Here is a 49,145-nt window from a genome sequence, read left to right as displayed (position 1 = left end):
CCTTTTTCACACCCTCCTATAGACATCCACGGCCGAAAATAGACTTACACTCCGGAATGTGTTTCCTAGCTTCGGCACTATAAAAACTTTTTGTCAATCTAAAGCTCAGTATTTTGAAAATCTAAGAACCTTTGATAAACTCGTACCTCAAACATATCAAAGGCTCTAAGATTTTCTAAAATACTTCGCTAAGATTGACTAAAAAGTTTTTATATGTGCTTTCAGCTTTGGAAACACATTCCTGCGTATAAGTCTATTTTCTGGTGTGGTTATCTATATAGTGCAACTGTCCCTTTTTAAATTATAATAACTATTTCATTTTTAATGCTGATGCTATTTCAATATTTACTTTAAGAACATTAACTTTAGGTTCACCAAAAATCCCCAGAGCCTTTCCTTCTGTATATTTATTAACTATATCTTGAAGCTGTGCTTCACTTATGCCTGTAGCTTTTGAAACAGCGGCTATTTGTATTTTGGCTGCCTCAGGACTTATATCAGGATCAAGTCCTGAACCTGAACTTGTAAGCAAGTCTGTAGGTATATCTTCTTTCTTTACTCCAGGATGAGTTTTTAAAAAATTCTCCATATCTTTTTGTACCCTATCCGTTAACGCTTTGTTTGATGGTGCAAGATTTTGTGATCCAGAAGCCACTCCACTATATGCAATTTTACCACTCTTATCAGGTTTAGTGTCTGCTTCAGTATAGGTATTATAGTTAACTGCTGAAACTCTTCCATGGAAAAACCTTGGATCCGTAAAGCTTTGACCAATTAACTCAGAACCAACTTCTTTCCCATTGACTACTATCATACTTCCGTTAGCCTTCCTATTGAAAACAAGTTGACTTATTCCTGTCATAGCTAAAGGATATATTACTCCACATAAGATCAACAATACGACACTTATAAGAATTGATCTCTTTAATGTTTTCATGATTTTAATCTCCTTCAATAAAATCTATTTATATAAATAATTTTATTAAGGAGGCAGGCATAGAATTGGTGTGGATAATTCCTTACCAGCCATCCTTATACAAAATTAAGATACTAGCTTAGATTTAACATTTTTAATAATGGTGTTATAAGTAAGTCTATTACTTTAATACCAATGAACGGTACTACCATACCTCCAACACCAAATACCAACATATTTCTAAGTAAAAGCATTTCCGATTTCATAGGTTTATACTTTACGCCTCTCATAGCAATAGGTATTAAGGCTGGAATTATTATGGCATTAAATATTAAAGCTGAAAGTATTGCGCTGGAAGGTGTTGATAATCCCATAACATTTAGAATCTGCATTTGAGGTATTGCTACAGTAAATATAGCAGGTATTATAGCAAAGTACTTGGCAACATCATTTGCAATACTAAAAGTAGTTAAGGCTCCTCTGGTTATAAGAAGCTGCTTTCCAATTTCAACAACCTCCAATATCTTTGTAGGGTCTGAATCCAAATCAACCATATTGGCTGCTTCTTTAGCTGCCGTAGTACCGCTATTCATAGCTAGTCCTACATCTGCTTGTGCAAGCGCTGGAGCATCATTGGTTCCATCTCCTGTCATAGCAACTATTTTCCCTTCATTCTGCTCCGTTTTTATAGCTTCTATTTTATCTTCTGGTTTGGCTTCTGCTATAAATTCATCAACGCCGGCTTCTCTAGCAATTGTTTCTGCAGTCAATGGATTATCCCCTGTACACATTATAGTTTTTATGCCCATTTCTCTTAACCTTGCAAATCTTTCTACAAGGCCTGGTTTTACAGTATCCTTTAAATATATAACCCCATATATCTTGTTATCTACGCATACAACTAACGGTGTACCGCCTAATTTTGAAACCTTTGTCAAATTTTCATCTAAATCTTCTGGAATCTTACCACCTGCCTCAGTAACAAATTTCTTTATTGAATCCTGAGCTCCTTTTCTCACTTTTCTTCCATCGGTCAGATCCACTCCACTCATCCTCGTTTGAGCTGTAAATTCTATAAAGTCCAAATTCTCATACTTAGATGCTTCTATAGTGCTTCCTAATTTTTTGCCTAGTTCTACTATAGACTTCCCTTCTGGGGTATCATCCTTAAGTGATGATATTACAGAATAGTCAATAAGTTCTTCTACCTTTACCCCTTGGGCTTTGATAAACTCCGCAGCCAATCTATTACCATAAGTTATGGTACCGGTCTTATCAAGTATCATTGTGTTAACATCGCCACAAGCTTCTACTGCCTTACCAGACATTGCTATAACATTAAATCTTGTAACTCTATCCATTCCAGCAATACCTATAGCTGATAGAAGACCTCCTATAGTCGTAGGTATAAGACAAACAAGTAATGCAATTAGCGTTGATATAGGAATTTTTACACCGGAATATGTTGCCATTGGGTAAAGTGATACAAGTACTATTAGGAATATAAGTGTTAAACTTACAAGCACTGTATTAAGCGCTATTTCATTTGGAGTTTTCTGTCTTGATGCACCTTCAACTAGTTCAATCATTTTGTCAAGAAAAGATTCACCAGGCGTAGCTGTTATTTCAACCTTTAGCCAATCACTTACAACCTTGGTTCCACCTGTTACAGAAGCAAAATCTCCTCCAGCTTCCTTCATAACTGGCGCTGATTCTCCAGTTATAGCAGATTCATCTACTGATGCAAGACCTGATATAACTTCACCGTCATTAGGAATTAAATCTCCAGTATCAACGAGAACAATATCTCCTTTTTTTAGTTCACTTGAACTTATTACTTTTACATTACCTTTGTCATCTAAAAGTTTAGCCATAGTGTCTTTACGTGTTTTCTTTAAGCTTTCCGCTTGAGCTTTACCACGGCCTTCTGCAACAGCCTCAGCAAAATTAGCAAATAAAACAGTAACAAAAAGAATTATTGCAACTATTAGATTATAGGTTCTTAAGCTATTACCTACGTCACCAAAAATAGTTGGGAAAAATGTTAGTACTAATGATATAAAGAATCCTATCTCAACTACGAACATAACTGGGTTTTTAGCCATATATTTAGGATTTAGCTTTTTAAAGGATTCAGTTACAGCTTCATTAACTATTTCTTTGGTAATAAATTTATTTTTATTATTCTTACTCATACCAAATGCTCCTTCTTAAATATTTACAAAACTTATCTTACAATTAAGTCTAATGTATAAGTGTTAGGTGTTCTGCTATTGGTCCTAATGCAATAGCTGGTAAGAATGTCAACGCACCTATTATTAAAACAATAACAACTAAAGTTATTGAAAACATAGCATTATCAGTTTTAAAGGTACCCGCAGTTTCTGGTATGGATCTCTTAGAAGCTAAAGATCCTGCTACAGCAATAAGGATTATCATTGATAAATATCTTCCAAGAAACATTACAATTCCTGTAGTAGTATTCCAGAATATTGTATTATCCGCCATCCCCTCAAATCCTGAGCCATTATTTGCAGCAGAGGATGTAAACTGATAAATTACTTGAGTTAATCCATGAAAACCAGGATTTGATATACCAGCTAATCCTTGAGGAACAATTAAAGCTAATGCTGAAAACATAAGTATTAAAAACGGGTGTATTATAATAGCTAGTGCTATTAACTTAATTTCTCTTCCCTCAAGCTTCTTAGATAAAAATTCTGGAGTTCTACCAACCATTAATCCACATAAAAATACTGTTAATATCGCATACATAATCATATTCATGAAGCCTACGCCTTTTCCACCAAAGACTACATTTAACATCATATTAAATAATGGTACTAGTCCACCTAACGGTGTTAAAGAATCATGCATGTTATTTACAGTCCCTGTTGTAAAAGCTGTAGTCACAGTAGTAAATAGTGAAGATTGGGGTATACCAAATCTAACTTCCTTACCTTCCATATTACCCATAAGCTGATTAAGCCCTATATGTGCTAGTGCTGGATTACCTGCTTTTTCTGATAAATAACAAATTGGAAGTACAAGTAAAAATAATATTCCCATAGCAGCAAATATTGCCCAACCTTGTTTTTTATTTTTTAACATCAGTCCAAAAGTGTAAACTATAGCTCCAGGTAGAAGCATCATTGATAACAATTCAATTAAATTTGATATAGCTGTTGGGTTTTCAAATGGATGGGCTGAGTTAGCACCAAAGAAACCTCCTCCATTTGTACCTAGATGTTTAATTGATTCAAGTGCTGCAACAGGTCCTAAAGCTATATCCTGAAGTCTACCTTCTATTGTAGCTACAGTGTGAGTTCCTGAAAGAGTTTGTGGTACCCCCTGAGCCACCAATAGCAAAGTAATGATAACAGATAGAGGAAGAAGAACTCTAGTTATAACCCTAGTTAAATCCACAAAGAAATTTCCTAGTGTCTTTTCCTTTCCAATAATTCCTCTCATAAATGCGAGTGCTGCAGCAAAGCCAGTGCCTGCGGAAGTAAACATCATAAATATAATAACTAACATTTGACTTAGATGGGACAAACCTGATTCTCCACTATAATCCTGTAAATTTGTATTTGTCATAAAACTTATAACTGTATTAAAAGTAAGTGATTGTTCCATTCCAGTAGCTTTATTGGGATTTAAAAAATGAATTGACTGAGTTCTCAAAATTATATAAGCTAAAAATGTCATTACTCCGTTAACCACAATAATTGAAATCACATATTCCTTCCAACTCATTTCCTCAGCCTTGTCTATTCTGCAAACTTTATAAATAAAGTTATCAATTGCATCAAAAAAAGCATCTCCAAAGGCTTTTTCTCTAGTACTCACCTTATAAAGATATCTTCCCATAGGAACTACTAAAAGCATAAATATCACTAATGGTATTATTATTTGTAATATTTCCATTGAAGTTTCCTCCTAAAAACTAGTATTTTAAAATTTTTCAGGGTTAAAGAGTGCATAGCATAAATACACAAATAGTAAAATAATTATTATAATTAATCCCCACATTTTACTTCCTCCTACTAATCCTTCTTATTTTCAGTTTGCTTATCACACCATTCAATAAAAAATTTCAATCCTATAAAGCTCATAAAGAGTACTGCAACATATATAATATCCAGCATTATGGATAACCTCCTTTATTTATCAAAATATTAACTTTAATGTATTCGATAAAAATGCATACTCAGATTATACTTCCATTAATGAAAAAACTAAAATTTAGTATTAATCTTAATTAAAAAAACTCCAATTCACTATAAACAATTTAAACAGAATATCACTTTAATTCTTAGTAGTTTCTACTATTCTCTTAATTTAAGCTTAGTATTCTGGATTGACAACAAACAAAAATAAGATTCTCTCCTTTGTACAAGTCGTAATATTTTTAATATTCGAATTATTCGATTTCTTATTTATATATCTTTCCTATCATAAAAATCACAAAAACTTAGATAATATCAGATTTAACTATTTATTTAACAGTAACCACATTTAATATTAAGGATAACATTTTAATTATTTCCTTACGAACTTTTAAATAATTTGCAACAAATATTATAATTATTAATTGTAAACTACTTAATAAGATAGGAGGAGGTGTATTGATAAATGAAACGTTTAACATTATCTATAATTATAATAGCTACTTTAGTATTTTTATTACTTAGCGATTCCCACCCAAATCCTTATTCTAGTAAGTATTATTGTCAAACAAACACATCTATAACTTTAAACCTTAAGAAAAACAATAAATTTACTTTAGTAAATGCATTGGGTAAGAGCGTAGAATATTTTTATGGTAATTATTCAGTTGAAAATAACAAAATAGCACTTATATTTGATAATAAATACTCAAATTTACTCAATACTAAAAACATAAATGGACAGGTAGAAGGGACAAGAATTTCATTTTCAAATTTTTCACACTTTCCAAATCAAAGCAACCTTATATTTAATAGACAATAGAGGGTATTTAAAATTATATTTGCCTGATAATCTGTAAATGATTCTATTTTTATTCACTTACACATAAAAACTCCAGTGCTGATTTTAGCACTGGAGTTTTATTTATTCTAAATCATTCGGTATAACATGAACTTCTATATCTCTTGTAAGCTTTAAAAGTCTTGTAACTGTTGAGCCTCTTAATAAAGTTTGTATTTTAGTTCTTGTACTATGCCCAATAATAATTTGTGTTATATATCTCTGTGTTGCAAATTGAGCTAACTCCCTTGATATACTCTTTCCTGTCATATTTACAACTTCTGCTCCTAATTGCCTAGCTAACTTAAAGTGTCCTTCTAGCGTAACGGAATCTTTTTCAGTCATTTTAGGTGCAAAGATTCTTGTGCTATTTACATTAACAACAATCCATTCACATTTAAATCTCTTTGCTATTCTAGCACCTCTTCGAATGAGCTTTTTAGATGTCGGGCTAGGGCTTATACATACCATTACTCTTTCTATGACATGCCAATGTTCTTTAATTCCGTGCTTTTTTCTATATTCTTCAAGCTCTTCATCAACTTCTTCCGCAGTTTGGCGAAGAGCAATTTCTCTCAATGCATTTAAATTACCTAATCTAAAAAAGTTTTTTAAAGCTCTGGCAATATTTTCATTTTCATATACATATCCTCCTTTTAGTCTATTTTGAAGTGCTGCTGGTGAAATATCTATCACTACTATTTCATCCGCATCTTCTACCATTTTATCTGGTATAGTCTCCCTAACTGTAACACCTGTAATTTGTCTTATTACATCATTAAGACTTTCTAAATGTTGAATATTTAATGTAGAGACTACATTTATTCCTTGCCTTAAAATCTCTTCAACATCTTCATATCTCTTTTTATTTTTACATCCTGGTACATTTGTATGTGCTAATTCATCTATAAGTACAGTATTAGGTTTTCTTTCCATTATGGCATCTGTGTCCATTTCTTCCATAACTACATTATTATATTCAACACTCTTTCTAGGTACAATTTCAAGTTTACCTATTTGATTTTCCGTTTCTTTTCTCTGGTGGGATTCCAAATAACCAATTACTATTTCTTCACCGTTCTTAAGCCTACTATTAGCATCATTCAACATAGCATAGGTCTTTCCTACACCGGGAGCATAACCTATATATATTTTTAAGCTTCCTCTTTGTTCCTCCTCAAATTTCCTTAATGCTTCCTCTGGAGTGATTCTTATAAAATTCTTATCCATTTATATCAACCTCTTAAAACACTTGATAAACTAATATCATCTTACTTAACTAATAATTTATATTTTAGCATTACATATGTAAAATATAAACAACTAATATAATTTTAACAATTAAAAAGTTAACACATGTCATTTTTATTGCATAATATAAATTAATATTAAAATTCTCATGGAGGTACTGTATGAGAAAATGTAAATTTAAATTTTACTCTGCTTTACTGATACTTATATTCACTTCTGTACTTTTCTATGGATGTGGTGGAAATAAAACCACTGATAAAAATGTTACTACTGTTAGACTAAATGAAGTTACCCGTTCTGTTTTCTATGCTCCAATGTATGTAGCACTAAGTCAAGGATTCTTTACTGAAGAAGGATTAAAAATAGACTTAACCACCGGAGAAGGTGCTGATAAAACTATGCAGCAAGTACTAAGTAAAAGTGCTGATATAGGATTTTGCGGACCAGAGCAGGTAATATACATTAATAATCAAAATAGAGAAGACTACCCTGTATTATTTGCACAATTAACACAAACAGATGGATCATTTCTTGTTGGAAGACATGAAGAAAAGAATTTTACTTGGGAATCTTTAAAAGGGAAAACTGTAATTGGCGGAAGACCTGGTGGAGTTCCTGAGATGGCTTTCGAGTACGTACTTAGAAAACATAATCTTGAGCCTGGTAAAGACATAAATGTTATAACTAATATTGCCTTTGCTGCTGTAACAGGAGCATTTAAAGGTGGAACTGGGGATTACGCAACTATATTTGAACCTAGTGCAAGTATGCTGCAAAAAGTTGACTCAGGTTATGTAGTAGCCTCAGTTGGAAAAGAGTCCGGAACTATACCTTATACATGTTTCTTCTCAACTAAATCATATATGGATAAAAATCCACAGACCATTCAAAAATTTACTCGTGCTATTTATAAAGGTCAGCTTTGGGTTCAAAAACACAGTGATGAAGAAGTTACAAAAGCCATCAAGTCCTTCTTCCCTGGAACTGATGAAGATATAATTGCTTCAGTCATCAAAAATTATAGAAACATTAATGCTTACGCTTCTGATCCTACTCTTAAAGAAGAAAACTTAAATAAACTAATGGATATAATTCAAGCTTACAAATCTGATTTAATCCCTCAAAGACCATCCTTTAGCAAAATAGTTAATAATACATTTGGTGAAAAGGCTATTAAAGAAGTAAAATAAGGGTGCTTATGCACCCTTATTTTACTTCTTTCCGCCATCCTCTGCAGCAATTTGCTCTTTAGTTTTCATCAGAATTCTTAAAGCTTCATCCTCCATAGACTTAAATGCCACCGAGAGCATAAGCTTTAATCTATTCAATTGGTTGACCTCACTTGCACCTGGATCATAATCTATAGCTGCTATATTAGTTCCTGGATACCTTCTTTTTAATTCCTTTATCATACCTTTTCCGGTTACATGGTTTGGTAAACATGCAAAAGGCTGCATACAAACAATGTTTTTTGTTCCACTTTCTATAAGTTCTACCATCTCCGCTGTTAAAAACCATCCTTCTCCAGTTTGATTCCCCAAGGATACTATCGGCGATGCACCTTCTGCTAGAACTTCAATTTCTACAGGCGGGCTAAATCTCTTGCTGTTAGATAATGCTTCTTTCATATGCCTTCTATAATACTCAATAGATTTTATAAAAGTATTACGTATGATTTTATTCTTCCTATTTCCTGAGAGATACTCATACTTAAACTTTGCATCATAAGCACAATATAGAAAAAAATCTATAAGATCAGGAACTACTGCTTCTGCTCCTTCTTTTTCAATAATATCTACAATATTATTGTTTGCTGTAGGATGAAACTTTACAAGTATTTCACCAACTACACCAATTTTAGGCTTTTCAACATTATTTATCTCTAACTTATCAAAATCATCTACTATAGCATATATGTTTTCTTTAAACTTTTTATGATTTCCATCTATAACATTTTGCTTACATTTTTCAATCCATTTCTCATATAAAATATTAGCTGAACCTGGAATTTTCTCATAAGGTCTAACCTTATAAAGTACTCTCATCAGCAGATCTCCATATACTAGTCCAATAATGGCTTTATTTAAAATACCAGGAGTAATTTTAAAACCTGGATTCTTTTCCATCCCTACAGCATTCAAAGATATGACTGGAATATTAGCCATACCAGCCTCTTTAAGGGCCTTTCTTAAAAATCCTATATAATTTGTTGCTCTACATCCTCCACCTGTTTGGGTTATCAATACAGATGTATTATTCAAATCATATTTTTGTGATTTAAGTGCCTCTATCAATTGTCCAACAACTATTATGGATGGATAGCAGGCATCATTATTAACATATCTTAACCCCTCATCTACTGCTCTTTTATCTACAGATGGAAGGACTTCTAAATTGTATCCCGAAGCCTTGAAAGCCTCCTGCACAAATTGAAAATGTATAGGCGACATCTGTGGACACAAAATAGTGTGAGTATTTTTCATTTCTTTTGTAAAAATAACTCTCTCTGAATTTCTTAATATCTTTTTTGGTTTAAATCCAGTATTATATCTTTCCTCTAAAGCTGCCTTTAGCGATCTAATTCTTATTTTTATAGCTCCTAAATTACTTCCCTCATCTATCTTCAAACTAGTATATATTTTTTCATAAGAATTTAATATTTCCTGTACTTGATCTGTTGTTACAGCATCTAATCCACATCCAAAGGAATTGAGCTGTATGAGTTCTAGATTTTCCTGAGTAGCCACAAAGCTTGCGGCGGCATATAATCTCGAATGATATACCCATTGGTCTACAACCCTTAACGGTCTTTCAACTTCTCCTAAATGCGCTATGGAGTCTTCTGTTAAAACTGCCATATTGTAAGATGTAATTATATTTGGTATTCCGTGGTTAATTTCCGGGTCTATATGATAAGGTCTTCCAGCTAAAACTATGCCTTTTCTACCTGTTTCCTCCAGATATCGAAGTACTTCTTCACCTTTACTTCTTATATCTTCTTTCACCTTTTTATCTTCATTATAGGCAGCTTTAACTGCTTGTTTAATCTCATCTCTAGAAATATCAAATGCCTTAAATTCATCAAACAATCTCTTTATTAGCCTATCCTCATTATCTATAGGTAAAAATGAATTCATAAATTTAATATTTTTTTCTCTTAAAACATCAATATTATTTTTGATAACTTCAGGATATGATGTAACCATAGGGCAATTATAATTGTTATCTGCCTCTTCTTGCTCCTTTTGTTCATAAGGAATACATGGATAAAAAATAAAGTTTACTCCTCTATTAATAAGGCTTATTATGTGCCCATGGACTATTTTTGCGGGATAGCAAGCTGATTCAGAAGGTATCGTCTCTATTCCAAGCTCATATATTTCCTTAGAAGACCTTGGTGATAATTCAACTCTAAAACCTAACTTAGTGAAGAATGTAAACCAAAATGGATAATTTTCGTATATATTAAGTACTCTAGGTATCCCTACGGAACCTCTTTTAGCTTCTTCTTTTTTTAACGGTTCATATCCAAATATTCTTCTATACTTATATTCAAATATATTTGGTATTTCTTTTGTTTTATATTCTAATCCAGCGCCTCGTTCACATCTATTTCCTGATATGAACTCTCTGCCATCAAAAAAACTGTTTATAGTCAAAAGGCAGTTATTCCCGCACTTTCCACACCTTTTCATTGTTACATCTGTTGAAAAGTCCTTTAATTTATCAGCCTCTAATAGACTGGTCTCATCTCCTTCTCTATATCTTTCCCGTGCAATTAATGCGGCCCCAAAGGCTCCCATAATTCCTGCTATATCTGGTCTTACAACTTCTCTTTCTGATATAAGTTCGAAAGCTCTAAGAACTGAGTCATTATAGAAGGTTCCCCCTTGCACAATTATCCTTTTACCTAATTCCTTAGGATCCCTTATCTTTATAACTTTAAAAAGAGCGTTTTTTATTACTGAATAAGAAAGCCCTGCGGATATATCCCCTACTGTAGCCCCTTCTTTTTGAGACTGCTTAACCTTAGAGTTCATAAAAACTGTACATCTAGAACCTAAATCTACAGGCTTTTGAGAATATACTGCTGCTTCTGCAAAATCTTTTACTTTCATATTTAATGAATTTGCAAAAGTTTCTATAAAGGAGCCGCATCCAGAAGAACATGCTTCATTGAGCATTATGCTGTCAATTACTCCATCCTTTATCTTTAAACATTTCATATCCTGTCCACCAATGTCTAGGATAAAATCTACGCCTGGATTAAAGAACTCGGATGCCTTATAATGAGCTACAGTTTCAACTTCTCCAATATCCATTGAAAGTGCTGCTTTTATAAGCCCTTCTCCATAACCAGTAACTGCAGAATTCACTATCTTGGCTTTTTCAGGCAGCTTACTATACAACTCTTCTAGTATTCTCACTGCAGATTTAAGCGGACTACCTTCATTACTTCCATAAAAGGAGTAAAGTAGATTTCCCTCTCCATCAACGAGTGCCGCCTTGGTAGTAGTGGACCCTGCATCTATACCCAGATAACAATTTCCTTCAAAATCTTCTAATTTACCTTTCTTAACTGAGTATTTTTTATGTCTTTCTTTAAATTCTTTTAATTCACTTTCATCTTTAAAAAGCGGTCTAAGTGTTTGAACTGCCTCTGTTGTTAGTTTTTCAATTCCAGGTAGTTTTTCAACTAATGATTGAAAAGATGCAACGTTCTCTTTTTTAGAAGATAACGCAGCTCCAATAGCTACAAATAGTTGAGAGTTTTTTGGAAATATAATTTGCTTTTCCGTCAACTTTAAAGATTCAACAAATCTAGTCCTAAGTTCAGACAAAAAGTATAAAGGTCCCCCTAAGAATGCTATGTTACCTTTTATAGATTTTCCACAAGCAAGTCCACTTATCGTTTGATTTACTACAGCCTGGAATATAGATGCTGCAATATCCTCTTTTGCTGCTCCTTCATTTAAAAGCGGCTGGATATCAGTTTTAGCGAATACTCCACATCGTGCTGCTATAGGATAAATAACTTTGTGCCTTTTTGCCATTTCATTAAGTCCTTCAGCATCTGTTTGGAGAAGTGATGCCATTTGATCAATAAAGGCTCCTGTACCTCCAGCACATGTACCATTCATTCTTTGGTCTATTCCATCATCAAAAAAAGTAATTTTGGCATCTTCTCCACCTAATTCTATTGCCACATCTGTATTTGGTGTAAATCTTTTTATAGTATTTGTACAAGCTACAACTTCTTGTATAAATGAAATATTTAACCATTTCGATACAGATAGACCACCTGAGCCTGTTACCATTATTGTAATATTAGCTTCTCTAAAACAATTGTAAGCCTCTTTTATAACATTAATTATTGTACTTTTTATATCAGAAAAATGCCTCTGATATCTACTATATAATATACTATCTTTACTATCACAAACTACAATCTTTACTGTTGTCGATCCAACATCAAGACCAATATGAAATAAGTTTCTCATAAATCATATCACCTTTTTTTTAAATTAATAAGTTTATGGGAATTATATATTTTTCTAAGCCTAATTAAATTTTCTAATCTATATATTCCTTATAATATTAAATATATAGCTTATAAGAAAAAAAATAACCATATCCCTAATATACGGTTATTATATAGTTTTGTTTTGGTAGCCTAAAATAAAATATAAATTTCTATATATTAATATTATAACATAAATTTGCCTTATTCTTTTAGTAATTATTAAATTTTATTAAAGATTAGTAATTAACATTATATAATGTTAATTCATATAATGAAGCATGGTATAAACTTTATAGGAGATGATATAGTGGATAAAGTATCCGTTAATCATATTTATATGAACTATCATTCATTAAAAGGATCTACTAAGGCTATTGATGATGTAACTTTTACAGTATCAGAAGGTGAATTCTTAAGTATAGTAGGCCCTTCTGGCTGTGGTAAATCTACCCTTCTCAATATAATTGCTGGACTCTTAAAAGCATCTCATGGCGAAATATTTATTGATGGTGAACTTGTAACCTCAACAAGTACAAAAATGGGGTATATGTTTCAGAGAGATCAATTATTTGAATGGCTTACAGTATATGATAACATACTTCTTGGACTTAAAATAAAACATGAGCCTGTAAATCAGTATAAAGATAAGATCAATTCACTTCTTAGTGAATATGGTTTATGGGACTTTAAACAACATCATCCATCAGAACTTTCGGGTGGTATGAGGCAAAAAGTCGCTTTAATTAGAACTCTTGCCCTTAATCCAGAAGTACTTCTATTAGATGAACCATTTTCAGCTTTAGATTATCAAACTAGGTTAAATATAAGCGATGAAATTTATAAAATAATAAAGAAAGAAGGCAAAACTGCAATTATGGTCACCCACGATATTTCTGAAGCCATATCGATGTCTAATAGGGTAATTGCTCTAACAAAGCGTCCTGCGAAAATAAGTAATATCTTTGATATTGATTTTTCAATTCCTCATCATTCACCATTAGAGTGTAGAGAAGACCCTAAATTTAGACTTCACTTTAATAACATATGGAAGGAGTTGAATTCACAATGATTGATGAAATTAAAGAACATGAATTATATATCAAAAATGTCAAAAGTCGAAAAAGAACTATTATCATTACTAGAATAGTGATTCTAATATCAATATTCCTCTTGTGGGAAATCGCTGGAGACTTAAAATGGATTGATCCATTTCTGACGAGTACTCCTTCAAGAATGTGGAAAAGCCTTGTTAAGTTATATATAGAAGGAAACCTATTCAAACATATATGGGTTACTTGCTATGAAACCATATTAGGATTTGTCCTCGGAACTGTCTTTGGAACACTTATCGCAGTGATTCTATGGTGGTCAGACTTTGTTTCAAAGGTGCTCGATCCATATATTGTTGTACTTAACGCTCTTCCTAAAGTAGCTCTTGCTCCTATAATAATATTCTGGGTTGGTAATGGTACTCCTGCAATAATTTTAGTAGCTCTTCTCATATCAATAGTTGTAACTATAATAACCGTTCTAAATGGATTTAATGAAGTTGATATAGATAAAATAAAATTGCTAAAAACCTTTGGAGCTTCCAAATCTCAAATATTGATTCATCTAATAATTCCTGCATCTATTCCTACCCTTCTATCAGCATTAAAAATTAACGTTGGACTTTCTTGGGTAGGTGTAATAATGGGTGAATTCCTTGTTGCCAAAGATGGATTGGGATTTTTAATAGTATTTGGAGGACAAATAGCTCAACTAGATACAGTCATGCTCAGCATAATAATATTAGCAATATTAGCATATTTAATGTATGTAGTAGTTGAACTTCTAGAAAAAAAACTAAAAATGTAATTTTCTTTATGTATAGAAAAAATAAAATATGGTTATTATTAAAATGGAATGTTTTACCGAAAAAGTTATATATATTTATTGATACTAAAATGATAAGACTAATCTTTACACAAACCTAAGGAGGAGTAAAATGAGCTACTTTCAAAAAGCTAATGAATACTATAATGCTAAAGATTATAAAAGAGCACTCGATATGTATGAAAAAGCCATTAAATTTAAAGAGAATGAAGCAGCTTCTTTCTATAATTCTGCTGTGTGCTTTATAAAACTTAAAGAATATAATAAAGCTATTCCTCTTTTGAAATCTGCTATTAATTTAAAACGGGAGAGCAAGTACTTTTTTAACCTTGGATATTGTTACAATATGCTCAAAAATAATAAAAAAGCATTAGTTTATTTTAATACAGCATGGAGCTTAAATAACGATGATTCCGATTGTGAAAAAGCAATAAATATAATAATAAAGAACTACTTATCTAAAAAATAAGAATAAAATACAGCTTGAAATTATCTTCAAGCTGTATTTTTTATTTCAATGTTTCAAAGGTATATCCTTTGGATTTCAAGTATTCTATCACCTGAGGAAGTGCTTGTACTGTCGTTGTCTTTGCCGGTGCATCATGCATTAATATTACCACATGCTCCTGAGTAGTATATTTTTTCAGCTCATTAAGTAAACTATTTACAGGAACATTATTGTGCTCAGCATCTCCAGTTAGGTCATTCCAATCTACATAGTGATAACCAGCCTTTATAGATGCTTCTCTATAAGGTGCTAGTTTTGTTCCAAAAGACCCTCCTGGAAACCTAATAAGTTTTAAGTTATAATCGCTGCCTATTATAGATTTAATAACCTTGTCTCCTTTTTCCAAATCGTTAATAAAATTATCTGGACTTGAATATACATACTTCATATTGTGAGAATAAGTATGATTTCCAATAGTATGTCCTTCTTCATTTTCTCTTTTTAACAGCTCACTATTCTGTTCAGCACATTGTCCAATAACAAAAAAAGTTGCTTTAATATTATTGCTTTTTAATATATCTAATATTTTAGGTGTATTATTTGCAGAAGGACCATCATCAAAAGTTAAATACGCAACTTTTTTACCGTCTGATTTATATGGATCAAAGCCTTTTCCATCACTACTTTTATTATCAGTATTTACTTTACTTTCTCTACTATTCATATTTTCATCTGTCGCCTTTTTCTCTTGTTCTTTCTGGTTGTTATTTGCTGCGCTCACTACAACATTACTTTTCTTATGTGACATCTTTCCACCAATAAAGAAGCCAAAAGAAAAAAGTAACAATAAAGAAAATACTGAAAGAATGGCATTTCTCCTTTTTCTTTGTTTGTTCTTTCTAATTCGGTTTTCATATTTCTCCATAACTCATCATCTCCCATATTCTTGTCAACAATATTATACTGCTTTTTATAAAAAAAACATATTAAATTGGAAACTTTTTTACCACTCACCAGCTATCTGTGCTCCTTTATGGTCAAGTTCGAATCTTTTGCTATTAAAATAATTTCCTCCTTTATAGAAAGTTGTATCAACATTAATCCATTTTCCTTCTTCTGATATATATACTTGATTCCATGCATGACTCACCCAACTCACACCATTAAAGCCCTCTCCTGTTATTAATCTTACTTTAATGCCATTAGCCCTAGCCATTGCAACATATAGGCAGGAATAATCAAAACAAATTCCTTTGCCTGTATTAAAAGTAGGTACAGCACCAGATTGTACATTAAAATCATTGTTTAAGACCTTGTTGGCTTTATCATGGTCATAACTAATATTGTTTCCTATCCAATTATATAGTATTTTTGCTTTACCTTTTGTCGAACTTTCTTTAGCTGTAAGTTCCTTAGCAGTCTTATCTATCTGTGAATCAGATTTTACACCTTGTTCTAAGGTGACCCCATTGTAATAAACTATCGTTCTGCTTTTGTTTATGTTTTTACCTTGTGCAGTTTCCTTTGGTTCAGACTCTTTTATTACAATTTTAAAAGAATTATTTATTATACCTGGTAATTGTTTAGCTATATTTGAATTTGTAATTGGTATAACTATCTCTTTACATATAGTTTTATATGCTTTTGATCCTTCTAAATGTTCATTAAGGCTATTATTAACACCAAATATAGAGGCTATATTTAGTACAAAGGTTACTATTAATACATAGCATACAGCCTTAGGAAACTGAACCAACATGCCTGCTATTCTCTTGAAAAGATTGCTTTTTGAACTTAAAAACCTCTCTAAACTATCTAATATAGGATGAAGTGTTGCATAACTCATAAGGTCAAAAATCAGTTTAATAACTTTATAAAATATAAGAATAAATAGAGGTATTGCCACTGCATAAATTACAAAATTATTGTTTTCTATATATTGAAGAATGCTATCAGGTATAGATTTATATATCTGATTATAAATTCCCGTGTCATGCTGTAAAAATATTTTTCTGCCATAATAAACACCTAGAACTAAAGAAAATACAAAAGAAATATTTCTATTTATATCATCTATTCCAGCTTTTAAATTGTTAGAAGAAAACTTAAATAAAAAACCTTTTAAGAGAGGATATAAAAATATCAGTATTAACATAAGAGTTATAGGATTAATCTTCGTATTCATCACAATAATCACCTCTCATTCATTAGACAACCTTTTACTTCGAAAAACACATTTAAACTTACTTCAAAATACCTTTATCACTCATCAGAACCTTCTATAATATTTTTCAATACAGATTTTATACTGCTCCAAGAATACCCCCTTCTCAAAAGATAATCTCCCAGCTTTTTATAAAGTTTTCTACTGTCACCCTCAGACTTAACTAAAATCTTATATCTCTTTTCTGCCAGCTCATACAATTCGTCTATGTCATTTTTTACTTCTTTGTAACTATTTTCCTCAAAATAGTTACAAAAATCCAACTTTACAATACTGTTTGAAACCTTCTGTATTATATCTAAATTATAACCTTTTCTAGCTAGATATTCTCTTAATTTTTTATTAATATTTCTGGGATCTTTTTCACTTTTAAGTAATATATTATATTTTTTTTCTGCTAGCTTCATTGCTGAACTTTCCTCTATTGCATCATCTATATGTTTTAGTTCCTCGTTTATTATCTCTTCATTTATTCCTTTATTAATTAATGCATATTTAGTTTTGTTTTTACCCTGAGCACTTATCTTGTCTTTTATATACATTTGTGCATATTTTTTATCATCAATAAAATTATATTGTTTTAAAAATTCTATAGTTCTTTTTATAATTTTATCCTGATATTCCTTTTGAACTAACTTATCAATAATCTGTTTCTCCGTTTTGTAAGACTTTTCAATCATTTTTAGTGAAGTATTCTTACATTTAATATAATTATCTTCTTCAACTATTTCTGCTAAACTATTCACATCCACAACCTTATCTTTTGAAAGGCTGTGGATATATACAAGCTCTGCACTGCATGCAAAAGAAAATTCATTATTTATATATATATTTACTCTCTCTTTATTTCTTTTTTGAACTTCAATTTTGGTAATAATATTTTTCATTTAAAACTCCCCTAGCCAATACTATTGTTCTTCTCTAGTATCCTCACTTTTCAATATGTGTACTGCAGGATTTTTGAAAACAAGTCTAGCCACCTTATATATATCATCCTTTTTTATATTCTCTAGCTTCTTCATATCATCTATAAACTTAAATATATCATCTTCATCAATAGCTTGATGCAGTACATAGTTTCCTATATCTGTAGAATCCTCAAGAGTAAATGCTACAGCCGTTTTTAAAACTTTTTTCATAAGCATTATAGTATTATCGTCAAAAATAATCTTTTCATTTTTGATTTCTTCAATACAGTTGTCTATAGTTTCAATAGTTTCATCAACATTTTCATTACTAACAGCAGTATATATATATAGCGTTTTCACGTTAGTTGTTAAATCTAGATCTGTATAAACATCATATGCAAGTCCTTTTTCTTCTCTAAGCTTTCTAAATAATATTGAATTGGCGCTCTCTCCAAATTTATGATTTAATATTCTTAACGCAAGCTCTTCTTCTTTTGTTATATCATAAAATGTAAATAGATATATAACTGTGCTTTGTTCAATATCCTTCTTATAAGAAATCTTTAATCCTGGTATATTATTTTCAATTATAACTTTTTTTCTTTTAAATTCCTTCCATATCCATTCTTTAAAGTACTTCCAAACTAATTCATATATATATTCATGTTCATAAGGCGACACTATAGAAATAACACAATTATTAGGAACATAATATTTATCATAAAACTTAACTAATTTTGCCTTATTTATTTTATTGACAGTTTTCTCATCACCTATCGTCTCATATTTTAAAGGACTTTTATCAAAGGCCATCTCATTTATCTTTTTAAAACTATAATCTTCGATATCATCTTTACTTGTCCTAATCTCTGCTAGTATAACATCTCTTTCTTTATCTATTTCCTCCTCTGGAAATATTGATTCTCTCAACATATCAGATAATAATTCTAATGATTTTTCTAATTCTTCGCTTAAAGCTGTAATACTGTATACAGTACAATCGTTGTCGGTGTATGCATTGTATTCTCCTCCTAAAGCTTCCAAATCAAAATTTAATTTTTCATTGTTTCTAGTCTTGGTGCCCTTAAAAAGCATATGTTCAATAAAATGAGATATGCCTTTTTCTGATGGGCTTTCAAAAATTGCTCCTATTTTTATTCCTGCATGTATTGAAGTAACTTGAGTATCCTTCTTTATTGTGATTAGTCTTATTCCATTTGGTAAGACTTTTTGCTTTGTATCAAACATATAATTAATCTCCTTAAATATAACATCATTAATACATTATATTATAATTTATCTATAAAGAAATAAAAAGATTAAAACTCATAAATAAAAACCTCGGATTTCCCCGAGGCTGTACTATCATTTCTTCTATACTACTTGATATTAATTATTGTCACTATTTATTTGATATTGGGTTAAATCAACTTACTTTGCAGGATCTATTAAATTTGTTTTGTTTAATTGAGAGTTTATTTCTCCTACAATCGCTTCTCTAAAATGATCAATTTCTTCTTGAGTAAGTCCAGGAATTTTGCTTAAAAGAAGTTTATTAAATTCTTCAGCCTTTTGTTTTCCCGATTGAGAACTAAGTTTAAATTGTTGTTCAACAGCAAAATATATACCTTTTGCAATATTGTAAGTTGCATTATATTGCTCTGCTCCCATTTGTTTTATGAGAGCTTCTTTCTTTTTGTTTAAATATGAAACAGCAACAGTAGTCAAATAAGAAACTAGTACTCCTAGAATTGATAAAACTGCCTGTACAAAAATACTCATTACTTGGTTTTCCATATAACTTATCCTCCTATTAATTTTCTATAGATATTCTATTTTAAAATCTTGTCCCAACTTTCTTTTCTAATTACCCCATCTGGATCTGCATATACTTTGGCAGATTTTTGCCATTCCTTAACCTTCTTCTCTGTTGTATCATCAAAGTTTCCTGTCTTAGATACTCCCAGCCACCATTGAATAAATTTAGTTGCTATAGGATTTTTCGGCCAATCCTTCCCTATTATTATCTGCTTTGTTATATTATTTAGGGCATTGGTAAGTTGAACGTCTACAGTATCACCATCAGGTAGTCCTACAATACTTCTAAATCGTTTTATAGCAGCTTTAGTCTTAGCATCAACTATACCAGTAGCATTGGATTCACCACTTTCCAAGCAGCTAACCTTTTGTAAATCATGCTGTACAGATTTTATAAAATCAGAACTTGTATTGCTAGATGCTCTTTTTCCTGTAAGTCCTTCAACTATAGCTGCTGCAATAGCATCAGTTCCTAATTTATTATATAAATTTGCATCACTTTGAGTATCTACAAAACATACCTCTATTAATATAGCTGCAGGCTTACTATGCTTTATCACATATAAACTGCTGCCGTCCTTTACTCCACGATTCACAAAACCTAAGGCTACAAGTCTACTTAATACACTAGAAGCTAGAGCATTACCTGCATTGCTCATAGCAAAAACTTCACTACCTTTTCCTCCACCTGCATTTAGATGGATAGAAACTAAATAATCAGCATTAGCTGCACCATCACACCTTTGCTGAAGCGAATTTGTAATACTTGAAGCACTTGAAGGTCTTACATTCCACGCTTCACAACCTAGTGTTTGAAGTTTAGCTATAACCCTCTCTGCTATATCTAAAGCACAATTTTGCTCATTTAAATAGCCTTCTGCTCCTGTATCTGGATAACATCCGTGACCGGGATCTATTGCATAACTACTCATAAAGAAACACCTCCTACCTTAAATTATGTTATTTAATTTAAAAGTGATAATACTTATTTAAATATTTTATCTTTAACTTCTTTTACATCTTCTTTAATACAATCTAGTCCTTCTTCTATACGTTGAAATTTATCTGTTAACTTTGATATTATCTCTTGATACTTTGCTTCTCTTTTAGAGTTTTCGTTTAATACAAAAAAAAGCAGTGCTACAAAAAGCACTGCCCATATTCCTTGCTGCATAGCTAAATCTAATATTTTGTTTTCCAAGTCATCTCCCCCTATAAATTTGTTATTAAAAGCGGATCAATTTTAAGTATAAAAAAAGAGCCCTATTAGGCTCTAAATCATATCTATTTGCTTTTTTCTATCAAAAATTTTCCTAAATCTTTATCTAATTCTCTTATATGATTTCTCCACCATTTGGACATTTTTTGTTGCATATTAATTACAAATATTGCTGATACTCCTGTAGTTTCAAAAACATTTCGTAATTCTTGGAGTTCATTCTTAAATTGTTCGTGTTCTGAATGCTGTACAGTATATTTAGGATAGTTATTTTTTCTTTGAAGTTCTTCTTCCTCATTAAAATGTTTTATTACATATTCTTCAAGAAAATTTAAAGTTTTGATAGCTTCATTTTTTCCATTACCTTCTCTCATAGTAATTAACAAATTATTCATACGGTTAAAAAGCTCCTTATGCTGATTATCAATGTCAGATACTCCTGTTGCTAATTGGTCATCCCATTTTAATATCATAATAAACTCACCTCTTAACATTTTATTTTATATAATATTCGTTATTAATTACAGAATTCCTTCCTAATAATCAAAATTTTTCAAATATTTTTTATTTTTTTACATAAGAGGTATGTTATTCATCTCACTACTGACATACAATTATCATATCAACGATTATTATACAGCAAAAAAACTCTTTCATTTTTGCCAAAATAGCCATCTCAAAAATGATTATATATCCTTGTAATTATTTTTACTGTACCTTCTTTTTTATTGATCTTGTAATCCAAATATTTCTTCCAATTTTTCTGCATCAGTTTTATTATATTTTCTATTTATCTCTCCTTTTAGTTGGCTTTTATCTGTTAAAAACATATCCGAAAGGTCCATCTTAATTCCATCTACATATGCTGCTTCTGCCATGCCATTTTCCATCACAAACTTTATTGTACCTTTATTAAGATTAGAACTGCTTTTTTTCTCTGTTAATATATTTGAAAATTCTTGTTGTTCTGTTACTGAATTATTTTTTTTAGTACTAGCATTGGTTGAATAATTATATTTATTTTCTATTGCTAATCCCATTTTATTAGCCTTCTTTCTTTCAATTAATTTAATTAACTTTTATAAATATCGTATATATTGGACATTCCTTTAATGTAAAAATTACATTTAATATCCATTCATCAAACTTCTTGCCTCTGTCGCCTTCATATACATCATATGCCTCTGGGTAGAGTTGCTTAAACTTTTCTTTAAAATTAGATAAATCAAATTCTCCTTCTAGCTCATCATCTACTTTATATAATTTTTTATTTATGTCCTTGATTAAATGTCCTTTAGGCTTTTTAGTTAACCTTAAAGGTTTCCCATTCTTAATTATACAAAATGGTTGCGTAGCCCTTAGAGTCTCTTTTTTTACTTCATAATTTGTCATAATAAAAATATCCCCCTTCTCTATTTTTTCTTTAATTCTTCCAGAGCTTTTTCATCTTCTACAAACTCCTTCATTTTTGCAGTAATCCATGTAGATATCTTAATTCCTTTTGATCCTACATATTTGCAAAATTCTTCAAATACTGTAAGATCTATAGTTATATTTTGCCTTCTTACTACGGCCAAAATAATCACCCCATAGGATGATTATATACCTTTTGGGATATTTTATCTTATTGTTATCTATTAGTGCATACTATTGCACATTAATACACATTATCTTTCTAACCATTTGTATGTACACCTGTAATCATTGATACAGCTAGGTTTACACCTATATTGATTAATAGTTACTTATGTGACATAATTTTAAACATATAAAAAAGCACTCTTATCAAGTGCTTTAATTTTTGAATTCAGCCCTATGTGCTGATTACTTTATCAACATACTCTACCTCTGAGTTAACTCCCGACAAGCTACATATAGAGCTATAGTTGTGAATATAATATTCATAACAAACCACTTCCTTTCATATTTACCCTTCAGAGAACCAATTAAGTTACTGATACACGCTTTAATTCCTGATTCTCCAATTTGTTGCATAGTATATATTGCAATGAAAGTTAATGTCGGGAGTGTGGGAATCGAACCCACGACATGAGCAAACTAACTTTAAATAAAGTCATACTATAAATTTTTTGCTATGTTAAGTACTCTTATTACATCTTCATCATTAGTATATTTTTTCATTTCGTCATACATATTGATAGTATCACCTTTTAAAACCTTCAATAGTATTTCTGTATTGAATACTGGTGAAAATTTTTTAGCAATATATTTGTCAGTATTAACATTCAATTCAGTTTTAGAACTATACTTCATCATAAAATAATTCAAAATTAAGTGATCCTTCATGTTATTTGTCCAAATAAAAGCTGTCGCGTTCCATGCATGATGGTTTATTAGTGCATCAATCTGAAATCTCTTTATATTTTTAGACTTTGTGTTTCTATCCTTCATATATTCAATAAGAGTTTGCTTTGCTCCCATCCAATTTAAATAACCTGGTGATATGTTTATAAGTTTACCTTTGATTTTATGATATGACGTTTGTAATAAAATATTAGCATAAACATCACCTGAACTAGAACCTAGATTTTGAATATTTAATATAGAATCAGCTTCGTGAACTTTATTTTGTAATTCTATACAAAATCTAAATTCTTCTTCTACTACTCTATCATCAGCACCAAAACCTAATTCTAGTAAGCTCGGTAACGAATAAAATAAAACAATCTCTTTGCTTAGTAATTCATCAAAAACTTTTTTACTCTCGTTATTTTTTGCTATATCTGATAGTACATCTGTGTCAATTAAAAATGCTATTTTGTTTCTTCTACTATCAAAAGTATTGCAAAATGTTACATTGCTTAACAAATTGTCCATCTTTTATATTCCACCTCTTTATTATGATTTGCTTCTCTAACAGAATATTCGGCGGAATTAATTAATTTCCTGCAACAATTTTAAGCATAAAAGACACCCTTTCGAGTGCCTTAAAGCTTGTTTTCATTTTTTAATTTTTCTATAGCCTTTTCCTCTGCAATGAACTCTTTCATCTTTGCAGCAACAAACGGTGAGATCATAACACCTTTCCTCTCTCCATACTTTTTGAATTCTGCCAATACATCTGGCGGAAGAGTAATATTAATGCGTTCAAATTTTTCTCCCATATATAAACACCCCATATTAAGGATGATTATACATTTTTAAAATTTATTTGTCATTTTTATACTTATCAATACACATTAATCTATATTAACAAGTATAAATACATACGTAAAATCTTTCTGTTACGAACTTATTTTACATTTACAAGTATTAGTGATGGATATTTTTACACCAAGCGGTAAAAAAGCCTTAGAAAATATGGTTACTTGTGAACTTCTATTCCATAACAAACTTGTAGAGTATGAAACTGATGGAAAAATTATTAAATATACCGCATATGATAAATATGCTGATAAAAACAAGTTTAGGCATTTGAAAGAAAATAACAAGTCCAAAATAAACTAGCATATGGACTTGTTATTTTTTTCAAATTCTCAAACTTCTTTTAGACGCCTTGATTTCATATTGTTGGCTTTCTAATTGACAGAGTAATAAATACAACAATTACATTGGGTTAAACCTTCAATACGTCTGTGATTATTATCATAGACGTAACCAGGGCATATATGGTTTTTACACATATTTTCACTACTACACTTACGAAAATCTTCTGATGTAGCTGTTTCATTGCTGCAAATGTAGGTATTACCAGCATACTTTAAAGTACCAGCACCTCCTAATACAGTATCTAACTGCTCATCTTGGAGTTCTGCTTTCGTTAATTTTTCATTTTCCTTTGACATAGTTAATACCTCCCTCTAAAATCTTATCTTGATTATATATACGAAACTCTTCAAAAAGTAGCTCAAAAAATAAAATATTATGTATTTTATTTCATAATTGTTTTCTATTGTGTCACAGTTGTTGCAACTTCTTGATTAGCTAAGTATTCTGCTACTGCAGCTCTATAAGATTCTGGAACTACTTTCTTCGTAGAACCTTCTGTAATATCTAAATCCCAAACTCCAACCTTTACTAAATAAGCATAAGATACTATTAAATATTGTTTCATTTTTACATTCCTTCTTTCTATTTATTTTCTAAAACACTTAAACGTGCTTCTAAATCTATTATAGCTTCTGCCATAGCTACCTTTTCGGCATCTACAGGTTCAACTATAATTTGAGGATTTAATAATTCATTTTGTTTTTGTTGCTCTATAGCTTCTTTTTCTTCTTCTGTAAAGTTTCCTTCTACTATTATTCCATCTATGCTTACTATTAATTTATCTGCCATTACTTACACCCCCATACTTTTATAGTAGCACCTGCTTTTAATTTACCAGTTGACATTAATAAACTTATAGTTGATATATTTGCAGATGTATTACCCCAATACTCTGTATAATTTGATATAGCAGTTAATGAAGGTTTTCCGCCAGTTAAATATACTATTTTAGGATTTGAAGATAATATATTTACTACATCTAGTAAAAATGAAGAACCAACTGCATCTGTACTTAGAGCAACAGCAGATGCACTACTTTGGATTTGATTAGCTCCTCCATTATAGTTCGCTCCTGTATCGTTATTAAATCTTACATATAATTGTCCGGCTGATGTTTGATCTGTCCTAAGATTTTCAATTAATACTTTGTAATAAGTGTATCCAGTTGGGACATTTATATCTAATTGTGATGTGTCGGATGGAATAGTGATATCTTTCATTATCTTTATAAGTCCACCATCATCACCTAACTTCCCTTCCCATGTGACACTAGGATTACCTACAGTAGGACTTGTATCTGTTGTATTTACTCTTGTTAAAGTCCATTTAACATTTAAACTTTGATACTGTGTTATGTCTATATCGCTTAAATCTGCTATCGATGTTACGTTGGATTTAAGTTTAATTTCAGCTTCATATATTTTAAACTTTTGAACTGAAAGATAACTACTATCACCGTTATTAGCAGTAATATTAATCTGATAATAAGTATAAGAACTTGAGTTATTAATATTAAAAGTTAACTCAGCACTATCACTAGACCAACTTATATTTGTCTGTGTGTCTAATGTTGTCCATGTAGAGCCATCATTGCTTCCTTGAAAAGTCCAATTTTTTGGTGCTCTAGCCACATATTGATTTTGGATGGAATATTTTATTATTTTTTTAGATAAAGCAAATTGATATCTTAACCACCCTGTTAAACTTGTAGTTACCCAAAAACTTGTACCTGAAACAGTCCCATCAAAAGCATGATATGCGTCATAAGTAGAATTATATATTGAACTAGCACTTGCAATACCACTAGGAGCAGTATTACTTATCATTGCAGGTATAGCATTTGGTTGACTATTTAATGGCAACACATCACATACAATACTACTACCACTTGCCACAGTAGTTTGTGTCCATTTTGCATTACCCCATCTTTTCAAGTCTGAAGGGGTATAAGTTTTTGTTACTGTACCACTTAGTATTGAATTTCCACCTGTATTAATCTTGATTGATAATGTATAACTACTTTGTTCTGTAATTGTACCCCATGTATTTGAACTCGTTATTGCATACCCTAATAAACCATCATTACTACCAGAACCATTCAAATTGCATACTGCTGTGCCTGAAATTCCACTTACAATTCTGAATCTTATATCTATAGTATCAGTGCTAGTGAGCCTAATAGGTGTACTTAAAGTAAATCTTATATATCCCGTGGCTAATGGAGTAGAGTTTGTTACTGTTGCCAATAAAGTACTTTTTGTCACATTATATATTTCCATTGTTATTGGGAGTGATGAATCATATATGGTTCCTGTTAACTCCAATTCTACATAATTTATACTCTTTATTGAAGACACAATCGACGAAGGTAATCTTTGTCCCCAACATTCACTTCCAATCCCTCTAAGTAGTTGTGTATTACCATTACCTGCCTTTTGTTTAGTAGTTACAGGATTGTCAGAAAATAGGCTGAACTGATTATTAGATAAGCTATTAATTGAATCATAAACAGCATTCTCAAACCCAAAATCAGATTGGTATCTTCCATTGTCAGGGTCATGAGGATTATAATCAGTAATATTTAATTTTTTATTTAGTTCTGTTTTTAAATAAGCCGGTGATACTGCTTTAGTTGCTCCAGTTCCATTTGTAACCTCTGCCTGTGTAGCAATTTGCATATGACTTGCTTTGCTTTCTGACGCATTATCTGCCTTATGCGTAATATAATCCTGCAACAAACTCGTCAAATCTGAGCTGTTTGCCTTACTTGAAAGCATGTTTAGAATAGTAGTTCTAAAATTAGGATCATCTCCCATTGCATCTGCTAATTCTTTAAGAGTGTCCATAGCCTCTGGTGATGAATTAATTAATTGAGCTATTTTATCATCCGTATATCCTTTGGCTTCAAGTAACTTTGCTATTACCACAGTATCTATCTTATCCATATTTTTATTTATCACTTGTATGTCTGCAATTTCATTATCAGAGGGTTTTACAAGCCCTAAATTAATAGTTGAATCCGCCACTTTATATCACCTTCCTTACTTTTAAATTATTCCAGCTATCATTCTTAGCCTGACCCCAAGTTAAGTTTTTTACTTCCTTCCAAACTGTATAAGTAAATTTATACTGAACAGATAAATGAGCTGGTTTTATTTCATTTATTGCACTTTTTAAATCCTCTAAATTAGGAGGAATACCTCTTGAACCTACAAATTTAACTTCAAAAGTAAAAGGCTGAATATTTTCAGTAATTTCTACCTCTCCATTACTAAAACTTTCAGCCACATTTTTTATTAATTTTACTGTTATTGTTCCTGTTCCTCTAAGCTTTGCTTTTATGGTACTTCTTCTATAATCTAAAGCTTTGTTCTCGTCAACTGTTATTCCTAAAAATTCTTCCCAAAACTTTAAGCCCCAGGTTGCTGCATCTACAAAGCATTGATCCACTAGATCTTTTATACTTTCACTATAAAAATCTATTTCTTTTTGTTGAACTTCATAATTAATATTGAAAATCTTACTTTCTAATAAATAAGATGGTACATAACCTTTAAGCTGCATTTACTGTCACCATCCCTAAACTTGCAACGTTTCCCTGTGGAATTTCTATATTTAAAAAATCATCGTTAACCTTCAGATTAGAATAATCTACTATTCTTGATATATCTAATAGTACATTCTCAATTCTTGTATATCTCACCAGGGAACTTTTAAATGCAATTCCATTCAAATAATTTGATATTCCTTTTTCTATTTCTTCTCTTACTGAATTAATATCTGCTCCGCTTTCAAGCTGAAGGGTAACTGAAATATCTATAGGAATTTCTACTGCTCCTGCTATTGTAACTTCAGCTCCTATAGGTCTTTCTTCTTCTATGTGTGCTGTAACTTCATCTATAAGCTTTTGAGAAGGTGAATGCTTATTGCTATCTAAAATAATTACCTTAACAGTTCCCGATCCATTCCATGTTGGAATTACTATTGCATCTCCTACACCATTTACCTCTGTAGCCCATATTTTATAGTGATTAATATTACCACTGGTTGCTGGTTTTTGTACCTGTAACAATAGTCTGTTTAATAACTCCTCATTGCTTTCTATCTCTGTTCCTCCGGTAGTTGGTTCTGTATTTGTTACTCCAGTTATCCCTACTATTTGAACAGGCAATTTATTTATTGTATTCGCTGGGACATTATAGGCGTTTCCAACCTTTAAAGCTTGAATGTTAACTGCAGCATTTCCTCCCTGGATAGTTCCATTGTCAGTTGTATAATATTGTAGTCCACCAGAGGTTTGAACTATCGTTCCAATTGGTATAGCTGTATTTTCATTGCCAGTAAAGCTTACTTGTCCAACGGAAGGTGTCCCTGGTTTTCTAGTTATTCCAAACTCTTCACATCTTTTTTCAAGCTCTTCACTAAAGCCATTTTTAGCTGCTGTATGTGCAAAAACTTTGTTAAGCACTTCATCCAATTTTGAATAAGCATTGGAAAACTCCATTGAAGCAGGAGAAAGAGCATCCTGAACCAAGAACCCCTCTGTTTTATCTATGTCATTTGAAACATTGTTTAACATTCTATTCAAAATGATTTTATAATCTTCACTATACACTTACACTCACCTCCCCTAAATCAGTTATTGCAGTAAAATTAATATTCAGCATATCCTTGTTTAAAGCTATTGAAAAATTCTCAAGCCTTAAAATATGGGAATTTGCCCTTAAACACTCCCATGTAAGTCTTTTAGCTTCAGTTTCTATTAAAGCTTTACTAAAGCCCTTACCCACGATACTGTCTAAATCATGGCCATATTTATCGCTGTAAATGCTATATTTCATTCTTACTGTCTGAAGTGCCTTCCATATCCATACCCTTAAGGCTTCTATTCCTTCAACTATCACAAACTTACCATCCCTTAATAAAAAATCATTGTTTTCAAAATCCCAAGCATATTCTTTAGGAACAGTCTTTTTGCTTTCTTCTGTGATTTGATCTATAACATTATCAACATTTATATTTAACTGTGGGAAAATCATACCTTCACCACCCTGCATAAAACTATATACCTTTGTCTATCCTCTGTAGCTAAACAGGCTACTATATCATTTTCTTTTAATCCATCTGTCAAACTTAATTCTCCATCTGGAATAGCTACAGATGTTATTTGTCCATTTGAAGTGCTTCCACTAGCACTTACCTGTGGTATACTCATTTTTCTTTTATAATTTGGCAATAAAAAATCTGCAATTAGCAAGTTATTCTTTGTCAATTGCAGATCTCCTATTTTTATAGTTAGAGGGCTATTGCTTATAACAACACCTATATCAATGCTGGGAGGGTTATAGGCAGCGCCATGTTGTTTAATAATATTTATCAACTTTGAATAACTATCTTCCACTCTAATCCTCCTTTAAATCCATAACATTATTTAAATTTAATTTTAAATCCATAGTGTGCATACCAGTTGCAACATTCCATGTATGTGTGTCTGTATCTATATACATTACAGTATCAGCTAAAATATCAACATAAGGTATTTTTACTCTTACAGCCCATCCAGTTTTACATCTATAATTGCCTAATGCAGTTACATTAATTTCAATATCCCTGCCATGAAGCATATTATTTGCAACAGTTCTCCAGTCTTTATCCTCTTCTTTTTGGTAAATATCTTGAAACACTCCATAGTATTTTACATCTGCAGCATTAGCAACTTCCCCAACCCAATAATTATTTTCATCATAAACAATAATCTTATTGACCATGTTGCTTGTTGTATCTTTATATGAGGTGGCATTGATATTGGTTAATGAACTTAGAACTATATCATCAACTAGCTTTCCTTTTCCCATTACTGATAACATGTCATAATCAGCATAAGGATAATATCTTTGTCCATCTATTTTACTTACTTGTGTGTAGATCTCCATAATTGCCTCATAGGCTGACATATTTTGAATTAATCTATTGATTTTAATTCCTGTTTGGGGTATCCAATTATATTTTAGTCCTAAGTCCGAACATATCTTTTCTACAGCATACTCTGAATTGATGTCAGAAAAATTATAGGTTACCTTGGACTTCAGTAAATAAATTAAATAATCGTATGCTGTAAATACAACCTCTTGATTACCAGAATTTATTTCCCTATCTTGAACAAATCCTCTATATATTTCTTTGTTATCCTCAAATACTGTTACTAAAGTTCCTGTACCTACTTGAAACCTAGGCTGATTACTGTCTGTAATTGGATATGCCATCGTTATATCCAATTTTCTCGCTACCTGACTAACATCGCCACTTATTTGTATACTCTTACACATATGGGTTATATCCTGCAAAGCTTTATTATCATAAAAGGCTTTAATAGTTAACACCTTGACCCTCCTCTACAATTCTGTATTCCCTAAGTTCCAATGTAAAGTAGACATCTCTATCTCCATATTTTTCTCCATAAATAAAGCTTTCTATAATACACAGCATATTTACATCTCTAACACCCTGTATTGCATCTGCTTCAGTAATTATAAACCTTATTGGTTTACCACTTTGCTGCCAATCTTTTATTAACTTCACACATTCATAAGGCTTTGGAAAATTCGAATACTGGCAAAAGTTATATTTTTCATTAGGAAAAAAACTGCTGATAGATATATTAGAAAGTTTACTCTTGCCTATAAAGCTTATTTCTCCGAAATTTTCTACATTAAAAGTATCTACATTTATTTCATTAGGTATATTAAATTCTGAAGGTAGCACTGGAAATCGAAAATTTTTTTCATCTTGTATTAACCAAAATTCCACTTATTCACACCTCCTACGCACAATTAAATCCTACATTAGTTAACTTTTTAGCTAGTGCATATGTTATTCTATCTATATCTGCATCTTCTCTGACAACTATGGTATCTGCTAATTTTGCTATGCTTAAAGAACTGCCTGCCATAGCTTGAGATTTTCTATTGTCTACTATCTGAGTTCCTCCTGGAAGCTTCATAAGTTCTGGACCTTGTTCTCCTATCCATGTCCACCCTCCGCTAAAATAGGTTGTTCCAAGTGCTTTTCCTTCAATTTTATCACCTATAACTTTACCTCCAGAGCCTCCACTGATTGTCTTTATTAAGTTGATAGTTCCTTGAATCGGATGTCTAAAAAACTCAATTAGCCCTTGCCAATATACCTTTGTTTCTTCAACAAAATCACTAGCTTGCTTTTTTACATTTTCAAAGGTTTCTTTAACACTTTCTATTTTCTTTTTTACAAATTCTATTACTTCGTGTGTTTTTTCTCTTATTCCCCCCCAATTTTCGGTCCATGCTTTATATAAAATAACAACTACAGCTATAATAGCTAAAATAATGAGAGTTACAGAACTTTTCGTCATAACTTTAAACAAACTTAGAAAACTACTTGTTGCTCCGCTTGTAAAAGCTTTGATTGATGTATTTAACAATCCAATATCTTTTTTAATTTCTTTAAATTTTATGAAAGCCGTCACAATTGATGAGATTATCGGTATACCAATCTTAAATGCTGTAAATAGCCCTATTACTGTTTTAGGGTGCTTGGCTATCATATCAAATAGAGGTTTAAGTTTAACTACTAGACTTACAACTGCTGATCCAAGTTTAACTATAGCAGATATTCCCGATTTAAAGCTTGACCATAATTTATCAAATTGTTGTTTAAGTTTATTTGGATTTTTCATTAAATTTTCTATAAAAGTACTGAACTTATTACCGGCACCTGATACTACATTGCTTAAATCTTTTTTAATTACTTTAAAAGCATCACTTTTCTTAAGTGCATCTAATAAAGGTACTACCTTTGATAATTGTTTTTTAAATGTGTCAAAAACCTCTCCTGCTTCAATTTGCCCATTATCTTTTACCCCTACAAAATTAGCACCTAGTCCAGCAAAACTTTTCTTTATATTTTTTATCTGACCAGTTGCAGTATTAGATTTATTTTCTGATGATGTAAATCTATCTTCTATTTTCATGGCCTCTCCTATAGTAGAATTAAAGATTTTTTTACTTGTGCTCCCAAATGCTAACTTTTTTAAGGATTTAATATTCTTTCTTATGCCATCTATAACACCTTTAGTTTGATCCTTAGCTTTAATAATTGCATTAAATGGTTTACTTCCAATATCCTTTAAATTTTTCTTTAAATCATTTATGCTTTCTTTTGCTGCATTTTTAGCTGCTATAGTTATAGCAACATTCTTTTTTAATTCATTTACTGCTTTTTTTGTTTCTGCTATTCTCTTTAGAACATTATCATTATTTAAGGCATAAATCTTAACTTTTTCTATCATTTTTTTTGCTTTTATTGTATATTCTATAGGTTTATTAATTAATTTAAATGCCTTACTGCTTTTAAATTTATCTGACATGTTTTCTATAGATTGTTTTGCAGCTTTTATAGTATTATGAATTGCCTTGCTTGCTTCATTAAATTTAAGAGCTTTTTTTACACCTTCAAAGTCTTCTTTTATTTGTTCTTTTATTGAATTTTTTACTCTTAATGTAACTTCTACAGGTTTAGTTTCTCTTACAAGCTCTACTCCCATCTGTATATTAAATCTGATATATCTACCCATTTTCTCTACTTCTTGTACCGTTTTCTTTATTTCATCTAATTCTTTTTTGCTCTTTTTTATCAAATTTGAATCTATCTGTGATTTATTTATCCTTTGAGCTGCTGTTTCAATTTGCTTTTGAAAATCAGAAACGTACTTTAAATCTTTCATCATCTGTGCTTTAAACTCATCATTAATCATATTTTCACCGCCCTTCCTTCTTATATGCTTGAAAGGTGCTGCTGCACTTAAAGAACTACACAAGAAAATATACTTATACGCAGGAAGATGTTCCCAAAGCTGAAGGCACATATAAAAACTTTTTAATCAATCTTAGTGAAGTGTTTTAGAAAATCTTAGTACCTTTGACATGTTTGAGGCACGAGTTTATCAATATTTCTTAGACTTTAATGAAACTCCTCTTCCTTACGTCAGATGAGTAAGCGACTATCACAAAATCAAAGATTTTGGACATCTGCTTAAATACTGAGCTATAGATTGATAAAAAGTTTTTATAGTGCTGAAGCTTGGGAACATCTCCCGGAGGATAAGTATATTTTCGGCCGTGCTTCACTATAAGTGCAGCATCCCTAAAATCATTTAAACCACCACCACAGGAAAAATAGGAGTTTCAGAATTTTTCATTTCCTGCCTGCTTTTATTTTTTTCCTCTATCTCATGTTCATAAAAAACCTGTACTACCATTCTTTCACCTATAGGCATATTATAAAACACAGAGGGTCTCATACCTTTTTCTTTCCAATAATAATACATCATTTGTACAAGACCATCTGTGTTTATAAGTTTTTTATTTCTTTTACAGAGTCCTTACCAAAACCTGAAAGATCAGTTATTGTGGTGTATATGCTTGATATTTCTCCGCTTAAAAATATCTTTTGAACTAAATCCTTTGGCGTAGACACTCCAAAGTGCTCCATAAGCTCCTTGCTCTTAAAATCCGGATCTTTTACTCCCTTTAATATCGTTAACACCTGTATATTATTGTCCAGTTCAATATTTCCCTCTACATTAATAGAGATACTCTCCTGAAGTTCATTAAACTCACCAGGTGTAAGTGCCTGACATGTAACCACAAATGGTTGTCCATATAATTCTGATAATCTGGTTATTTCTATATCCTTACTTGGTCTTTTTAGTTTACTCACATCATTTTTCAATAATAAATCTATTGTCTTATTCATCCTAATTTCCTCCAATAAGCTTATATTTTTTGTTTATATAGGAAGGTGTGATTAAATAAAATTTTACATTAGATAAATCCTTAAATATCAATGCATTGGACCTTTTCTTTTCCATATTTTTGTGTGTAAAATGGACTTTATCACACCCTCCTATAGATCCCTACACCAGACACTTAACTTATACGCAGGGAGATGTTGCCAAAACTGAAGGCACATATAAAAATTTTTTTATTATTCTTAGCGAAGTATTTTAGAAAATCTTAGAGGCTTTTATTTGTTTGAGAGAGTTTATAAAAGTTTCTTAGATTTTCAAAATACTGAGCTTTAGAATAATTAAAAATTTTTATCGTGCTGAAGTTTTGCAACATCTTCCGGAGGATAAGTTAAGTGTCGGTCGTGGGGGTCTATATCATATCTATATATTCAAAATCTTCAAAAGTAAAAGGTAAGCTTTCAACTGCTGCTTTATTTGCTGACCAGTCTGCTAAAGTAAGATCATCAAATTTAACACCTTTTAAACATACTCTTTCAACTCCATCTGCTGTAGGATCTGCTAATTTAGACATTATAGTACATACTGTCTGCTTTCCATGTCTTAAGTTATCGCCAATTAATTTAGCCATTCTACTGCTTACCTTATTCAAAGTAACAGTTCCTTTTCCTTCCCAACCTGATACCTTATAGGCCTTACTTAATCTTCCGCACATAGGTATGTCCACTTTTTGAAGTGTAGCTTTCGCTTGCAAGCCAGTGCACTCTGAGATTAATTCTTCATCAATCCATAGTTCTCCCCAAGTTCCAATTATAGTTTTTTCTGCATTATACATAAATATATACCTCCGTAATATAAAATATTTTTAAATTTAGTAAAATGAAAAAACATAAGCTGCTTATGTCTATATAGAAACATTAAAGCTTATATCTTCAATAGCATCTAGAATTTTAATGTTTGCAGCTAAAAACACTTTATCTTTAGTATTTGCCTCTTTAATATCTATTTCTTTCATACTGCTGGTGTCAACACCTATACTTTCTAGATAGGCTTTTTGACCATCTAAATCAATACTTACCTTATTTTTATCCTTATCCAATAATTCTTCCAACTCTAATTCTTCAAAATATCCTCCGATAGAAGTTGTTAATAAGCACTTGTTATCATAGGAATTGCTTACCTTCCCGATATAGTTATCATCAGCAACCTTCTTTATATCATCATGAATTTGATCCATAATATCAATTATCTTTATCTTTTTGAAATCTTCGCCTTTATCTTTAGTAGTAGTTACAAGAGAGTTTATCGCTCTTCCAACTTTAACTTTGCTTCCATCATTTATAAGTATGAACTTACCAGAATCTATAGCAGTATTACACTCATCCTTTGTCATATGATCACAGTCTAATACTTCTGCTAAAGGCGCATAAGTAGCACTTATATTTAATGGAGTACCTGCAAGTAAACCTGATATTCTGCTGCAGTACTCCTTAGTTGAATATGTTTTATTTTGAGTTTTTATATTTTGTACAGCAAAATTAATTATTCCTTCATGGTCACTAGCACAATTAGGTAAAACAGCTTTAACCTTTATATCCTTGTTATCTCTAAGGCCCTTAATCCAGGTTGCAAAGGCAGCAATATCTGCATCAGCAATATCTGGCACTGCAATATAATCCCACTTAACAGTTTCAAGATACTTTTGAGCATCCTTATAATCAGTTGCTGAATTTATATAGGCTAAAACTTTTTTAGGAGTATTTTCATAACCTATAAGCGCTAAATTAATTTGTTCTTTACTTGTGTCACTTAAACTATCTGGTATATCTGCTGAACTATATATAGTTATTGGATTATTAACTCCAGATCCTATTGTATCTTTTAGTATTAAGACAACACCCCCACGTTCTCCACGTTTTACAGCAGTTAGACCTGCTTCTTTAAATATGATATTAATACTTGGTAATTTCATTAAATTCCACTCTCCCTCATATAAATATTTTTCATAGTTTCAAGATTATTTTCATTATTGAATATATCTTCTCTACATTCTTCTTTATCTAAAGTCAGCTGTAAAAATATATCTTTATCTTCTGTATAATTTACAACCATATCACTAATGCGTACCCAATCATCCCCTGCCTTTATACACATGTTTAAAAATATCTTCTTCAGCTTTTCTAAAGCAGTTAATTGATCTAATTTCATAGGTACTTGATGCTTGCTTAATGGTGCAAAGTATATTATTTTTATTAAAATATTGTTGTTATATTTTCTTCTGTTTATATCAACTTGTTTTGTTGAAACATGCTGAATAAAAAAAGAAGGTCTTTTAAAGCCTTCTCCTACATCTTGCAAATAAATATAGTAATTAAATTCCTTTACTAGGTCTATTGCTATTGTTTTAATTAATTCTTCCATAACTATTCACCTTTTTTAATATTTCAGTAAGTCAATCTTTCTACAAAGATGCAAAGCAGCTTTTGTTCTTACTTATTAATAAATCTCAGCTTCAACCACTATGCCTCCTGGTGCAATATTAAATCACACTCAATGTGATGACCTGCTGGTTTGTAAATGTTCTTTACAATATAATTATTTCCATCTATTAGAGCTATATCTCCTACCTGTATATTTGCATTTATTATAGTGTACATTTTTAAATTTTGCGTAATTTTAGTTTGAGGCACGGCTTGTACAAATTTACTTATAGGGCGTCCTGTTCTGCAAGGATAGGGACCATAGGTTGTTTCTTGTTGTTCTACTATATGATTTAATGTATCTATACTTTCTGTTCTAATAATAGTAAGACTTTGATTTAGAAGAGCCTTAAACATCTTATACACTCTTCCTTAATTGAGATTGATATGGAGCGAGTAAATCTTCATGCACATTGTATTCAACATAATAGTCACCTATTCGCTCATATCTTATATCATTTTTTCCCTGCATATCTTTAATAACTAGCTCTTCAACAATTCCTTCATACTCAGACTTTAACTGCGTATCTCCACAATAATTTTGAACTCTTTGGCTTACCCTGCTTATATAATATTTTATTAGCTCATCCTTAGAGTTGTCTGTTATGCCTAAAACCAACTTTATATTCTCAAGCATATTATAATCACCTTCTAATTACTTATTTGTCTCAATGCACCTCTATGCCTTTTGTAATGCCTGTGCTTCATTAAGTCTTCAATATCACTTGAATTCTCCTCCTTTGAATTATTTAATTCTTTTACACTCGTCAAAGCCTTATTCTTTTCCTTTGGTGATAAAGCCTTTTTATCTTCCATACTCTCACCTCCTTATCAAAGATAAGAAGCTGCCGCACTTATAGATAACCACGCCATAAAGTAGACTTATACGCAGGTATATGGTTTCCAAAGCTGAAGGCACATATAAAAACTTTTTAATCAATCTTAGCGAAGTATTTTAGAAAATCTTAGGACTTCTGATATGTTTGAGGTACGAGTTTATCAGAAGTTCTTAGATTTTCAAAATATTGAGCTGTAGATTGATAAAAAGTTTTTATCGTGCTGAAGCTTGGAAACATATACCTGCGTATAAGTCTACTTTCGGCCCCCAGTGTCTATATGGTTTAGCAGCTCCTTGTCTCAATTGATTTGATGATATAATACTAACATGCCTTTACCGTACTTGTTACAGAAAAAATACGACCAATTTCAGGACTTATCCTGTGTATTTTTTGCTTATCCAAATTATATTTGATATTTTATCCACAGCTTTCCTCTTAATTCGTCCACAATAATCCCCATCTCTATTAGTTAATATTCCTATTTTGCTCCATCCCATTTTTTCAAAATATCTTAGTTTAATAATCTTTATTTCTTCCTCTTCTAATATAGTTAAAGCATTGTCTATTTTACTTATTAACCTCTCTTTACTTCTTTTCTCTTTCAATAGTTCATTTATAATTTTCTCTTTCTTTAATATTTCATTTTCAACAGAGCTATTAAATGCATTAGTTTTTCCAGTTCGTTCTTCATACACTGCAGCTTTAACGCCATCATACTCTGATTTAATTTCTTCTATTTCTAATTCCAAATTATTAATTTCTGCTTTAATTATTTTGTAATTTAAAAGCAGCCCATCAGTTTTTTTATACAAATCCTGTTCTTTATTACTTTTCATTCTTATCATCCCCCTGTATTACTTATTTAACTCCCTTAATTATACGTAAATAACGAAATTTATTACAGTTTGATTTTTCTTTATTTACGTAAAAAAACACAAGTTTGTTTTAAATTACCTCTATTTTGCTCATTTTTACGTAAAAAGTGGATTTTTAAGTATTTACTCCTTATTTAACCAGTAGTATAATACAATTAATACGTTATTATCGAATTTAAATAATAACAAATTGGGAAAGGTGATAAGTATGTCTATTAATAATGTGGGTGAAAGAATAAAAATTCTTAGGAAAAAAAGCGAATTAACTTTAAAAGACTTATCAGAAAAAGCAAATATATCAGTTTCCTTTTTGAGTGATATTGAAAATGGAAGAAGTCATCCTTCTTTAGAAAGATTAGATAGCATTGCTAAGGCGCTTAATACCTCAACTTCTTATTTACTGGATGAAAGTAAAAACGAAGCCACTCTATCTAGAAAAGATGAAAAAGATATAGAAAAAAGATTGAATCAAATAAAAACTGAACTTATGGAAGGTCAAGAAGGCCTTATGCTGTCTGGAGAACCAGTGTCACCGGATGCTTTACAAAGTATTGTAGATGCACTGGAATTTGGCATGCGGCAAGCAAAACTAATTAATAAGAAGTATACACCTAAAAAGTATAGAAAAGAGGATACTAAATAAAGACAATGGGATAATGGTTATATTATATGGGGGAGTTAAATTGAAAAACTATATAAAAGAAAAAGTAGATAAACTAATAAAAAAATTTAAAACTGATGACCCTTTTGAATTAGCGAAGCTGTTAAAAATTAAGGTTGTATATTGGCCTTTGCATGAAGAAGTTAACGGCTTATATCAATATGAAAAAAGAGTTAAGCTTATCTATATTAATTCCTCTCTTTCATATTTGATGCAAAGAGTTGTATGCGCCCACGAGCTTGGTCATGCAATTCTTCACCCTAAATTAAATCGTACTTTTTTGAAAAAATATACCTTTTTTAATCTAAATAAATATGAAAATGAAGCCAATAAGTTTGCATCTGAATTGCTAATATCAGATGACCTAGTAAAAGAATATCCAAGTTATTTTAACTTAGAACAGATATCTATAAGTGAGGGATTACCTATAGAGCTATTTAAACTCAAATATGAAAAGTGATTTGAGTATTTTTCAACCCTCATTACGAAGTTTTTTACATAAATGTTTATCATTGAAAAGGAAGAAACCCACAATTTTGCAGGTTTCTTCTTTTAATAGACATCTTTCTTATAAACTTTATAGTTTATATTTTTAAATATATTATCTAATTCTTCTAACTTTGAGATAAAAATAGACTCTAAAGTATCTTTAGTTATATCTTCATATAATTTATTAAATCTCTCAACATGTTTTTTTACTCTCTCAACAGCATATTGGTCAGTAGTATTGTTTTTTATCATAAAAGTCCAATCAGAGGCTTCTGCAAGCATCAATTCTCTAGCCGCCTGATTTAATGCTCTTTTTTGAAGATCATTTGGATCATCATAAATCCTAGCAAGTCTTTTCATATTTTCTGCACATCCATGAATCTCTTTATATACCCAATCATTTGAAGGATTCATCCAAACCGAATAATCTCCATTTTCGCCCCAGCTTGATGGACAAGGATTGCTGCATTGGATCATTGGATATTTTCCTAAATATTGAGATGGTGTGATTATCTCATAATTTACCCGTTCTTCAGCTGATCTTCTTATAACATTATCTATGAACTCTGGCCCCTCAAACCACCAATGTCCAAATAATTCAGTGTCATATGGGCATACTATTATAGGAGGCTGTTCCATGTTTTTATATATGCAGCTAATTTGATTATGTCTAGAAGATACAAAATGCTTGGCATGTTCATTAACTTTTTCCATTGCATTTCTTCTGTTATAATACTCTTTATTGTCGGTTTTTTCTGTAATTTTATAGTATTTAACTCCTGTATCTAACCTTATTCCACCTTTATTAATATATGGTTTAATATATTCCATGGGAAGTTCAAATCCTATATCTCTATAAAATTCCCTATAAGAAGGATCTCCTGGATATCCCGTAAAATTACTCCAAACCTGATGAGATGCCTCTATATCTCTTCCAAAGGTGCATACTCCATTAGGCGTAGCTATTGGAGCATATGTTCCATATCTAGGCTTTGGTGATGCATTAAGTACAGCTGTACTTTCTGATATAAAATACTCTATTCCTAGATCTTTTAAAATTCGGTCTAATGAATATGTATATGCGCATTCTGGTAACCATATTCCTTTTGGAACATGTCCTATTGAATCTATATACGATTGAATTCCCGTTGCAAGTTGTGCTATAACAGTTTCTGGATTCGCCATAAGTAAAGGTAAAAGTCCATGAGTAGCGGCTGAAGTAATTAGCTCTAACTTTCCTAAATCATCAAACTTTCTAAAAGCATTCATCAAATTATAATCATAATTTTTATATGTAGACATTAAATTATTAAATCTTTCATTATAAAAATATGCTAACTTATTTAATGCCTTATCATTTTTAGTCCTTGATTTTTCTTTTTCTGATAAATCTATTGATTTCTCTAAATACTCTAAATATCTATTTTGTAAATAACTATCTTCTAACATAGACATAAGTGTTGGCGTTATAGACATAGTAATTTTAAAGTTTATATCATCTTTTATAAGATTGTCGTAAACATTTATTAATGGCAAATAACATTCACTTATAGCCTCAAAAAGCCATCTTTCCTCTAAAGAATCATCCACTTCTGGATGTCTTACAAAAGGCATATGGCTGTGAAGTATAATCGAAACATATCCTTGATTCATATATTTTGAGCCTCCGTACTACCTTACCTTTGAAGAACTTATGTCACATTTACTTTTTAGTTTTTCAAAATGCTCAGTAAAAAAATCATTTTGGTAATAACCTGAAACAATTGTTATTTTAGGATACTTGATATATTCTTTTTCTTTGTTCATAAATGGATATGGTTTAGTTCCTCTATTATTATCAATATTATTTGCAGTGGAAAGATTTGATTGAAAGCTTTCTGATACATTTACAAAATACAATCCTGTATCTGCTGATTCATAATTTCTTGGAGTGTTTACTGTATTCGATACTGCAATAGTTTCAAATTTGTTATCATCAAGCTTTCTTTTAAGCTCCACAAATACGTCTTGGTCTCCTCTATCCATATCTATATAACAGCCATTTGTGAGATTCTCTATAGAAATTGATTTTAACTCTTTTGACGTACCATTTTCTACAGAATAAACCTTAATAATAAACTTAGAACTTTTCCAGGAACTCTCACCATATATATCGTCAAATTCTTTTGCTGTCCTAGGTGATATATTAAAATAACAAAATAGCCTATATGTACCCTGAACTATTAAAACAATAGTCGACTTTTCATTTTCAACCATAAAATCACCCCTTAAATACATAATAATCATATTATACCTTAAAATTCCATTTACGTCACTTATGCCAAACATTTATTTTTATTCTAACATTTAATAAAATTCTTTGATATAATATAAGTCATTATATCATCTATATAGAGAATGAACCTAGAAAGTTTAATAAGAAGGGAAGAAATTTAATGTCTAAAGTATCATTTAAAGGAAGTGCTATGCTAAATCCAGTTCCAGCAGTACTTATAACCTCTAAGAACAAAGAAGGAAAAATAAATGTTTTTACGGTTGGATGGATTGGAACTGCTTGTACTAGACCTCCTATGATAACCGTAGCTATACGTCCGGAAAGGCTATCATATGATTATATAAAAGAAACAAAAGAATTCGTAGTTAACCTGCCTTCCAAGGATTTAGTTAAAATAGTAGATTTTTGTGGTGTAAAGTCTGGCAAAACCATGGATAAAATAAAACAGTGTAATATAGTTTTAGAAGACAGCGAAAAGGTTGGTGCTCCTGGAATAAAACAATGCCCTGTAAATATGGAATGTAAACTTAAAAGTATAACTCCACTTGGAAGTCATGATCTCTTTTTAGCTGAAGTTGTATCTATTCATGTAGAAGAGGACTTAATAGACGAGAAGGGTAAAATTCATTTAGAAAAGGCTAACCTAATATGTTATTCACATGGCGAATACTTTCCGCTTTTCAATAAGCCCTTAGGCAAGTTTGGATACTCAATTCAAAAAAAGAAAAAAACTAAAAATAAATTAAAAAAATAATATTTTATACACCCCTGCCACATAAAATATGATAGGGGTGATTTTAATGTCAAACTTCCAAAAATTATTTGCCATCTTAGCTTTTATACTTACAATCGAAATTATAATTATTTTTTATTTTATAACAAGTAAATCGTAATTTTTAGTACCAATACCTATTTTTGTAGTTTTACAATGTTCGCAGTTTATTTATGTCTCTTTGTACCTTTTAAACCATCTGCAATTATAACATTGCACTCTGCAGATAATGGGTTCAAACCATGTTGAAAGGCAGTTTCTAAATGGTCTATAGCATTTGCTCTTTTCCCCTATGTATAATGTATTAAAATCAGTAAGGAAAAACATTCCTTTTAGTTACTTAATAGTAATTTTGAATACACTTTTGAAGTGAGTGTTTGTATTGAAATATAGTAAATTTTTAGATACTAGTTCAATACAAACATCCACTTTATATTGACATTTAAAATCACACAATTCTGTCAAATATTTAAATGATTCTATTTTCTTGTAATATTGGAACTGTGATATTATAATAGAATAAGGGAGTAACGCGTTGTTATGACCAATTATACTGTATTAATAAATTTAGATAGTGGGTGATTTTTTCATGCGTAATGCAAAACTAACAGAAGCTGGAAAGAAAAAACTTGAGGAAGAACTTGAATATTTAAAAACCGTTAAGAGAGTAGAAATTAAAGCTGCCTTAAAGTCTGCTCGTGCACAAGGAGATCTTAGTGAAAATGCAGATTATAGTGCTGCTAAAGAAGATCAATCTATGACCGAAACAAGAATAATGGAATTAGAGGAAACATTAAAAAATGCAACAATAATTGAAGATTCTGACGAAGCTGATGTGTTTGGTATTAATAAAACTGCTTTAGTAAAGTTTTGCGATATAGATGAAACCGAGGAAGTTACATTGGTTAGTTCTGTTGAAGCAGATGCTAGAAATATGAAAATAAGCATTGAATCTCCTCTTGGTGAAGCATTATATAAGTCTAAAATAGGCCAAAGAAAAGTTGTAACTTCACCAGATGGAGATTATGAAGTTGAAGTTGTGAAAATACTTTAAAAGTAAGATAGATTTACTTCTGAATGATATACTCATTATAGAAATAAGTCTATTTTTTTGTAGAATTATAAAATTAGTCTAGTGTCTTACTAAATTTCTTCATAGTAATTCCCACAATTATAAAGATTAAAATTAGCAAAGAAATAATTGGACTTATTAAATAGGTTATTCCAACCCCTTTTACAATTATTCCTCTTAATATTTCTAGAAAATAGGTCATGGGTAAAATACTTCCTATATAATATACGACCTTAGGCATTGCCTCTCTTGGAAACATAAAACCCGAAAGAAGCACACTTGGTAAAAGAAGTGCAATTGATGCTTGCATTGCTTGAAGCTGCGTTTTTGCTACAGTAGATATAAGCATTCCCATGGCTAAAGAACATATCAAAAATAGCGTTCCTAGTAAAATAAGTAATGCTATACTTCCTTTTATTGTTACTCCAAATATTATATTCCCTAATAGCAATGTCATTAACATATCAAAGAATCCTATCACAGTATATGGAATAAGTTTACCGACTATAAGCTCAAAAGGGCTAACCGGAGTCATTATGAGTTGTTCTATAGTTCCCTTTTCTCTTTCCCTAACCATAGCAAAGGAGGTCAAAATCACTGTTATATTCTGAAGAATTAATCCAATAACACCTGGAACATTAAATTTACTGCTTTCAAGTGTTGGATTATATAATACGAATGATTTCAAATTAATTCCTGAAGTTTGATGATTATCTAGTCCCGCTTTTTTAGATTGAACTTCTTTTAATTTTAAAGAATAGTTGTTTCCAATCAGTAAGGAATATGACATAGCTGTTTTGGCTATAGTTGGGTCTGAACCATCAACCAATACTTGTATTTCTGTTGTACTATTTCTTCTTAAATCTTTTGCATAATCTGGAGGTATGACAAGTCCCACCTTAACCTTTCCTAAAGATATATACTCTTCCACATCCTTTGGTGAATTCACTTCTCCATAAAGAGTAAAATAATAAGAATTTGTAAATTTTCCTATAAGTTCACGACTATCTGCAGTTCTACTCCCATCATATACTACTAAATCTACATTATTTATATCAGTGTTAACGGCAAATCCAAACAATAAAAGCATCATTATTGGCATCATTAAGGCTATTATAAGACTAGCTTTGTCTCTTTTTATGTGAATAAATTCTTTTTTGGTTATAGTCATTAGCCTCTTCCACCGCACTACTCATCGCCTCTTTTCTGCTTTGTTAATTTTAAATCATCAAAAGATGATATGACCTCTCTATTTGAAAACTTCTTAACATAGTTTATAAAAATATCTTCTAAGTTGTTTATTCCATGTTCATTATATAAGTTATCCGGAGTACTAATTGTGATAAGTTTACTATTATAGATAAAACCTATAATGTCGCAAATTGAAGCCTCATCCATGTAGTGAGTTGTTACTAGCACTGTTATTCCTTGCTTAACAAGATTGGTTATGGTACTCCAGAATTCCCTTCTCGACACAGGGTCCACTCCTGCTGTCGGCTCATCTAATATCAAAAGACTAGGCTCATGAATAAGAGAACAACCTAATGCTAATCTTTGTTTCCATCCACCTGATAGAGTGCCTGCTAAACTTTTTTCCTTTCCTGTCAAATTGGCCATTTGAATTAGTTCTCTTTTTCTTTCTTCTAACTTTTCTTTTGATATCATATATATATTTCCATAAAAATCCAAGTTTTCTTCTACTGTTAAATCTTCATATAAACTAAACTTTTGAGACATGTATCCTATATTTTGTTTTATTTTTTCTGATTCTTTTACAAGATCGTAACCTAAAACCTTTCCTTCTCCAGCTGTTGGTTTTAAAACTCCACAAATCATTCTTATAGTTGTAGATTTACCTGAGCCATTAGGACCTAGAAATCCAAATATTTTGCCTTTAGGTATATCAAAAGATAAATCATCTACAGCCGTAAAATTTCCAAACCTCTTTGTAAGATTTTTTATAGAAATAGCATATTCCATAATAATCCTCCGTTATTTCAAATTTACATCTAAAAGCATTCCTGATTTTATTGCATCAATGTTATCTAAAATCTTCACTTTTACTTCGTATACAAGTTTTGTTCTATCTTTTTTAGTAACTATATTCATTGGAGTAAATTCTGCTTCTGGTGATATATATATAATCTTTCCTTTTATAGTCTTGCCCTTCATAAAATCACTTTGAACAGTTACATCCTTATCTAACTTTATATGAGAAAGCGCATTTTCCGGTACATAAACCTTTACCCATATGTTATTCGTATCTAACAACGTGGCCACAGCAGCTCCTGGAGATACATATTCACCCTTCTTAAAATTAATTGTTTCTATAGTTCCATCATTAGCCGATATTATGTTACTTTTATCTAATTGACTTTTATTTAGATCATAAGCATTTTTAGCCTTGTCTACTTGATACTGAGCTGTAGTTTTATCTCTTTCTGTGGCTCCATTTACTAAAAGATTTAGTTTTTCAGTAGCTGCTTCCAGTTGTGCACTATAATTGTTTACCTGATCCTTGTTACTTTCTAATGTAGCTTTAGCATTATTAAGAGTGTTTGAAGTGTTATCAACTTCGTTTTTTGCGGTATCCATTTTATATTTTGTATCTGCTCCTTTTTCGTATAATGCTGCTGCATCATCATATATTTTTTTCTTGTAATCAAAATTAGTTTGTGCAGAGTCAATATTATTTTGAGCAACTTTTACTGACTCTTCTCCTTGATTTACTAAAGCCTGTGCTTGTTTAACTAATGCTTCTTGAGCTCTTATTTCTTCTGCTCTATTTCCATCTTGTATTTTTCCCAATTCATTTTCTGCATTTTTTATTGTTAGTTCTGAATCTTGAAGCTTTATGGAATTTTCATCTGAATCAATAACTGCAACTAAAGTACCTGCTTTTATTTTACTACCCTCATTTGATTTTATTTCTTTTATCTTTCCACCAATTTCAGCTGATATATTTATTTTGTCTGCCTCCGCTGTCCCATAATACACAAATTCATCTTTCTGATTGTCTTTAATAGACTTAAAGATATACCCACCAGATGCAACTACTGCTAAAGTAATAAGAATACCTATTGCTCTTATCTTCTTCTTCTCCAATACTCTCACTCCCCTTATTTAATTATCTTTTTCAATATTTAACGGATCATTGCTAACTCCATATAGAAATACGTCTACAATTTTTTTTATTTCGTCTTCATCATTTTCACCTTTAAAAAATTCTGGGTATACATTAGAAAGCATAATATATCCTACTAGCAAACTCATAAGCGTTCTCGTTATCAATCTAGACTCAATTTCTCTAAAATTATTATTTTCTATATTGGTCTCAGCGAAACTATCTATAAAAGATATTACTTTAGGTAGCAGATCCTTTTGTAGAACTTTCAGTACATCTTCATTGTAAGCTGCCTCCATAAATACTGCTTTAATTAAAGGTAGGTTTTTCTTAATTAAATTAACTCTATCATTAAGAATTGCATTAAGTACTTCATCAATAGATTTCTCATCTTTATTCTCTGCAATCTTCTCCACAGACCTCAAAAGCATTGGTCTAAAAAACTTTGTAGCTAATGGAACTAATAAGCCCATCAGTAAATCCTTTTTCGTTTTATAATATCTAAATATTGTCCCCTCTGCTACCTCTGCTTCTTTTGCAATATCACTTGTTCTACTCCCATCAAATCCTTTAGCTGCAAAAATCTTTATCGCTGCATCCAATATTTTCCATTGTTTCTCTGGCATATCTTCTGAAAACTTTTCAATTTCTAAAAGCTTTTCTAACAAATCCTTATTTTCTGAATTCATTTGTTACCTCCAAATTACTATAATGATAATGAGTGATTACTCACTTTTAATTTATTACATTATTCAAATTTTGTCAATAGTTTATTAAAATAAATACTTCTATGGTTGATAATAAGATGTTTTTGTGTTAAAATTTACCTAGGTATATTATCTAACGCGAAAAGACATTCACACAGAAGTGTATTTTTATGTGTGTAATGAGAGCATATAAATCTGAGAAATTTTATTTACTTGGATTTATGTGCTCTTTTTTGACAATATATTAAAATATGGGGGGGTTAGTAATGAAAATAAATTTTAAAAGTTTCTTTATAATTTTAATAGGTTCATTGCTGGTAGCCATTGGCACTTACTTTTTTCTAGCTCCAAGTCATATCGCTGCTGGTGGAATAAGCGGTGCTGCTATAATTATAAATAGTATTTTTCCAAGCATGCCAATTGGAGCGCTTATGATGGCTATGGAATTAGTGTTATTCACAACTGGAATTTTAGTAATTGGTCCTGTATTTGGAGGGAAAACAGTATTTTGTAGTTTTTCTATCTCAGGAATGATTTTGTTATTGGAAAGGCTTTTTCCTAACATTCGCCCCTTAAGTAACGATATGTTAATACAACTCATATTTGGTGTTCTAATATGTGGTGTAGGAATGGCTATTGTGTTTAATCAAAATGCATCTACTGGTGGAACAGATATTATTGCTAAAATAATAAATAAATATTTTAAAATTAGTATTGGAAGATCTATCCTGATTGCTGATGTTACAGTTACAATAGCAGCTTCAATTACTTTTGGAATAGATAAAGGATTGTACGCTATACTTGGTGTTATAGCAAATTCAACTCTTATAGATAATGTGATAAAAAGTCTAAATACCTATAAGCAAGTAGCTATAATAAGTAATGCTGGCGAACAAATAAAAGATTATATAGTTGATACTCTAGAGAGAAGTGCTACAATATATTATGCTAAAGGTGCATATAATAACAACGAAAGAGAAGTAATAACTACTGTTATAAGCAATAAGCAATTTTTGAATTTAAAAGAGTATATAAAAAATATTGATGGAAAAGCTTTCATCACTGTTAACGAAGTTAACGAGGTTGTAGGAGAAGGCTTCGCAGATTTCATATAAAGTTAAAAGGGCTGCTGCACTATATAGATAACCGCACCAGACACTTAACTTATACGCAGGGATATATTTACATTCTGGAAGACACATTTAAATACTTTTGCTACAAGTCTTAGCTCATATTTTTGAAAAAGCTTAGAAGATTTGATTGTTTGAGCACAGCGAGTTATCAAAGATTCTTAGCTTTTTTAAAAATATGGGCTTTAGACTTGTCAAAAGTATTTATCGTGCTGGAAGAATGTAAATATATCCCGG

54 protein-coding genes and 1 pseudogene are annotated in these 49,145 nt (G+C 30.9%); 10 read left to right on the top strand and 45 right to left on the bottom strand.

Annotation, left to right across the window (positions count from 1 at the left end; genetic code table 11):
- Nucleotides 1–310: 310 nt before the first annotated feature.
- From I6U48_RS21490 to kdpF, 4 genes are all read right to left on the bottom strand, one after another.
- Entirely contained in the window at nucleotides 311–937 is a 627-nt protein-coding gene (locus I6U48_RS21490) for a K(+)-transporting ATPase subunit C (protein ID WP_218322536.1), read from the bottom strand.
- Nucleotides 938–1,050: 113 nt separating this feature from the next.
- Nucleotides 1,051–3,111: a potassium-transporting ATPase subunit KdpB gene (gene kdpB / locus I6U48_RS21485; protein WP_218322535.1), complete on the bottom strand. Its 2,061-nt coding sequence runs from the start codon at nucleotides 3,109–3,111 to the stop codon at nucleotides 1,051–1,053.
- A 49-nt stretch (nucleotides 3,112–3,160) separates the two neighbouring features.
- Nucleotides 3,161–4,843, bottom strand: coding sequence for a potassium-transporting ATPase subunit KdpA (kdpA, locus tag I6U48_RS21480; RefSeq protein ID WP_218322534.1), 1,683 nt, complete (start codon nucleotides 4,841–4,843; stop codon nucleotides 3,161–3,163).
- A gap of 27 nt (nucleotides 4,844–4,870) precedes the next feature.
- Nucleotides 4,871–4,948 (bottom strand): K(+)-transporting ATPase subunit F, encoded by a 78-nt coding sequence (gene kdpF, locus I6U48_RS30530; RefSeq protein WP_218322537.1) that lies wholly within the window; start codon nucleotides 4,946–4,948, stop codon nucleotides 4,871–4,873.
- 603 nt (nucleotides 4,949–5,551) lie between these two features.
- On the opposite strand from kdpF, the gene I6U48_RS21470 reads away from it, so the two are divergent.
- On the top strand, nucleotides 5,552–5,908 hold the full coding sequence (locus tag I6U48_RS21470; protein WP_218322533.1) for a hypothetical protein: 357 nt from the start codon (nucleotides 5,552–5,554) through the stop codon (nucleotides 5,906–5,908).
- Nucleotides 5,909–6,010: 102 nt separating this feature from the next.
- On the opposite strand, the gene I6U48_RS21465 is transcribed toward I6U48_RS21470, so the two are convergent.
- Nucleotides 6,011–7,156 (bottom strand): universal stress protein, encoded by a 1,146-nt coding sequence (locus I6U48_RS21465; RefSeq protein WP_218322532.1) that lies wholly within the window; start codon nucleotides 7,154–7,156, stop codon nucleotides 6,011–6,013.
- A 182-nt stretch (nucleotides 7,157–7,338) separates the two neighbouring features.
- Here I6U48_RS21465 and I6U48_RS21460 point away from each other — a divergent pair, with 182 nt between their 5' ends.
- Nucleotides 7,339–8,367, top strand: coding sequence for an ABC transporter substrate-binding protein (locus I6U48_RS21460; protein ID WP_218322531.1), 1,029 nt, complete (start codon nucleotides 7,339–7,341; stop codon nucleotides 8,365–8,367).
- Nucleotides 8,368–8,388: 21 nt separating this feature from the next.
- On the opposite strand, the gene I6U48_RS21455 is transcribed toward I6U48_RS21460, so the two are convergent.
- Nucleotides 8,389–12,678, bottom strand: coding sequence for a 2-hydroxyacyl-CoA dehydratase (locus I6U48_RS21455; RefSeq protein ID WP_218322530.1), 4,290 nt, complete (start codon nucleotides 12,676–12,678; stop codon nucleotides 8,389–8,391).
- A gap of 330 nt (nucleotides 12,679–13,008) precedes the next feature.
- On the opposite strand from I6U48_RS21455, the gene I6U48_RS21450 reads away from it, so the two are divergent.
- From I6U48_RS21450 to I6U48_RS21440, 3 genes and pseudogenes are all read left to right on the top strand, one after another.
- Nucleotides 13,009–13,770 carry an ABC transporter ATP-binding protein gene (locus tag I6U48_RS21450; RefSeq protein ID WP_218322529.1) on the top strand — a complete coding sequence of 254 codons (762 nt, stop codon included), beginning with the start codon at nucleotides 13,009–13,011 and terminating at the stop codon, nucleotides 13,768–13,770.
- Nucleotides 13,767–14,558 (top strand): ABC transporter permease, encoded by a 792-nt coding sequence (locus I6U48_RS21445; RefSeq protein ID WP_218322528.1) that lies wholly within the window; start codon nucleotides 13,767–13,769, stop codon nucleotides 14,556–14,558. The genes I6U48_RS21450 and I6U48_RS21445 overlap by 4 nt, the downstream gene beginning before the upstream one ends.
- 127 nt (nucleotides 14,559–14,685) lie before the next feature.
- Nucleotides 14,686–15,045: pseudogene (locus I6U48_RS21440) on the top strand (tetratricopeptide repeat protein); the annotation flags it as partial.
- A gap of 40 nt (nucleotides 15,046–15,085) precedes the next feature.
- Here I6U48_RS21440 and I6U48_RS21435 read toward each other — a convergent pair.
- From I6U48_RS21435 to I6U48_RS21275, 33 genes are all read right to left on the bottom strand, one after another.
- Nucleotides 15,086–15,949 carry a polysaccharide deacetylase family protein gene (locus tag I6U48_RS21435; protein ID WP_218322526.1) on the bottom strand — a complete coding sequence of 288 codons (864 nt, stop codon included), beginning with the start codon at nucleotides 15,947–15,949 and terminating at the stop codon, nucleotides 15,086–15,088.
- 78 nt (nucleotides 15,950–16,027) lie between these two features.
- The gene (locus I6U48_RS21430) at nucleotides 16,028–17,209 is read right to left on the bottom strand and encodes a transglutaminase-like domain-containing protein (protein ID WP_218322525.1); all 1,182 of its coding nucleotides are present in this window, start codon (nucleotides 17,207–17,209) and stop codon (nucleotides 16,028–16,030) included.
- Between the two features lie 77 nt (nucleotides 17,210–17,286).
- The gene (gene recX, locus I6U48_RS21425) at nucleotides 17,287–18,135 is read right to left on the bottom strand and encodes a recombination regulator RecX (RefSeq protein WP_218322524.1); all 849 of its coding nucleotides are present in this window, start codon (nucleotides 18,133–18,135) and stop codon (nucleotides 17,287–17,289) included.
- A gap of 21 nt (nucleotides 18,136–18,156) precedes the next feature.
- Nucleotides 18,157–19,404 carry a M16 family metallopeptidase gene (locus tag I6U48_RS21420; protein ID WP_218322523.1) on the bottom strand — a complete coding sequence of 416 codons (1,248 nt, stop codon included), beginning with the start codon at nucleotides 19,402–19,404 and terminating at the stop codon, nucleotides 18,157–18,159.
- A gap of 183 nt (nucleotides 19,405–19,587) precedes the next feature.
- On the bottom strand, nucleotides 19,588–19,953 hold the full coding sequence (locus tag I6U48_RS21415) for a hypothetical protein (RefSeq protein WP_218322522.1): 366 nt from the start codon (nucleotides 19,951–19,953) through the stop codon (nucleotides 19,588–19,590).
- 35 nt (nucleotides 19,954–19,988) lie between these two features.
- Nucleotides 19,989–20,906 (bottom strand): N-acetylmuramoyl-L-alanine amidase, encoded by a 918-nt coding sequence (locus I6U48_RS21410; protein ID WP_218322521.1) that lies wholly within the window; start codon nucleotides 20,904–20,906, stop codon nucleotides 19,989–19,991.
- A gap of 53 nt (nucleotides 20,907–20,959) precedes the next feature.
- Nucleotides 20,960–21,175, bottom strand: coding sequence for a BhlA/UviB family holin-like peptide (locus I6U48_RS21405; RefSeq protein ID WP_218322520.1), 216 nt, complete (start codon nucleotides 21,173–21,175; stop codon nucleotides 20,960–20,962).
- 83 nt (nucleotides 21,176–21,258) lie between these two features.
- A complete protein-coding gene (locus tag I6U48_RS21400) occupies nucleotides 21,259–21,666 on the bottom strand; it encodes a bacteriohemerythrin (RefSeq protein ID WP_218322519.1) in 408 nt (135 codons plus the stop codon).
- Nucleotides 21,667–21,918: 252 nt separating this feature from the next.
- Nucleotides 21,919–22,233 carry a hypothetical protein gene (locus I6U48_RS21395; protein WP_218322518.1) on the bottom strand — a complete coding sequence of 105 codons (315 nt, stop codon included), beginning with the start codon at nucleotides 22,231–22,233 and terminating at the stop codon, nucleotides 21,919–21,921.
- A gap of 28 nt (nucleotides 22,234–22,261) precedes the next feature.
- Entirely contained in the window at nucleotides 22,262–22,585 is a 324-nt protein-coding gene (locus tag I6U48_RS21390) for a hypothetical protein (RefSeq protein ID WP_218322517.1), read from the bottom strand.
- A gap of 20 nt (nucleotides 22,586–22,605) precedes the next feature.
- Nucleotides 22,606–22,770, bottom strand: a complete 165-nt coding sequence (locus tag I6U48_RS21385) for a hypothetical protein (RefSeq protein WP_218322516.1) — start codon at nucleotides 22,768–22,770, stop codon at nucleotides 22,606–22,608.
- A 502-nt stretch (nucleotides 22,771–23,272) separates the two neighbouring features.
- A complete protein-coding gene (locus I6U48_RS21380) occupies nucleotides 23,273–24,031 on the bottom strand; it encodes a hypothetical protein (RefSeq protein ID WP_218322515.1) in 759 nt (252 codons plus the stop codon).
- Between the two features lie 110 nt (nucleotides 24,032–24,141).
- Complete coding sequence (locus I6U48_RS21375) at nucleotides 24,142–24,318, bottom strand: hypothetical protein (RefSeq protein WP_218322514.1); 177 nt, start codon at nucleotides 24,316–24,318, stop codon at nucleotides 24,142–24,144.
- Nucleotides 24,319–24,732: 414 nt separating this feature from the next.
- Entirely contained in the window at nucleotides 24,733–24,999 is a 267-nt protein-coding gene (locus I6U48_RS21370) for a hypothetical protein (protein WP_218322513.1), read from the bottom strand.
- A 104-nt stretch (nucleotides 25,000–25,103) separates the two neighbouring features.
- A complete protein-coding gene (locus I6U48_RS21365; protein WP_218322512.1) occupies nucleotides 25,104–25,268 on the bottom strand; it encodes a CD1375 family protein in 165 nt (54 codons plus the stop codon).
- Nucleotides 25,269–25,285: 17 nt separating this feature from the next.
- The gene (locus tag I6U48_RS21360; RefSeq protein ID WP_218322511.1) at nucleotides 25,286–25,492 is read right to left on the bottom strand and encodes a hypothetical protein; all 207 of its coding nucleotides are present in this window, start codon (nucleotides 25,490–25,492) and stop codon (nucleotides 25,286–25,288) included.
- Nucleotides 25,492–27,729 (bottom strand): discoidin domain-containing protein, encoded by a 2,238-nt coding sequence (locus I6U48_RS30365; protein ID WP_218322510.1) that lies wholly within the window; start codon nucleotides 27,727–27,729, stop codon nucleotides 25,492–25,494. Before I6U48_RS30365 ends, I6U48_RS21360 begins: the two co-directional genes overlap by 1 nt.
- Nucleotide 27,730: 1 nt before the next feature.
- On the bottom strand, nucleotides 27,731–28,267 hold the full coding sequence (locus I6U48_RS21350) for a YmfQ family protein (RefSeq protein WP_218322509.1): 537 nt from the start codon (nucleotides 28,265–28,267) through the stop codon (nucleotides 27,731–27,733).
- The gene (locus I6U48_RS21345) at nucleotides 28,257–29,318 is read right to left on the bottom strand and encodes a baseplate J/gp47 family protein (RefSeq protein ID WP_218322508.1); all 1,062 of its coding nucleotides are present in this window, start codon (nucleotides 29,316–29,318) and stop codon (nucleotides 28,257–28,259) included. The genes I6U48_RS21350 and I6U48_RS21345 overlap by 11 nt, the downstream gene beginning before the upstream one ends.
- On the bottom strand, nucleotides 29,311–29,742 hold the full coding sequence (locus tag I6U48_RS21340) for a DUF2634 domain-containing protein (protein ID WP_218322507.1): 432 nt from the start codon (nucleotides 29,740–29,742) through the stop codon (nucleotides 29,311–29,313). Before I6U48_RS21340 ends, I6U48_RS21345 begins: the two co-directional genes overlap by 8 nt.
- Nucleotides 29,739–30,104, bottom strand: coding sequence for a DUF2577 domain-containing protein (locus I6U48_RS21335; RefSeq protein ID WP_218322506.1), 366 nt, complete (start codon nucleotides 30,102–30,104; stop codon nucleotides 29,739–29,741). The genes I6U48_RS21340 and I6U48_RS21335 overlap by 4 nt, the downstream gene beginning before the upstream one ends.
- A 1-nt stretch (nucleotide 30,105) precedes the next feature.
- Complete coding sequence (locus I6U48_RS21330; protein WP_218322505.1) at nucleotides 30,106–31,083, bottom strand: XkdQ/YqbQ family protein; 978 nt, start codon at nucleotides 31,081–31,083, stop codon at nucleotides 30,106–30,108.
- Entirely contained in the window at nucleotides 31,070–31,510 is a 441-nt protein-coding gene (locus I6U48_RS21325; RefSeq protein WP_218322504.1) for a phage baseplate protein, read from the bottom strand. Before I6U48_RS21325 ends, I6U48_RS21330 begins: the two co-directional genes overlap by 14 nt.
- A 13-nt stretch (nucleotides 31,511–31,523) precedes the next feature.
- Complete coding sequence (locus tag I6U48_RS21320; RefSeq protein ID WP_218322503.1) at nucleotides 31,524–33,491, bottom strand: phage tail tape measure protein; 1,968 nt, start codon at nucleotides 33,489–33,491, stop codon at nucleotides 31,524–31,526.
- A 399-nt stretch (nucleotides 33,492–33,890) separates the two neighbouring features.
- Nucleotides 33,891–34,067, bottom strand: a complete 177-nt coding sequence (locus I6U48_RS21315) for a hypothetical protein (protein WP_218322502.1) — start codon at nucleotides 34,065–34,067, stop codon at nucleotides 33,891–33,893.
- A 20-nt stretch (nucleotides 34,068–34,087) separates the two neighbouring features.
- Nucleotides 34,088–34,492, bottom strand: coding sequence for a phage tail assembly chaperone (locus I6U48_RS21310; RefSeq protein WP_218322501.1), 405 nt, complete (start codon nucleotides 34,490–34,492; stop codon nucleotides 34,088–34,090).
- Nucleotides 34,493–34,896: 404 nt separating this feature from the next.
- Nucleotides 34,897–35,319 carry a phage tail tube protein gene (locus I6U48_RS21305; protein WP_218322500.1) on the bottom strand — a complete coding sequence of 141 codons (423 nt, stop codon included), beginning with the start codon at nucleotides 35,317–35,319 and terminating at the stop codon, nucleotides 34,897–34,899.
- 69 nt (nucleotides 35,320–35,388) lie between these two features.
- A complete protein-coding gene (locus I6U48_RS21300) occupies nucleotides 35,389–36,456 on the bottom strand; it encodes a phage tail sheath subtilisin-like domain-containing protein (RefSeq protein WP_218322499.1) in 1,068 nt (355 codons plus the stop codon).
- The gene (locus tag I6U48_RS21295; protein WP_218322498.1) at nucleotides 36,456–36,905 is read right to left on the bottom strand and encodes a phage tail terminator family protein; all 450 of its coding nucleotides are present in this window, start codon (nucleotides 36,903–36,905) and stop codon (nucleotides 36,456–36,458) included. Before I6U48_RS21295 ends, I6U48_RS21300 begins: the two co-directional genes overlap by 1 nt.
- Before the next feature lie 98 nt (nucleotides 36,906–37,003).
- Complete coding sequence (locus I6U48_RS21290; protein WP_218322497.1) at nucleotides 37,004–37,321, bottom strand: DUF3599 family protein; 318 nt, start codon at nucleotides 37,319–37,321, stop codon at nucleotides 37,004–37,006.
- Nucleotide 37,322: 1 nt separating this feature from the next.
- The gene (locus tag I6U48_RS21285) at nucleotides 37,323–37,601 is read right to left on the bottom strand and encodes a phage head-tail connector protein (RefSeq protein WP_218322496.1); all 279 of its coding nucleotides are present in this window, start codon (nucleotides 37,599–37,601) and stop codon (nucleotides 37,323–37,325) included.
- Nucleotides 37,602–37,615: 14 nt separating this feature from the next.
- Nucleotides 37,616–37,780 (bottom strand): hypothetical protein, encoded by a 165-nt coding sequence (locus I6U48_RS21280; RefSeq protein ID WP_218322495.1) that lies wholly within the window; start codon nucleotides 37,778–37,780, stop codon nucleotides 37,616–37,618.
- A 397-nt stretch (nucleotides 37,781–38,177) separates the two neighbouring features.
- Nucleotides 38,178–38,639 carry a DUF722 domain-containing protein gene (locus I6U48_RS21275; protein ID WP_218322494.1) on the bottom strand — a complete coding sequence of 154 codons (462 nt, stop codon included), beginning with the start codon at nucleotides 38,637–38,639 and terminating at the stop codon, nucleotides 38,178–38,180.
- Nucleotides 38,640–38,886: 247 nt separating this feature from the next.
- Here I6U48_RS21275 and I6U48_RS21270 point away from each other — a divergent pair, with 247 nt between their 5' ends.
- Together I6U48_RS21270 and I6U48_RS21265 are read left to right on the top strand one after the other, a co-directional pair.
- Nucleotides 38,887–39,321: a helix-turn-helix domain-containing protein gene (locus I6U48_RS21270; RefSeq protein ID WP_218322493.1), complete on the top strand. Its 435-nt coding sequence runs from the start codon at nucleotides 38,887–38,889 to the stop codon at nucleotides 39,319–39,321.
- Between the two features lie 40 nt (nucleotides 39,322–39,361).
- Nucleotides 39,362–39,799, top strand: coding sequence for an ImmA/IrrE family metallo-endopeptidase (locus I6U48_RS21265; protein ID WP_218322492.1), 438 nt, complete (start codon nucleotides 39,362–39,364; stop codon nucleotides 39,797–39,799).
- 92 nt (nucleotides 39,800–39,891) lie between these two features.
- Here I6U48_RS21265 and I6U48_RS21260 read toward each other — a convergent pair whose 3' ends face one another.
- Together I6U48_RS21260 and I6U48_RS21255 are read right to left on the bottom strand one after the other, a co-directional pair.
- On the bottom strand, nucleotides 39,892–41,481 hold the full coding sequence (locus I6U48_RS21260; RefSeq protein ID WP_218322491.1) for a glycoside hydrolase family 57 protein: 1,590 nt from the start codon (nucleotides 41,479–41,481) through the stop codon (nucleotides 39,892–39,894).
- Nucleotides 41,482–41,499: 18 nt separating this feature from the next.
- Nucleotides 41,500–42,084 (bottom strand): DUF4912 domain-containing protein, encoded by a 585-nt coding sequence (locus tag I6U48_RS21255; protein ID WP_218322490.1) that lies wholly within the window; start codon nucleotides 42,082–42,084, stop codon nucleotides 41,500–41,502.
- Between the two features lie 179 nt (nucleotides 42,085–42,263).
- Between I6U48_RS21255 and I6U48_RS21250 the strand changes: the two genes are divergently transcribed.
- Nucleotides 42,264–42,857, top strand: coding sequence for a flavin reductase family protein (locus I6U48_RS21250; protein ID WP_218322489.1), 594 nt, complete (start codon nucleotides 42,264–42,266; stop codon nucleotides 42,855–42,857).
- A 607-nt stretch (nucleotides 42,858–43,464) separates the two neighbouring features.
- Nucleotides 43,465–43,929 carry a transcription elongation factor GreA gene (greA, locus tag I6U48_RS21245; RefSeq protein ID WP_218322488.1) on the top strand — a complete coding sequence of 155 codons (465 nt, stop codon included), beginning with the start codon at nucleotides 43,465–43,467 and terminating at the stop codon, nucleotides 43,927–43,929.
- 73 nt (nucleotides 43,930–44,002) lie between these two features.
- Here greA and I6U48_RS21240 read toward each other — a convergent pair whose 3' ends face one another.
- The 4 genes from I6U48_RS21240 to I6U48_RS21225 are packed head-to-tail and all read right to left on the bottom strand — an operon-like array spanning nucleotide 44,003 to nucleotide 47,760.
- On the bottom strand, nucleotides 44,003–45,118 hold the full coding sequence (locus tag I6U48_RS21240) for an ABC transporter permease (protein WP_246615485.1): 1,116 nt from the start codon (nucleotides 45,116–45,118) through the stop codon (nucleotides 44,003–44,005).
- 17 nt (nucleotides 45,119–45,135) lie between these two features.
- The gene (locus tag I6U48_RS21235; RefSeq protein WP_218322486.1) at nucleotides 45,136–45,927 is read right to left on the bottom strand and encodes an ABC transporter ATP-binding protein; all 792 of its coding nucleotides are present in this window, start codon (nucleotides 45,925–45,927) and stop codon (nucleotides 45,136–45,138) included.
- A gap of 12 nt (nucleotides 45,928–45,939) precedes the next feature.
- On the bottom strand, nucleotides 45,940–47,061 hold the full coding sequence (locus tag I6U48_RS21230) for an HlyD family secretion protein (protein ID WP_312891108.1): 1,122 nt from the start codon (nucleotides 47,059–47,061) through the stop codon (nucleotides 45,940–45,942).
- Between the two features lie 9 nt (nucleotides 47,062–47,070).
- Nucleotides 47,071–47,760, bottom strand: a complete 690-nt coding sequence (locus tag I6U48_RS21225; RefSeq protein WP_218322484.1) for a TetR/AcrR family transcriptional regulator — start codon at nucleotides 47,758–47,760, stop codon at nucleotides 47,071–47,073.
- A gap of 284 nt (nucleotides 47,761–48,044) precedes the next feature.
- Here I6U48_RS21225 and I6U48_RS21220 point away from each other — a divergent pair, with 284 nt between their 5' ends.
- The gene (locus tag I6U48_RS21220; RefSeq protein ID WP_218322483.1) at nucleotides 48,045–48,893 is read left to right on the top strand and encodes a YitT family protein; all 849 of its coding nucleotides are present in this window, start codon (nucleotides 48,045–48,047) and stop codon (nucleotides 48,891–48,893) included.
- Nucleotides 48,894–49,145: the final 252 nt, after the last annotated feature.

The sequence above is a fragment of the Clostridium thailandense genome (assembly GCF_019207025.1).
Lineage (GTDB): Bacteria > Bacillota > Clostridia > Clostridiales > Clostridiaceae > Clostridium_AM > Clostridium_AM thailandense.
Note: the sequence above shows the minus strand (reverse complement) of the source record. Positions and strands in the feature narration are given on the sequence as shown.

Bases quoted from the DNA above. Each gene is read 5' to 3' on its own strand.
- I6U48_RS21490 (WP_218322536.1), bottom strand. From the start codon at position 937: ATGAAAACATTAAAGAGATCAATTCTTATAAGTGTCGTATTGTTGATC.
- kdpB (WP_218322535.1), bottom strand. From the start codon at position 3,111: ATGAGTAAGAATAATAAAAATAAATTTATTACCAAAGAAATAGTTAAT.
- kdpA (WP_218322534.1), bottom strand. From the start codon at position 4,843: ATGGAAATATTACAAATAATAATACCATTAGTGATATTTATGCTTTTA.
- kdpF (WP_218322537.1), bottom strand. From the start codon at position 4,948: ATGTGGGGATTAATTATAATAATTATTTTACTATTTGTGTATTTATGC.
- I6U48_RS21470 (WP_218322533.1), top strand. From the start codon at position 5,552: ATGAAACGTTTAACATTATCTATAATTATAATAGCTACTTTAGTATTT.
- I6U48_RS21465 (WP_218322532.1), bottom strand. From the start codon at position 7,156: ATGGATAAGAATTTTATAAGAATCACTCCAGAGGAAGCATTAAGGAAA.
- I6U48_RS21460 (WP_218322531.1), top strand. From the start codon at position 7,339: ATGAGAAAATGTAAATTTAAATTTTACTCTGCTTTACTGATACTTATA.
- I6U48_RS21455 (WP_218322530.1), bottom strand. From the start codon at position 12,678: ATGAGAAACTTATTTCATATTGGTCTTGATGTTGGATCGACAACAGTA.
- I6U48_RS21445 (WP_218322528.1), top strand. From the start codon at position 13,767: ATGATTGATGAAATTAAAGAACATGAATTATATATCAAAAATGTCAAA.
- I6U48_RS21435 (WP_218322526.1), bottom strand. From the start codon at position 15,949: ATGGAGAAATATGAAAACCGAATTAGAAAGAACAAACAAAGAAAAAGG.
- I6U48_RS21430 (WP_218322525.1), bottom strand. From the start codon at position 17,209: ATGAATACGAAGATTAATCCTATAACTCTTATGTTAATACTGATATTT.
- recX (WP_218322524.1), bottom strand. From the start codon at position 18,135: ATGAAAAATATTATTACCAAAATTGAAGTTCAAAAAAGAAATAAAGAG.
- I6U48_RS21420 (WP_218322523.1), bottom strand. From the start codon at position 19,404: ATGTTTGATACAAAGCAAAAAGTCTTACCAAATGGAATAAGACTAATC.
- I6U48_RS21415 (WP_218322522.1), bottom strand. From the start codon at position 19,953: ATGGAAAACCAAGTAATGAGTATTTTTGTACAGGCAGTTTTATCAATT.
- I6U48_RS21410 (WP_218322521.1), bottom strand. From the start codon at position 20,906: ATGAGTAGTTATGCAATAGATCCCGGTCACGGATGTTATCCAGATACA.
- I6U48_RS21400 (WP_218322519.1), bottom strand. From the start codon at position 21,666: ATGATATTAAAATGGGATGACCAATTAGCAACAGGAGTATCTGACATT.
- I6U48_RS21395 (WP_218322518.1), bottom strand. From the start codon at position 22,233: ATGGGATTAGCAATAGAAAATAAATATAATTATTCAACCAATGCTAGT.
- I6U48_RS21390 (WP_218322517.1), bottom strand. From the start codon at position 22,585: ATGACAAATTATGAAGTAAAAAAAGAGACTCTAAGGGCTACGCAACCA.
- I6U48_RS21380 (WP_218322515.1), bottom strand. From the start codon at position 24,031: ATGGACAATTTGTTAAGCAATGTAACATTTTGCAATACTTTTGATAGT.
- I6U48_RS21375 (WP_218322514.1), bottom strand. From the start codon at position 24,318: ATGGGAGAAAAATTTGAACGCATTAATATTACTCTTCCGCCAGATGTA.
- I6U48_RS21370 (WP_218322513.1), bottom strand. From the start codon at position 24,999: ATGTCAAAGGAAAATGAAAAATTAACGAAAGCAGAACTCCAAGATGAG.
- I6U48_RS21365 (WP_218322512.1), bottom strand. From the start codon at position 25,268: ATGAAACAATATTTAATAGTATCTTATGCTTATTTAGTAAAGGTTGGA.
- I6U48_RS21360 (WP_218322511.1), bottom strand. From the start codon at position 25,492: ATGGCAGATAAATTAATAGTAAGCATAGATGGAATAATAGTAGAAGGA.
- I6U48_RS21350 (WP_218322509.1), bottom strand. From the start codon at position 28,267: ATGCAGCTTAAAGGTTATGTACCATCTTATTTATTAGAAAGTAAGATT.
- I6U48_RS21340 (WP_218322507.1), bottom strand. From the start codon at position 29,742: ATGATTTTCCCACAGTTAAATATAAATGTTGATAATGTTATAGATCAA.
- I6U48_RS21320 (WP_218322503.1), bottom strand. From the start codon at position 33,491: ATGATTAATGATGAGTTTAAAGCACAGATGATGAAAGATTTAAAGTAC.
- I6U48_RS21315 (WP_218322502.1), bottom strand. From the start codon at position 34,067: ATGATGTATTATTATTGGAAAGAAAAAGGTATGAGACCCTCTGTGTTT.
- I6U48_RS21310 (WP_218322501.1), bottom strand. From the start codon at position 34,492: ATGAATAAGACAATAGATTTATTATTGAAAAATGATGTGAGTAAACTA.
- I6U48_RS21305 (WP_218322500.1), bottom strand. From the start codon at position 35,319: ATGTATAATGCAGAAAAAACTATAATTGGAACTTGGGGAGAACTATGG.
- I6U48_RS21300 (WP_218322499.1), bottom strand. From the start codon at position 36,456: ATGAAATTACCAAGTATTAATATCATATTTAAAGAAGCAGGTCTAACT.
- I6U48_RS21295 (WP_218322498.1), bottom strand. From the start codon at position 36,905: ATGGAAGAATTAATTAAAACAATAGCAATAGACCTAGTAAAGGAATTT.
- I6U48_RS21290 (WP_218322497.1), bottom strand. From the start codon at position 37,321: ATGTTTAAGGCTCTTCTAAATCAAAGTCTTACTATTATTAGAACAGAA.
- I6U48_RS21285 (WP_218322496.1), bottom strand. From the start codon at position 37,601: ATGCTTGAGAATATAAAGTTGGTTTTAGGCATAACAGACAACTCTAAG.
- I6U48_RS21280 (WP_218322495.1), bottom strand. From the start codon at position 37,780: ATGGAAGATAAAAAGGCTTTATCACCAAAGGAAAAGAATAAGGCTTTG.
- I6U48_RS21275 (WP_218322494.1), bottom strand. From the start codon at position 38,639: ATGAAAAGTAATAAAGAACAGGATTTGTATAAAAAAACTGATGGGCTG.
- I6U48_RS21270 (WP_218322493.1), top strand. From the start codon at position 38,887: ATGTCTATTAATAATGTGGGTGAAAGAATAAAAATTCTTAGGAAAAAA.
- I6U48_RS21260 (WP_218322491.1), bottom strand. From the start codon at position 41,481: ATGAATCAAGGATATGTTTCGATTATACTTCACAGCCATATGCCTTTT.
- I6U48_RS21255 (WP_218322490.1), bottom strand. From the start codon at position 42,084: ATGGTTGAAAATGAAAAGTCGACTATTGTTTTAATAGTTCAGGGTACA.
- I6U48_RS21250 (WP_218322489.1), top strand. From the start codon at position 42,264: ATGTCTAAAGTATCATTTAAAGGAAGTGCTATGCTAAATCCAGTTCCA.
- greA (WP_218322488.1), top strand. From the start codon at position 43,465: ATGCGTAATGCAAAACTAACAGAAGCTGGAAAGAAAAAACTTGAGGAA.
- I6U48_RS21240 (WP_246615485.1), bottom strand. From the start codon at position 45,118: ATGACTATAACCAAAAAAGAATTTATTCACATAAAAAGAGACAAAGCT.
- I6U48_RS21235 (WP_218322486.1), bottom strand. From the start codon at position 45,927: ATGGAATATGCTATTTCTATAAAAAATCTTACAAAGAGGTTTGGAAAT.
- I6U48_RS21225 (WP_218322484.1), bottom strand. From the start codon at position 47,760: ATGAATTCAGAAAATAAGGATTTGTTAGAAAAGCTTTTAGAAATTGAA.
- I6U48_RS21220 (WP_218322483.1), top strand. From the start codon at position 48,045: ATGAAAATAAATTTTAAAAGTTTCTTTATAATTTTAATAGGTTCATTG.